Below are 56613 nucleotides of genomic sequence, written 5' to 3'. Positions count from 1 at the left end.
GGGGGAAGCGCCGTCGGCAGGCCGTGACCTGCGCCCTGGCCGCCCTGACGCTGATCGCCACCGGCACCGCGGGAGTCGCGCTGCAGCAGCGTTCCACCGCACGCGCCGAGCGCAACACCGCCGTCTTCCAGCAGACGCTCTGCCAGGCCGACCTGGCCCGTGACCACAACCGTCCGCTCGCCGCCCGTCTCGATGTCGCCGCCCTCTCGCTGGACACCGACCCGGGAGTGGCGACCCGCCTGTCCGGCGATACCGGGGCCGTGCTGGACTCTCCCCTGCGCGGGCACCGGGGCATCGTCCCGGCCACGGCCTTCGCCCCGGACGGCGACCGCCTGGCAAGCGCGGGCCGCGACGGGACCGTACGGCTGTGGGACACCAGGGACCCTCGCCGCGCACGGGAATCGGGCACCGCCCTGAACGGCTTCCCCGCCGTGCCGGAATCCTTGGCCTTCGCACCGCGCGGGCACCTCCTCACGGTCGGCCTGCGGAACGGACAGGTCGTGCGGTACGACGTGACGGATCCCCGCAGGCCCCGCACCCTCGGTACCCCGCTGCCCGCGCACCAAGGCGCGGTCGGCGCCGTACGGCTTTCGCCCGACGGCCGCCTGATGGCCACCGCCGGAGACGACGGAGACTTACGGGTGTGGGACATCACGGCTCCCGCCCGCCCCACTCCCCGCGGCCCCGCAACCGGGCAGCGCCGCCAAACGGTACGACTGGGGAGCCCCGCTGCCGCAGTGGTCGGACGAGTTCAACTACGGATCCGCCGACGCTCCCCAGGCACCCGACCCGGCCAAGTGGCACCTACCGAGCGACGGAACGTCCTGCGGGCCCGGACACGACGGCAACGGTCGCCGATGTGCCGACAACAGCCGCGTCGGCGGCGGCGTCCTGCGCCAGACCGGCGAGGAGAACGGCGACTCGGCGTGGCTCGCATCACGCTACGGACAGCGCTACGGCCGCTGGGAAGCCAGGGTGCGCTCGCAGGGGATGGGCCCGGACAACGGGCGCCAGTACCACCCGCTCCTCACCCTCTGGCCGGACTCGGACCGCTGGCCCGAGGACGGCGAGTACGACCACCTGGAGAACGCCGCCCCGGGCGAGGACTGCGCCGAGGCGTTTATCCACTATCCGCACCGGGCCGACGCCGAGGTGCAGCAGGAGTTCGAGAGATCCTGCGGCGTGGACCTCACCCAGTGGCACGACATCGCGGTCGAGTGGACGCCGGACCGCGTGCGGGGATTCGTGGACGGCGAGGCGTGGTTCCGCTTCTCCGGCGGCGCGAACGACGTGCGCGAGTGCATTCAGTGCGCTCCCTCGATGCACCAGACCATCCAGCTCGACAACTTCCACGGCACGCAGATGCAGAGCGCCGAGTACGAGATCGACTTCCTTCGTGTGTACACGATCGACGGCGTGAGCGAACCGGGAAACACGGCCCGGTGAAGCGCAGGAGGACGGGCAGCAGGCTGGTCTGGGTCAGACGGCGGGGCACAGGGACTCTCCTCAGTGGTCGGGCGGTGTGCGTACGGTGGCCGCACGGGTTGGTCGGGGTGGAGGGGGCTGGGTATGGACGTGGTGATCGGTCGGCCGGTGGTGGTCCGGGCCCCGTACCGGGTGAGCACGGACGAGCTGGAGCAGGACATCAAAACCCGGGTCGCGCATCCGAAACTGCCGGTGTGGCTGCGGATGCTGCGCAGTACGGGGGTGGTGGCACGGCCGTGGTCGGCGCCGCCGGACGTCACGGTGGGCCGTAAAGGGATCGGGGTGCGGTCGCGGGCCGCGTACGAAGCCGCCCGGGACCGGGCGGTGACGGCGGCCGGGCAGGCGCTGGACCGCTCCGGGCTCAAGCCCGGGGATGTGGACGTGCTGGTCACCACCCACACCACCTCGTGGACGATTCCGGGCCTGGACGTGGACCTGGTGGGGCGGCTGGGGCTGCGGCCGGATGTGGAGCGGATCGGGCTGGCGACCGCCGCGTGCGTCGGCGGTGCCCACGGCCTGGTCCACGCGGTCCGGTCCCTGCGCGGCCGCGGCGGCGGGCGGGCCCTGGTCGTGGCCGCCGAGGACCTCTCCACCCTCTACCTCACCCGCCCCGGCGAACCGCGCATGCAGGACGTCCTGTACGCCGGGCTCTTCGGGGACGCGGCGGGCGCCGCCGTCCTCTCCACCGTCGACCGGGCGAGCGCCGGGAACCTGGTGGCGGAGGACGTATGGGAGCTGGTGCTGCCCGGCAGCGCGGGCGCGTACTGGGGCGTGATCCACGAGGACGGGGTCTCCTTCGATTCGGGGCGGGAGGCGACGACGGCACCGAACCGGGTGTTGCCGCACCTGACGGGGTGGCTGGACGGTCGGGCAGTGGCCTGGGCGGCGGTGCACCCCGGCGGGCCCGGGATCATCTCCGGCACCCTGACCGGACTCGGCCTCGATGAGGAGAAGAGCGGGCGGCACGCCCGGGACTCCCTGGCCGGGGGCAACCTCGGCGGCGTCGCCGTCCTCGACGTGCTGGAGCGGACGCTGGACGAAGGGGCGGTGAGCGGGCCCGGCGTGGTGGTCGGGTTCGGGCCCGGGTTCACCGCGGCCGCGCTCTACGTACGACGGGTTGCGGGCCCGGACGCAGCCGGGTGACCAGCGGTTTCGTCGTGCCTTGAGCCGGATTCGAACCGGCACACCCCCAGGAAACGGGCTGAATTCCATTTGATGCAACACTCCTCTCCGTTCGGATAACGGAAAGCGCCCTGGTCGTGGGCGAGCAGTGCGGGGGTGCTGCGGTGGCCCCTCCGGGCTGGGCCTCGGGTTTGGCAGTGGAAGCATCGTTGATGCACCTGATACAACACGTTGTGCGAGTGCGCTGGCCCCCGGCTCCGCCCGGCTGCTGCTGTTGCCCAACGTTGTTCATCTCGACCCGGCGTCCGCGGTGTTCGAGGCGATGAAGGAGTGGTGGGCGCGTCAGCAGACATCGCGGTCTCTGCAAGCGAAGACGATCGCGCCTCGGCTGCGGCTGGTTGACCGGTTGTGGGAGTTCTCCGGGCTGTACCCGTGGCAGTGGACGTCGGCCGAGGGCGAGGCGTTCATCGCGCATCTGCGCAGTCAGCGGCACCCGATCCGCATGTCGACGACGCGGACGGTCGGGCCGCTGTGCGACACCTGCTACCGCCGCCGTCGGCGGAATCCCGTGGCGTGCGGTATCTGCGGCGAGGTGCGTATCGCCGTAGGGCACACGAGCGGCGGCAGTGCGGCGTGCGGGCCCTGAGCGGGGCGCCCCGAGCTGCACGCGGCCTACGCCAGGTGCAGATATCCCGGCGACCTGTACACCGCGGGGCTGTGTGCCCGGTGCGTGCCGGCCGACCGGGTGGGTGAGCTGCTGGCCCCTGCCCGGGGCGAGGCCGCCGGGCAACTGCGCCCGCTCGCAGAGGCGCTGGGGCCGCACCCCATCCGCGCTCCGTACTGGCCTGCCTGCACAGGCACTCCGCTGCGGCCCTGCTGGCCGGCCTGGCCGCTGAAGGGCAGGCCCTCACCCACGAGATGCTCGACCGGCTGCCGCGGATGAAGTCCACCCGCAGTGTCCGCGAACTGCTGGTGGGCACGGGTGTCCTGCCGGTCCGGCAGGAGAACCTCGCCCGGCTGGAGACGTGGACGAGTGCGTTCATCGGCGCGCTGCCGGCCGGGCAGGCCCGTGTGGTCGGCCCGTACGCGCGATGGCACATCGTGCGCGACGCGAGGCGGCGCGCGGCACGCCGCCCCTACAGCTCGAGGGCCGCAGACGCCGACATGAGCGGTATCCGCATGGCGGCCGCCTTCACAGCCTGGCTCGACCACGAGGACCTGGACCTGACAGAACTGACCCAGGCCGACCTGGACCGGTACCTCACCGAACACCCCACGAGGCACCGCGGCACCAGAGCCTTCATCCGCTGGGCGATCACGCACCGGCTCACCGACAAGAACCTGACGGCAGCCGCCCCACGCTGGCCTTTCCCCATCGACTTCCTAGACACCGACGAAGTCGACGCCCAGCTCTCACGCTGCCTCAACGACACCGGCCTGCCCCGCGAAATACGCATCGCCGGCGCCCTGAGCCACCTGTACGCGCTGCCGCTCACTCGCATCGTCACTCTGACCGCCGACCGCTACACCCAGGAAGCCGACGGACAGGGCTACCTCACGCTGGAGCACAACCCCGTGCTGTTGCCGCCGAAACTCGACCGGGCCTGCGGGAGGGAGTGATGGGCATGGCCCGTTCGTTCTTCCGCTCCCGCCGCGGACCGTGAGTACGTGGCAGCGAGCCCGCCGGCACCCACCCAGCTCCCTCCTGCCGCTGATCGCGCGAACGAGCGCGCAGCGGCCGACGAAGGAGCAGTGGGCCACTGACCGCACCGGGCTATACCGGCCATGGGGTCTTGGGGACGCGGCCTGGTTGTCGCTGGCCCACGGCAACGAGCACCGTCAGAGGGCGGCCACCGAAGGCGACCGGTGGGAGATCCTTGCCCAGCACGCTGCCTTGGACGACCCACTGCGGCACCTGCCCGTCGGCGAGCGCCCGGGCTGATACTGACCCCGCAAGTGCAGCAACGCAGTTCAAACGCTCGGCGTCGTGAACATCTCCATTGAAGAATCTCAGTCGGGCGAGCCCGTGCAGGGACATCGCTACCTCCGGCCGCCGCTGCTGTGTGTGCCAGGTCCTCGGCGTACTGAGGGTGTACTCGTCCTTCGCTGGACCATGACGTCCACTCGACAGCCTTCGGGTGCTTCGCAGCAGCCGATTGGTTGCCCGCTCCGCGGTCCAAGCCCTGGCGACTCTCTCGTGCGCGTTGGATCGAGGCCTGCTCCGTGGCGACCTGCCGGCCCGCCTCTCGCTTGTGTGCCAACTCACCGCCGCCGCGGGCCATCGGTCAGAGGTCCCCTCCGTGCCGACCAAGATCCGGGCCATACGCGGACCAGCCGCGTGCCGTTTGGCCGAATCGTGGCCGTTTCCGATGGCAAGCGACCATGCGAGGCGTGTACCACCAGCACTCGAAGAACCTTCTGGTGTCGTACTCGGCGAAGAAGCTGGGCTTCTTCTAGGCGCGGCGGACGATGCCCGTGCCCTTCATGAACGGCTCGCGTGCAGGGTCGGGAACCCCGTCGATGTGGATCACCATCACCATGCCCGGGCCGCCTTGATCAGGGGCGAGCGGTGCTGCCGTGTCGAAGCCGCCGTACTGCTCGCCGATGCGACGCAGGACCTCTGCGATGAACAGCGTCGGCCCCGGGGCGGGTCGGGCTCAGCGGCTCTGCGTCGGAACAGTCCCATGATGTCGGTCCTCTCGAGTGCTTGTGTATGCGAGGGTCAGGCCTGCGTCGCCGAACAGGCAATCCCGATGCCGCGCAGGATCGCTTCGGCCTGCTGGCGGCGGTCGGGGGCGCTGCGGCCCAGGATCCGGGGGAAGCCGGCGAGCGGCTCCGCGCTCCGGATGGCGTCAGTGCCGGAGGTCCATCCCTCGCCGTCGAGGACGCTGCCGCCGTAGAACCAGCCGACGATCAGGTCGTGCGCGTCCCGGGAATCAAGGCTCCCCTGCTCCGTGAGCGCCATGATCGTCTCGCTGAGAGCGAAGGAGCACGGACCGAGCACCGGGCCGCGGCGCAGCAGCGACACGGTGCCGGGCTCAGCCAGGACGGTCACGGCGCGGCCGGCGAGCTCCAGGAGCGCGCAGTGGGCGCACCCGTAGCCGAGGAGATCCCCCGGCCGAAGACGTCCCAGGCGCTCGTCGGCGAGGTCGTGCCAGACCGCTTCCAGCGACGGGAAGTACGTGTAGAGCGCATTCACGGTCACCCCCACCTCCGCGGCCAGGCGACGCAGCGAGACGTCTTCGACGCGCCCGTGCTCGGCGAGCAGCCGGTCCGCGGCGCGCAGGACGCTCGCCTGCGTGATGTCGCCGCGCGGGCCGCGTGCTGCCATCTGTTCCTCCCGCCGGGCGTCGGCCCGTGGACAGTTCCGGTCCGCCGAGTGTAGGAATGAGTATGTACACCGTACAGACTGGACTTCTGGGGAGCAGTACGACCGCGCCGTTCGGGGGCCTGCCTCCAGCACCCATGGGATGCCCTCGTCGTGACCGATGACGACGTGCGGTGGACCACCGACGACTGCGCGCGCCGACTGCACACCCGCGTCCGCGTCGAGGACGCCGCGTTCGACGGCTGGATGTGAACCGTGTCCAGGAACAGGCTGGAAGGAGTCGATGATGCACGCGCAGATCCTCGGCAGGCCGGCCCCGCCGTCGTGAGCACGTCGCCCAGCGTCCTCGTGGTCCTCGGCAGGGACGAGACGAGCGCCGCCGTGCTGCGCTGTGTCAGATCGTTCACCGGGGCAGGCCTCCTGGCCGTCCGGGGGCGCATCGTCGCCGGGGAGCCCGTCATCGACGAGGAGATGTTCACGAACGCCTGGTTCGACGGGCGGGCCGACCTGCTGCTCGATCTGCTCACCGCCTGGCGGGAGCAGGGCATCGTGTTCGAGCTCCGTGAGAGCCTCGCCGACGCCGACGCGACGGCCCTGGAGCTGGAGATGCTGCGGAACATGATCGAGGCGGCGCAGCAGGACGAGGAGCGCTGCTGATGGATCACCGCATCATCGCCGCGGGAATCGAGACCTACGGAGCGCTTACCCGGTGGTCGGACATCACCTCGATCACGCTGGTGCGTGAACCCGAGGTGACCCACGAAGGCATGGTGATCTCGCAGGGCTACTGGCGGATCGTCATCGACCTCGCCACGGGCGACTTCATCGAGATCCCCCAATGCAGCCCGAGCTGGAACCAGGTCCTGAATGGCTTGCCGAAGCACCGCGCGCTGCGGGTCGCCGGCCTCGGCGACGTGATCGCCGCCGGAGAGCCGGGCGAGACGCTGCTCTGGCAGCGAAGCGCATCCGAGACCCCCGACGACGACCTCGCACAGCGGATCCGTGCCCGCGGACTGCCCGACTCCGTCGTCATGATCGCCACCCTCGGGGGTGCGCGCCTGCACCCGGCGCTCGGCTACCGCGCGGAATCCGTCGAGCCGTGGCCGGACAGCCCCGCACGGGCGGTCGTCGCTGCAGCGGGCCCCGCGGACCTCGTGCCCCTGTGGACCTGCGGAACCGTGACGGTGCTCTCCGCCGCCGACGGCTCCTTCCTGGAGTGGGACGCGGAAGAGAACGAGCCATGGACGATCTGGCCGGACTTCGCCGACGCGGTACGCAGCTTGCTCACGGACCTGTGGGAGGACGAAGCCGACGACGCGGCGCGGGCCGAGATCGCACGTCTCCTGCTGCCGGCGGGCCTCGTCGCCGCGGCGCTGGTGCCCGAGGAGCGGTGACTGCGATGAGCGCACGCGGCCCAGCTGCCCCGTGAGAAGCCGCCGTGGATCGACATGGCACCGGGCCCCGCACCTGCTCGCCCAGCTCCGCCGGAGCGCCCTCGCCAACACGGCACTCCGGGCGATCGTGGACCGGGTGTGCGAGGACCCGCAGGTGAGGGAGGTGCGGGAGCCAGCCGCGGACCTGCGCCGCCACGCCTACGGCACCGTACGGCCCATGCACCTGGACGGCGCGCCCACCCGTCCGGCCCGGGTGAGGATCATGGGCTGGCAGCCGATGCACTTGCCGAGCCTGCGCGTCATCACGGGCGAGCCCGCCCCCGCCCCGCTGCTTCTGGAGCTCAGTAACAGCTGGTCAAGAGCGGCACCTTGCAGGTCTCTGCCCTACGGCAACAGTTGGTCGCTGACACCAAGCGGCGCTCTGTGCTCCGGTGGCCGACAGGGCGCCACGTCCCCAAGGCATTCACTACCATGCAGACCGAACATCCCATACTTTCGCGAGTGTTCGACCGATCCTTGCCTCAAGGAACGTCTACTGGACGGAACCAGTCAGTCTTCATCCCGTATGGTTCGGAAGTGTGAGGCACTGCGATCATGCCGCAGTGAAAGAGAACCTATGGGCTAGACGTTTCCGGTTATTCCGCTTCGCCCTGCTCGGGCTGATGTCCATCCTCCTCGTGGGGGGGGTCTTCGCACCTCCTGCAGCCGCCGCAGCCGGAACCTGCTCCGAGAGCGGGAATTACGAGGTCTGCGTCACCTCCGGGGGCGAGGGCAACATCGACATCCTGATCCCCCGGAAGATCAAGGCGAAGATCGACGCGACGGCAGGATCCGCTCAGAGCGGCGACTACATCCGCGGCGCGATGTACACCTGGAGCACCAGCGGTTACGGCGCCGAGATAGCCGACTCCCTTCGAGTCGGCGGTCGTCATGGGCCTGGGCTGATTTGATTCGGATGGTCCACGCTCTGATCCTGCGCGGCATCGGACCGGAGCGCCCAGAAGGCGGGGCCGGGTCTGCTGCGGATGGCGCGGCGGACACCGTGGAGCAATTTCGGCCATGGATCTGTCGGTGTGGCTGTAATGAGTGCATCGTTGCTTCTGCGGGATTTCCCCGTTTCCCGCAGATGGGCCGGGCTCTGCCTGTTCGTCAGGCAGAGCCCGCCGCCGGCGCAGATGAACGGCGAGTTACCGAGGCTCGCCGGGATGGCCATGGGCGGCGCTGCGGTCGAACAGCACGTGGTTTCTCTGCACTTCGCTCCGAAGGGTGAACAGGTGCCCGGGGCAGGCCGATGAGCTCGTACATGGTTGGCGCCGGCGCGTCAAAGGCCGAGGATTGGTGCGTCGTACGGGAGAAGCCGTATGCGCCACACCCACGCACCCGCCGGACAGCAGCGAAACGCCGGCCGCCTTCCGAGCCTGCCACGTTGGAGCGCGCTCGCCCTCAGGTACCAAGATGGGATTGCGCGAAGTGGCACCACACTTGTCAGGGGGTCCTACACTTGTCACATGTCCGCCAACTCCCCTGACAATGAGCCTAGTTGCAGAGCTCCATCGCCTGGGAGACCTGACGATGCGACAGGGAGCGGGCCAGATCCTGCTCCGCGCCGAAGAGCCCCTCACTGGTTGTTGCGTCTCGCGGTGCGGGTGAAGGCGCAGTTCGCGGACAGCACCAGGGCGCTCGCGCTGGCCTTTCTGTTCTACCTGGTAGTGGTCTTCGGGACCGGCGTGGTATGGGCCGTCCGAGGCGGAGAACTCGCCCTGGTCGGCGCTGTGGTGACTGCGCTCGTGCTGCTGTGCATCGGCATGCTGCCGCTCATCACGGGGCGACAGCCGGACGCCGGGGAGAAGCCTCTCTGGCCGCCGCTCATGCTGCTGGTCGTACCGACGGCCGTGCTCGCGGTTGCCCTGCCGTCCCTGATCGTGTCGCTCTTCCTGGGTGCGCGGGCCGTTGAACTCACCCACGATTTCAAGCTGTCCTCCTCCGAACTGTCCAAGGAGGGCGAGCCGGTGACTGCGGAAGCGGAGACGGGCCGCACCAAGGCGCGCCTCTACATCACCTTCGACGCAACGGAAAGCGACCCCAACCGTCCTGTCTGCGCACCCGCCAGCACCCTCACGGTGACACCTCTCTGGGGGACGTCGGCAAAGGACGTACGCCCGGGCGAGGAGGCCGACTTCAGGTTGGGCCGAAACCAGAAGAAGATCGAACTCAAAGTCCAGATGTCGGCGGGGGACGACAATTGTCTGCTCGCCTTGAAAGTGGCCGCAGCACGCATGGACGACTGAAAGCGGCACGAACTACCGAACGACAAACGGGGTGGGTACCGATGCGGAAGACAACAAAGAAGTCAGAGCGGACACGGGATGCACGGGGACACAAGTACCGGCGTACCGGCCTGGCGCTGGGGTGCAGTGTGGTTCTCGTTGCCGGGACGGCTTGCGCCAGCCCGGGCGAAGACAGAACAGGCGAGGACAAGAAGACGTCTACGCCCCTCCTCCACGGCACCGTGCATATCGCCACCGCCTTCGACCAGCCAGGCTTCAGCTTCTGGAAGAACCGTCGCATGCGCGGCTTCGACGGGGACATCGCCTACTACCTGGCAGGTGAACTGGGCTTCCAGGCACGGTTCCAGAACGTGTCGCATGCCGACCGCGATGCCGAACTCGAGGGCAACCATGCCGGAATGGTCATCGCCACGTACTCGATCACTGCTGCGCGAAAGAAAAAGGTCGATTTCATCGGCCCCTATCTCACGACCAAGCAGGGATTTCTCGTACGCAAGGACTACAACGGCATCAAAACGGCGAACGACATCGCCGGGAAGACCATCTGTGTAGTCGAAGGTACGACTCCCGAGGACGTCACCATGCCGCAAAGCACCAGGGTGAACAAAGCGGGAGACGTCTCGGCCTGCGTGGAAGAGGTCAGGAGAGGCGGCGCGGACGCCACCTTCAACGACGAGGCGATGCTCTACGGCTATGTGGGCCAGAACAAGCCGGGCGAGGAGCAGCTCAAGATAGTTCCCAACCTCCACAGGGGAGACGAGAACCGTTACGGCGTAGGCATCCCGAAGGGCCACCCGGAAGAATGCAAGCGCATCCTGAAAGTCCTCCAGAAGTTCATTGTGGAGCAGTGGTCGACCTCTTTCAGGGCGCAGCTCCCTTCCCTCGTCAGCACCTACCCGGACTGGGAGAACACTTTCAAGCCGAACCCTGAGGACCTGAACCGCTTCTCCTCCTGCCAAGCCTGAGCGGCACCAGGCCGCATTGACGGCGCGGCCCCGGCGGCGAGCAGTGGGCGCCGGAGCAAAGCACAAACTGGTCTTCGTCGAAATCCTGTTGGCGACTCTCAACCATCTCCGTCACGGCGCAACCCACGACGGGTGTCGATGTCGTGGCCGGTGGCGGCTCCGACACGATGGTCGAATGGGGAGACCGCACGCCGTCTTGGTGTCGGCGCGGGTTCGGGAGGCGTGGGCGGGCTCCGTGGGGGGGGGAGGGCGAGCGTAGGTACGCCGCGCGGGCCGGTCGGCGGTTACCGGATCTGCTGTACCGGAATGCCGCCGGGGATGGCGGTCGCCTATAGAGCGGCGGCATGCGTCTGACTGAGCGCCTCCCCTCCCCCCTCAGGAATGGAAGAGAATGCAAAGTCCTTCTTGAGGCGCAGGTCAGGGAGTGTCCTCCCCGCCGACGCGAGGGTGTTCCGCTGCGCGGGAGACGGTCGTCCCAGCCCTTGCCGTTGTTCCCGCTGGTCAGGGACCACGGGAGGCGTGTACCACCAGCAGACGAAGAACCTTCTGGTGTCGTATTCGCCGAAGAAGCCGGGCTCTTCCAGAAACGGCAAAGGGCGCCTGGCCAGGGGAATTCTCCGGCAGGCGCCCTACGCCCCGTTCTGCGCGCGCACTCCGCAGGGGCGGCTGGACCGTACGGCGTGACCGGTCGACCCGGCAAAGGCTCCAGTCTGTCGGTGGTGCTCCCAGGGGTGGACCGTGCCGAAGCCGGTCGAGCGCTCGCACCGTGGCTCCGGCGAGGTGACGGTGGGCTCCCCTGTCTCATCACGGTGCGGGGGTGATGAGGTGGCCCATGCCTCCGTGGAGGAACCGGGTCAGGGCGGCGTGGCGGGCGGTGAAGTCGTCGGAGTGGTACCGGCCCTTGCTGATGCTGTCCAGGCGGAGGCTGTCGGCGAATACCTGGAGGGCTGAGGCGAGCATGAAGAGATAGGCGTCGTGGAGTGCTTCTTCGGGTGCGTCGGGGCTCAGGTCGCGCAGGTGGGTGATGAAGTGACGGGCGATGGAGTCGTACTCGTCGGCCACCAGGAGCTGCTGCGGCAGACGGGAGTGGGAGAGCTGGGCCGCGAAGCGGAAGTGGTGGCGCCAGCCGGTATCGCTGCTCGCGCGTTCGAGCATGGGGCGGGTGAAGGCGTCGATGATTCCCGCGAGACGGTCCTCGTGGGCTTGTTGTCGTGCGGTGGCTGTGGTGAGCAGGGCACGGCGGTGGGCGTTGAGGGGGGTGACTCGGCGTAGCAGAACGTCGCGGAAGAGGTTGTCCTTGGTGCCGAAGTGGTCGTTGACGGCGGCGAGGCGAGTGCCTGCGTGGGTGGTGATGTCGCGGACGGTGACGGCTCGGTAGCCGTTGCGGGCGAAGAGGGTTTCGGCGGCGTCGAGGAGTTTCTCGCGGGTGCGGGCCCGTTGGGCGACCCGGTTGCCGGGGCCGGGTGATGCGGTGGGAGGCGGGTGGGGGGTGGTGTCGGTCATGGTTCCAGGATGGTGTGTTCGGCGGTGCCGATGGCGTCCAGGGTGAGGGTGAGGGTGTCTCCTGGGGCGAGCCAGTGCCCGTTCTCCATGCCGCTGCCGCCGGGCAGGGTGCCGGTGGCGAAGAGTTCGCCGGGGTGGAGCTGTTCGCCGCGTGAGGCGTGGGCGAGTGCCTCTCCGATGCTCCAGCGGGCCCCGGCGGTGGTGACGTGGGCGACGGTGGTGCCGTTGAGGGCTACCGAGCCGGTGAGGTCGTCGAGGTGGGGCAGGATCGCGTCGGCGGTCACGGCGGTGGCGGACAGGGAGTTGGCGAAGTGCTTGGACTTCTGAGGTCCGAGCCCGCTCTTCATCTCGGCGCGCTGGACATCACGTGCGGAGAAGTCGTTGACCAGGACGAACGCCCCGACGGCCGCCAGGGCTTGTTCGGGCGTGGCGTCGAGGAGCGGGCGGGCCAGGACGAACCCCAGTTCCAGTTCGTAGTCCAGGGCCTGGGTGTAGGCGGGGGTGCGCAGGGGGCTGCCCGAGGGGATGAAGGCCAGGTGGTTGCCCATGTAGTAGACCGGCTGACGGTAGAAGAGGGCGCTGGGCCGGAAGAGGGGGAAGGGTCTGCGCACGATCCGCTCCCAGGCCCCGGTCACCCGTGCCTGGACCGGGTGGAAGCGGCGTACCAGGCCGCGGGCGGCGTCGATGTTGTGCTGTTCGTAAAGCAGGAAGTCCCGGAACGACAGGGGCTGGAGCGGCAGCAGGGGGTGATGCCGCCCGGCCGGGCGGCAGGAGGGCGGCGCCTGGGTCTGCGTGGCCCGGTGGTCCGCCTCCCAGGCCGGGTCGTACGCCCGGTCCCCCAGGGCGTCACCGGTGTAGTGCTCCCAGCGCCCCTCGGCGGTTTCGTACTGCACCTGCGTGCCCTGTGGGGTCTCTATGCGCCGCAGTCTCATCCTGGCCCTCCCAGATTTCGCGGAACAAGTGTTCCGATCGTAGGGGCAGCGCTATGTTGCGGAACAGACGTTCCGCGAAAGGGGGTTGAATGTGACACGCACCACTCCACGTGTCGACGAAGCCGCCGCCGGTGTCTTCTTCGCCCGCGGCACCGACGTGAACTGGATACTGCTGCGCGAGGGCCGCGACCTGACCCTCATCGACAGCGGCTGGCCCGGCGACGCCGATGCGCTCCTCGCCTCCGTCCGGGCCCTCGGGCACCATCCCGAGGACGTACGGGCCGTCCTGCTCACCCACGCCCACATCGACCACATGGGCGGCGCGGTCCACCTCCACCAGCGCTACCGGACACCGGTCTTCCTGCACCGGGCGGAACTCGCGCAGACCGGCGGCGGACACAAGCAGCAGGCCACCGCGGCCGACATCGCCCCCCGCCTCTGGAAGCCCTCGGCCCTGGCGTGGTCGCTGCGCATCGTGCGGGCAGGCGCACTGGGGCCGCACCGGGTGCCGCCGGCTCTGCCGCTGCCCGCGACCGGCGCCCTCGACCTGCCCGGCCGGCCCGTGCCGGTGCCCTGCCACGGGCACACCTCGGGCCACACCGCCTACTTCCTCCCCGCCATCGGGGCGGTGGCCACCGGTGACGCGCTCGTCACCGCCCACCCCCTCTCCCGCACGCCAGGACCCCAGCTCCTGCCGAGACTGTTCTCCACGACCCGGCCGCCACCGCGTCCTCGCTCGACGCCCTCGCCGCACTGGACGCCGGTCTCGTCCTCCCCGGCCACGGCTCCCCCTGGCACGGACCGGTCGCCGACGCCGTGGCCGCGGCCCGCGGGTAGACCCGCCGGCCGCGCAACCCGCCCCTCGCACCATGCACCCCGCCGCCTCACACCAGGGACGACGCAGAGCTCCTCGCACCGGCGGCCCCACCGCGGCGAGCGGCTCCGCCATGATTCGACCAGCCGGCCCGGCCGTCCGGCAGCACGGAGGAGGAGCCGCCGAGTCCGTAGCGGCGGAAGGCACCGGAGCGGCCGGGGCCGTGGGGAGCCTGGAAGATCCAGAGCGAAGCAGCAGGTCAGGAGCGCGTAGGAGGGAAAGATCGCGCCACAGGGGTTGACATGAGCATTGGTATGAACCAATGTCCTGCACCAGGTCGGTGGCCACCGATGTCCCCCTCGTTCGCGAACTCCCCCCACAAGCACCTGGAGATTCCCCGTGAACCGGACCCATCGCAAGAAGCGCGGCAGCAAGCTCCTGGGCGGCGGTGTCGCCCTCGCCCTGGCCACAGGCGGACTCATGGCGGCCACCACGCTCACCGGCAGCGCGGGCGCGGCCGAGAGCGGGCAGACCCGCTCGGCCGTACCCGCTCACGCCGTCACCGGCTACTGGCAGAACTTCGACAACGGCGCGACCGTCCAGAAGCTGGGCGACGTTCAGGACGGCTACGACATCATCGCGGTCGCCTTCGCCGACTCCACCGCCACCGACGGCCAGATCGAGTTCAACCTCGCCCCGGAGCTCGGCTACGCGTCCGAGGACGAGTTCAAGGCCGACATCGCCGCCAAGCAGGCGGCCGGCAAGTCCGTCATCATCTCCGTCGGCGGCGAACTCGGGAACGTGACGGTCGACGACTCCGAGTCGGCGCAGCAGTTCGCGGACAGCGCGTACGCCCTCATGGAGGAGTACGGTTTCGACGGCGTCGACATCGACCTGGAGCACGGCATCAACGCCCAGTACATGGGTGAGGCGCTGAAGTCGCTCGCGTCGAAGGCCGGGGACGGCCTCGTCCTCACCATGGCCCCGCAGACACTGGACATGCAGAACACCGAGACCGAGTACTTCAAGCTGGCGCTCGACGTGAAGGACATCCTCACCGTCGTCAACATGCAGTACTACAACAGCGGCTCGATGGCCGGCTGCGACGGCAACGTCTACGCCCAGGGCACGGTCGACTTCCTGACCGCGCTGGCCTGCATCCAGCTGGAGAACGGCCTCGATGCCGACCAGGTCGGCATCGGCACCCCCGCCTCCACCAAGGGCGCCGGCTCCGGCTACGTGGACCCGGCGATCGTGAACGACGCCCTGGACTGCCTGACCAAGGGCGAGAACTGCGGCGAGTTCAAGCCCGAGAAGACCTACCCGGGGCTGCGCGGCGCCATGACCTGGTCCACGAACTGGGACGCGTCGAACGGTGACAACTGGGTCAACAGCGTGGCACCGCACGTCCACGCACTCCCGTAGTCCGTCCCTCCTACGCCCCACCACTCGGGCCCGGCCGCCGGCTTCGGCGGCCGGGCCCCCTTCCGTTCGCGTCACCGGCTCCCGCGGTCCGGGCGGGCGGCGGCTCAGCGCCCCCGTCTAAGAGGGCCCGGAGTCGTCGCCACAGTCCGCGCCGACGCTCAAGGCTCGGAGACCGGTGGCGGGGCGGGCGTGGGCCCTCGCCGTCGCGGCATCGAGCCGTGGCGGCGAGGGCACACCCTCGGTCAGTGTCCGGCGACGACACCCGACAGCTCGTTGGTGCTCTTGGGCAGGGTGACGGAGCCGATCTTCTTCCCCGTTTCGATGTCGATGGCGTGCAGCGCCTTCCTGCCGGGCTCGGAGACGTAGGCGACGTGCCCGCGTACGAACAGGGTGGGCCGGGCCTGCTGCCAGTCCAGGGGCTCCTGCCAGGCACCCACGGCGGGGATCTTCTTCTCGATCGTGCCGGTGTCCGGGTCGATGACATGAAGGGCGCCGTCGGTTCCGAGGACCAGTGCCTCGCCGTGCGGGCCACGGGCCAGCGAGCGGAAGGAGTAGCTGGTGCCCAGGTCGACCAGGCGGAGCTTCTTCCTCTCGGTGTCGATGAGGGAGACGCGTGTGGGGCGTTCCAGTTCGGCCTCGGGGTCGGTCTTGTAGTCGCCCAGCAGTACGGGCGAGGCGTCGCTGCCAGCCTGGTTGCCGATGCGGCCGTAGTCGTCGGGGGAATCGATCTTGGTGAACGTGCCGTCCTGGTAGATCAGGATGCCGTCCTCGCAGCCGACGGCGACGGCTTCGTTCTCGGCGGCGGCCTCTCCGTGGACGCCGGGGCAGTTCTCGTTGCGCGCGATCTCCTTGTCGTTCCGGTCCAGCACCAGCGCTCCGGTGCGCTTCTCCTCGGTGCCCAGGGTGCTCACGAGTCGGCCGTCGGACAGTTCGATGGCAACACCGTGGTGCGGAGTGGCGGAGGTGTAGGTGCGCCCTGTCGGCTTCTTCCCGCTGCTCAGTGCGGTGGGGTCAAAGACGTTGACCTCCCCGGTGCCGTCGGTGAAGAGCACGGTCCTCGCGGCGTGGCGGACGACGTGGCCCGGCTTGGCGCCCTTGTACTCGATGTCGGTGAGAGCCTGCTCACGGGCGTCCAGGACCCGGAATCCGCTGTCGGTCGAGACGACGACGTGGTCCTTGTCGCCCGCGGGGTTGACCCGGTTGAAACCGGGCAGGTCGATGGTTTTCGCGAGCTTCAGGCTCTCGCCGTCGAGGATGTAGAGGCCACCGTCGAAGGTGGCGACCAGCGGCTCCTTCACCGCCACCGCGGTTGTGGAGCTCGCGGTTCCGTCGGACTCGGTGGCGGTGGAGGAGCTCTCCCCTCCGCAAGCGGTCAGGACCGTGGCGACGGCCATGGCCAGTGCCGTGCCCGTGAGGGCTCTGCCGCGTATCGACGTGTTCATCGGTCTGTTCCTTTCTGCGCCGCGCGGTGGCGGCATGGAGGTACGACGTTCCGGCGCCCGGTGACGGGTGTGCCGGGAGGTTGGGAGGCCGGGAGGGTCAGCCGCCGGTCAGGCCGGTGACCATGGCGGTGGTGTTGGAGCGCATCATCCGCAGGTAGGTGTCGGCGCCCGCGCCCTCGGCGGTCAGGGACTCCGAGTGGAGTGCGATGACGCGGACCCCGCCGCCCGTCTCCGTCCGGAGTACGTCGGCGAGCCGTCGGGGCTGGGAGGAGTCCGCGAAGACCGTGCTCACGCCCGCTCTCTCCATCGCCTCGGTGAGGGAGCGCAGATCCGAGGAGCTGGGTGAGGCCAGCGTGGTTCCGCTCGGGACGACCGCGCCGATCACCTCGAAGCCGAAGCGGTCGGCGAGGTAGCCGAAGACGTGGTGGTTGGTGACGAGGGCGCGCCGGTCCTCGGGGACGCCGCCGAAGGACTTCTCCATCCAGGTGGTGAGGTCCGTGAGCTGCTCGGCGTAGCGTTCGGCGTTGGCCCGTATCGTGCCGGGGTCGACGCCCTTGACGTGTTCGACGACCTGGTCGGCTATCAGGCCGGTGACCTTCCGCATCCGGTCGGGGTCCGTCCAGAAGTGCGGGTCGGGCTGTCCTTCCTCGCCCCCGGGCCCACCGTCGTCGGCGGTGTGGAAGGTGAGCGGGTCGGCCGCCTCGCCGGCCGCGAAGGTGGCGACACCGGCCGCGCGGGCGGCGTCGACGTGTCGCTGGACGTTCTCCTCCAGGCCCAGGCCGTTGTGGACGACCAGGTCGGCCTGTTCCAGCTCGGCGGCCTGGACCGCCGACAGCCCGAAGGAGTGCGGGTCGGCGTTGGGCTTCATCAGGACGGTCACGTCGGCCTGGTCGCCGACGATCTCGCGGGTGACGTCACCGAGGATGTTGGTCGTGACGACGACGGCGGGCCGGTCGTCCCCGGTGGTGCAGGCGGTGACGGTCATGGCCGTCACGAGGGCGAGCAGGCCCGCGATCAGGTGTCGCGCGTGAGCGGTGCCCGCCCTCGCCCGGCGGCGTATCCCGGCCGGGGTCATCGCCCGCCCGCGCGTTCCGGTCCGGCTGATCGTCCGCTTGCGTGCTCCGGTCCGCTTCGTGCTCCGGTTGCGTATTGCGGTCCGGTTCGTCGTGCGGTTGCGCACTCCGGTTCGGCTCATCGTCCGATGCCGTGCTCCGGTCCGGCTCATCGTCCGGTCTCCGCCATGAGGACCGGCTCGACGTCCAGGTCGAAGGAGCGCGCGATGCGCAGGCCGTCGTTGTAGTCGATCTCGAACACCTTCCTGCCCTCGGGGTCGTTGACATAGGCGCGGCTGCGGTCGACCTCGATGACGGGGGCGGTGCCGGCGGAGTGGCCCTGCTTCACCGCTGTCAGCAGCGGTTCGGTCCGTGCGGTCCGCTTTCCGGTCCCGATGTCGTAACCGTGCAGCGCGCCGTCGGTCTCCAGAACGAGCAGCGGGGAGCCCTCGCCCGCCGTGTTGGACGCGACGACGGGTCCGGTGTCCACGTGCCTCCACTCCCGCTCCGTGACGTCGAGGACCCAGACGGCGTCACCTCCGGCCGGGGCGGTGAGGGTGTCGCTGCCGGGCCGTTGACGGAAGGCGGTGGCCCGTTCCCGCTCCGGGACGTGCTTTCCGTACGGGATCTTCTCGGCGGTGAAGGCGCCGCCCCGCTTGCGTACGAGCAGGGCGCCGTCGGCGCAGCCGAGGATGACGCCGCGCCGGGTGACGGCGTCTCCCCGGGGTGTCTCGCACGTCATGTCCGGGGAGGCCACGCGTTCGCCCTTGCGGTCGAGGACGACGAGCCGGGTGGTCCCGCCCCGGTTCGCGAAGGCGAGCAGGTGTTCCTCGTACGGCACGACGGCGCCGGTGTACGTGCCGCGAAGCTCAAGGGCAGTGACGACCCGGCCCTTCTCCAGCTCGCCCCGGTCGTGCAGGACGGTGCGGCCGTTCTCGTCGGTCACCGCCGTCACGGCGGCGTCGCTGCGTATCCGCGCCCGGCTGCCCGCGGGCAGCTCCCCCACGTCCCGTGCCGCCGCGCTGTAGTAGTGGACGTGGTCCCTGTGGTCCACCATCCAGGCGCCACCGTCGAGGACATGGGTGCCACCGGGCGTGTGCAGGTACCCGAACCTGCCGTCCGTGGTCAGCCGGACGGCGTCCTTCACCGCCGCGGTCCTGTGGACCTTGCCGGTGACGAGGTCGAGAACTCTGGTGTTCCCGCTGCCGGGGTCGTTCAGGAGGAGCCGGGACTGCTGCTCGGCGGTCTCCTGGGCTCCCTCGACGTACCCGTGCGGAGTGACGGAGGGACCCCGCGCGTCGGGGTGTGCGGCGTCGCTTTTCTCGCCCGCGCAGCCCGTGGTGAGCAGGGCGGTGAGCACCAGTGCGGCCGATGCCCAGGGAGTGACGTTTCTGCGGATCGTCATGTCGATCGCTTCCGGCTTCTTTCAGTTGGCTTCGAGCAGGGGTGCCGCAGGGCGGTCCCGGCGCGTACGGCGGTCGCGCAGGGCGGACAGCACGTGGGACAGGAAGAACAGGCTGACCGCGAGGGCCGCGATCGTGGCGCCGGCCGCGGTGCTCAGGTGCCAGGACAGCAGCAGGCCGCCGAACGTGGCCGCGCTGCCGGTCAGGGCGGCGAGCACCATGACTCCGCGTACGGAGCGGGCCCAGGGCAGGGCGGCCGCCGGCGGCGCGATGAGCAGTCCGAGGACGAGCAGCGTTCCCACGATGTGGAACGAGGCGACGATCGCCAGACCGAGCAGGCCGAGGAGCACGGCGTGGGCCAGGCGCGGCCGCAGCCCCAGGGTGTGGGCCTTGCGCGCGTCGAACGCGAGGGCCAGGAAGGCGCGGTGGCCGAGGACCGAGACCGCCAGGGCCGCGAGCAGCGCCGCCGCGAGCACGAGGAGGTCCTGCTGCCTGACGGCGAGGACGTCCCCGAAGAGGAATCCGGTCAGGTCGACCGCGAAGGACTGGGAGCGGGACACGATGATCACGCCGAGCGAGAGCATGCCGACGAACAGCAGCCCGATGCCGGTGTCCTGCGACAGCTTCGGTGTACGGCCCAGCGCGGTGACGCCGGCCGTCATGACGGCGGCGCTGACCACCGCGCCCGCCATCGGACTGCCGCCGAGGAGCGCGGCGACCGCGACGCCCGGCAGCAGCCCGTGGGACATGGCGTCACCGAGGAAGGCCATCCCTCTCAGCACCACCCAGGTGCCCGCCAGTGCGCAGATCGCGGACACCAGCATCCCGCCCCACAGGGCCCGCTGCACGAAGGTCACCTCGAACGGGACCGTCAACCATTCCATGCGCCGGACACTACAATGAAAATCATGTTCAACAAACTGCCTGCCTCGCCCACGCCCTCCGTCGACCGGACCACCTCCCTCCGCTTCTCGGGGCTGTGCGCCGGCTATCCAGGGCGCCCGGTGCTCCACCAAGTCAGCGGCGAAATAAAGGAGTTGACGACCACCGTGCTCGTCGGACCGAACGGCAGCGGCAAGTCGACCCTGCTGGGCGTGCTCGCCGGTGTGATCAAGCCGACATCCGGCGACCTCGTCCGCACCGGTGCCCGGCCGCCCGCCTTCGTGCCGCAGCGTGCGGCGGTCGGGGACGCCCTTCCCCTCACCGTCCGGGAGGCGGTGGAGATGGGGCGCTGGGGCGACCGCGGCCCGTGGCGCCGGCTGACCGCGCGGGACCACGCGACCGTGGACGCCGTCCTCGACCGGCTCGGCATCGGTGACCTCGCCCCACGTCAGCTGGGCGAGCTGTCGGGCGGGCAGCGGCAACGCGCCCTCATTGCCCAGGGCTTGGCGCAGGAGTCGGACCTCCTGCTCCTCGACGAGCCGACCACCGGCCTGGATCCGGAGGCCAGGGACCGGATCGGGGAGCTGTTGACGGAGCTGGTCGCCGACGGGGTGACGGTCGTCCAGGCCACGCACGATCTCGCGGTGGCGCGGGCGGCGGACTTCTGCCTCCTGCTCCAGGGGGGCCGCATCGCCGGGCAGGGGCGTCCGGACGAGGTCCTCACCCCGTCGTCGCTGACCCGGATCTGGCAGGCGTTCTAGAGGCCCGGGGACGGTGGAGTCGCCGTGTTTCCCGACGACGTCCTCGCCCCGGCGTCGCTCACCCTGATCCGGAAGGCGCTCCGAAGAACTCGGCCCGGGCCGGGTCGCCGTACCTGCGGACGTGGACGGAGACCCGCGCGCCGTTGACCTCGGCTGCCCGGTCCTCGCGGAAGTGGCGGCGCAGGGTCTCCTCCTTCGCCTCCTCCCGGGGGTCCCCCGATGCGCGCTCCCCCGCCGCCCGTACCACGACGATCCGGGCCCGCTCACCACTGCGCCGGCCGCCCCGGCGAGGAATCCGAGCGCGTCTTCGAGCGCTTCGTCCGGCTCGACGACGCCCGTTCCCGCGACCGCGGCGGCGCCGGCCTGGGGCTCCCCATCGCCCGCGAACTCGCCCAGCGGCACCGGGGCACGCTCGCCCTGGTCCCCTCGGACGCCGGAGCCTGCTTCGAGCTGCGGCTGCCCCGGGCGCCCCTGCCCGTCGACGTCTGAGGCCGCCGACCCCGCCCGCGACGGGGCGGGCGCGGCCGACGGCCCGCCGTCCCGTCCGGCCGCCGCGCCTTCCGGTCCCAGGGCCGAACCGCATATCCGGTCGAGCGGGCGGGTAGGGCCGTGGAGGGCGGTCCCACCGCGTGTCCTCTCCGGGTCAGGTGCCGCCCCCTGTCCTGCGATGGAGCGTCGATGCTGCGGATCCACTTCACGCCCGAGGATCTGACACGGGTCACGGTGGCCCGGGGCCCGGACTTCCTGTGGGAGATCACCAACAGCGTGCAGACGCTCCAACGGACCGACGGGGAGAGGGTGTTCGGAGCCTGGCGGCGATGGGTGCGGCCACGGCTGCCGGAGAGCCGGCTGCTGCTCTCGCCGCTGCTGCCGGCCTACGGCTACTCCCCGGACTTCCTCACCCCCGCTTCGGGTGACCGCAGCACGCTGCAGGCCGCCGTCGACACCCTGCTCGGCACGGAGCGCCCCCGGTTGCGCGCCGAACTGTCGAGGCTGGCCAGGTCGCGGCGGCTGCCGGGCTGGACACGGGCGCTCGCCGAGGGGGACAAGGAGACGCTCGGACGGCTGGGTGAGGCGCTCCACGCCTATCAGGCGGAGGCCCTCGTCCCGCACTGGCACCAGGTGCGTGCGGACATCGACGCCGACCGGGCCCGCCGGATGGAGAGCCTGATGGACGGCGGGACCGAGGCGCTGCTCGCCGGGCTGGGGCCCGGTGTCCGCTGGCGTCCGCCCGTGCTGGAGATGGACTACCCGGTCGACCAGCAACTGCGCCTGCGGGGACGGGGGCTGCTGCTCCAGCCGTCCTTCTTCTGCTGGCCCGCCCCGACCACGCTCGCGGACGCGGAGCTGTCGCCCGTCCTGGTCCATCCGATCCGCCACACGCCGGACTGGCTCGCCTCCGGGGCCGGACGGCCCGACAGCGACAGCCTCGGGCAGCTCGTCGGCCGGACCCGGGCGGCCCTGCTGCGGGCCACCCGCACAGGCTGCTCCACCGTGGAGGCCGCCCGGCTGCTCCAGGTGACGCACCCGGCGGTCAGCCAGCACGCGAACGTGCTGCGGGCGGCGGGCCTGATCACCACCGTCCGTACGGCCGGACGGGCCTTCCACCTCGCGACGGCCGAGGGCCGGGCGCTCCTGGCGGCCGAGCACCGGGATGGTCCGGAGCCCATGTAAGCCTGGGCTTACGGGACTTGTGTCCGTTCGACGGGGGCCGCCACGCTGTCTGCCACCGCCGCACCCCCACGCCGCTCACCCCCGCAGCGCCCCTCCCCCACAGGAGCCCCCATGCGCACGAGACTGCTCTCCGGCACGGTCGCCGCCCTCGTCCTCGGCACCCTGCTGCTGCCCGCGACCGCCCAGGCGTCCGCGACGTCCTCCGTCCCCGTGCTGGACGTACGCGCGCAGGAAGCCACCGCCGGGACCGCCGTCGCCTCCGGATACGGCGAGCCGGGCACCCGGCTGCGCGTGGAGGCCGGTCGCACGGCCGGCGCACGCTGGCTGGAGATCGCCTACCAGGTCCAGGAGACCGGCTACTGGTGCGGGCCCGCCGCGACCCGTATCGCGCTCTCCGCACGCACCGCCCCGCCCAGCCAGGCCGCCCTGGCCGCACAGCTGGGCACGACCCAGGCGGGCACGGACCACATCGGGCAGATCACCCGGGTGCTCAACGCCCGCCTCGGCACCGGCTGGTACGAGACCAAGGAGATGCCGAACGATCCGCCCACCCCGGCGCAGCGGGACCTCCTCTGGCACGACATCGTCTTCGACATCGACCGGAACCACCCGCTGGTGGCCAACATCGTCGCCCCGCCCGGCAACCAGCCGCCCGGCTATCCGCCCGGCCAGACGATCTACCACTACTTCACCGTCTTCGGCTACGACGCGGTCGACCGCACCGTGCTCATCGCCGACCCCGCGTCCTTCGGCGGCAACCAGATCTACTGGCTCTCCTTCGACCAGCTGGCCTCGCTGATCCCGCCGAAGGGCTACTCCGCCTGACCCCGTGGAGCGGCCCCGCGCCGCCCACCGCCCCGATTCCCCCTTCCCGACCCTGGAGGTCATGTTGAGCACCGCCCACCCCAGCCGCCGAGGTGTGATGAAGGCCGCCGCCGGACTCACCGCCATGACCGCCCTCGGCACCGGAGGGGTCCTGGCCTCGGCGTCCGCCGCCCATGCCGCCGGCGACGGGTTCGGCCTGCGCATCGTGGACCGCAACGAGTCCGACGCCCGCATGCGCTACTACCGCTTCGCCACCTCCGCCATCGGCTGGAACCCCGGGGTCAACGTCCTCCTCCCGGACGGGTACCACACCTCGGGGCGCCGGTACCCGGTCCTGTACCTGTTCCACGGGGGCGGTACCGGGCAGGACTTCATCACCTTCGACCGGATGGGCATCCGCGCCTGGACCGCCGGGAAGCCGCTCATCGTGGTGATGCCGGACGGCGGGGCCGCGGGCTGGTACTCGAACCCGGTCCACTCCAACACCGGGGCCCGCAACTGGGAGACCTTCCACATCGCCCAGCTGCTGCCGTGGGTCGACGCCAACTTCCGTACGTACGCGGAGTACAACGGCCGGGCCGTCTCCGGCTTCTCCATGGGCGGCTTCGGCGCGCTGAAGTACGCGGCCAAGTACTACGGGCACTTCGCCTCGGTCAGCTCGCACTCCGGTCCGGCCAGCCTGCGCCGCGACGCGGGTCTCGTCACCCACTGGGCCAACCTCTCCTCGGCCGCCGTGGAGCTGGGCGGCGGCACGGTCTACGGCGCGCCGCTGTGGGACGAGGCCCGGGTCAGCGCCGACAACCCGGTGCAGCGGGTGGAGAGTTACCGCAACAAGCGGGTGTTCCTGGTGGCCGGCACCAGCCCCGACCCGGTCAACTGGTTCGACACCGTCAACGAGACGCAGGTCCTGGCCGGGCAGCGGGAGTTCCGGGGCCGTCTCGGGTCGGCCGGCATTCCGCACGAGTGGCACGAGGTGCCGGGCGGGCACTTCGTACGCCCCGACCTCTTCCGCCGGGACCTGGACGGGATCGTCGCCCGCCTCCGTAAGGCCTGACCACCCTCACCACAGCCGCTCGCATGAGCGGGCCCCTCACCAGACGCGCTGGGCACCGGGCGGTGAGCACCTCAGGGCGAGTAATCATGACAGAGTTATTGGTCTATACCTTGACTCGATCATGTCAAGTTCGCTTGAGTGTGTTCACACCCCCATCACGGACGCGCCCGGACTCTGCACATCTCCGGTCCGGGCGGCCGTTGTGCGTATTGGAGTGATCGAGTGCTCAGACATCGCATCGCGAGAACGCTCATGGCCCTACTGCTCGCCACCGGCCTTGCCGTGGCCTTCGCTCCGGCGATCTCCGCGGCCCCCGCGAAGGCCGCCGCAAGCCTGTGCGACACGGCGCGCAACTGGCAGGCGGGCACCTGGTACACGGCAGGCACCGTCGTCCGCTTCAACGGCAGCTATTACATCGCCGAGCACGACAACCCGGGCTACGACCCGACGATCAGCACCTGGTACTGGGACCCCTACAGCTGCGGCGGCGGTGGCAACCCGCCGACCACCGGCTTCCCGGTCAGCGAGGCCCAGTTCAACCAGATGTTCCCGGGCCGGAACTCCTTCTACACCTACAGCGGCCTGGTCTCCGCCCTGAGCGCGTACCCGGCGTTCGCCAACACGGGCAGCACCGAGGTCAAGCGCCGTGAGGCGGCGGCCTTCCTGGCCAACGTCAGCCACGAGACCGGCGGCCTCGTCCACATCGTCGAGCAGAACACCGCCAACTACCCCCACTACTGCGACTGGAGCCGGCCGTACGGCTGCCCGGCAGGCCAGGCCGCGTACTACGGCAAGGGCCCGATCCAGCTGAGCTGGAACTTCAACTACAAGGCCGCCGGTGACGCGCTCGGCATCGACCTGCTGAACAACCCCTGGCTCGTCCAGAACAACGCGTCCGTCTCCTGGAAGACCGCCCTCTGGTACTGGAACACCCAGAACGGCCCGGGGTGGATGACCGCGCACAACGCGATCGTCAACAACCAGGGCTTCGGCCACACGATCCGCGCGATCAACGGCAGCATCGAGTGCAACGGCGGGAACCCCGCCCAGGTGCAGAGCCGCATCAACAAGTTCCAGCAGTTCACCCAGATCCTGGGCACCACACCGGGATCCAACCTGAGCTGCTGACAACCCCTCCGGACGGTCGCGGGCCGGGGAGAGGATCCCCGGCCTGCGATGCCCGCCCACCGCCCGGGTGGGCGGGTCGGCCGTCCGGTCAGTTGTTCAGCCAGAGCGAGAGGTTCAGCGCCGCCGCGTAGCCGACCCAGAGCAGGTAGGGCACGAGCAGCAGGGCGGCACGGCGGTCCACCCGGGCGGCGAGCAGAGCCGTGGTGAGGACCGCGGCCAGGAGCAGGGCGATGTCGAGGAAAGCGGCTCCGTACTGTTCGGCGGCGAAGAACAGGGGCGTCCACAGCGCGTTCAGCGCCAGTTGTACGCCCCAGGCGACGAGCGCCGGACGGCGGCCGGGGGCGGGGCGGCGCGCCACGAGCCAGCCCGCCACCGCGATCGTCCCGTAGAGCACGGTCCACACCGGACCGAACAGCCATCCGGGCGGCGCCCAGGCCGGTCGGTCGAGCGCGGCGTAGGTGGAGCCCGCATCGCCGGAGGCGGCCGCGCCGACACCGGCGACGGCGTAGCAGAGGATCAGCATCAGCAGCAGGACCGGCCAGGTCCTGGAGCGGGCGGGTGCCGCTCCGGCCGTGGATGTCGACGGTGTCGACGGCACTGGGTGACTCCTGTGGGGTCGGGTCGGCGCACCGGACCGGCGCTCCGTGGGGCCACAGGTACCCCGGCCCGGCTCCTTCAGCCGTCAGCGGCCCGCAGAGCACCGGATGAGCGCAATCGGGGGCGCGACGACGGCCGCGGCCGATGTCCCCGCCCCCGTCCGCTAGGCGTCCCGACGACGGCGGCGGGCCCGTTCGAACTCGGTGACGTCGGACATCCAGGGGCCGTACGGATCGAGGGCGGCGCACCCGCCACGGGCGAAGGCGCCCACCACCGTCCGGTAGCCCGCCATCCCGTCGACCAGGCCGTACTCGACGCGGTACTCCGGATCGGCGCCGCCCCGTCCCGCGCGCACCGTGGTGACCCGGGCGACGGAGTCCGCGTAGAAGTGGAGCTGGATCCCTTCGCCCAGGGCCTCGTCCTCGATGGTGAACACCTCGTTGTCCGGGCCGGAGCGCTCTGCGACGAACTCCCAGAAGTCGGCGGTGGCGGGGCGGGGGCCGGTCACGGACCACTTCTTCTCGCCGCCCTTGTCGTCGGTGAACGACAGGGCCGTCTTCCTGCCGCTCCCCACGGAGGCGCCGGTGCCGGTGCCCGGCTCCTCGTCCTCTTCCACGGGTGCCTCGCGGGCGCGCCGGGCGGCCTCCGAGCAGATCAGGAAGCTCACGGTACGCAGCGCCTCGTCGGCCAGTCCGGGGTACGCGCGGCGCACGGCCGCGCCGACCGCCGCCTCCATCCGCTGCCAGTCCCGCTTGTCCGTGGCCCGCTTCCCCTTGCGCGGATCGCGGCCGATCCGCATCCCGGCCCCCGCCCGTTCGGCGGTGGCGATCACCGCCGTCACCTCGGGCAGCAACGCGGGATCGACGGCGTCGGGCAGCCGTCGCGGGACGGTCGCTCCGTGCAGGTACTGGCCCGTGTACTTCAGGAGCGCCGCGTCGAGCGGAGCGAGTACGGTTCCGCGCTCGGCACGCCGCCGGTCGGCGTGGTACGTCTGTGCCCGTCGCGCGTCCGCCGTCTCGGTGGCGGTCTTCATGGCCGCGCAGACCTCACCGCGTTCGAGCAGGGAGATGCCGGCCCCGTGGGCGACGAGCCGGCTCCTGTCCCACGGAATGCGCCGGAAGAGCGCGTCCACGTCCGCGGGCCCGGCGAGGAGGACGGGGTCCAGGAGGGCGACGGCCGCGTCCTCGTCGAGGGCGCCCCGGGTCCCCGCGGCGTCGCACAGCGGGAGGACCGCGCTCCACAGCAGCAGATGCCTGGCCAGGTCCCGCTCGATCACCGCGCGGTGGGGCTCGCCGATCGGGAACGTGAACGTACGCGGCTCGTGGTTGGCGTCGGCCCCGGCGCCCAGCATGAGTTTCAGCTCACCGTCCTCACGGACCACGGTCGGGATCCAGCCGCTGTTGCGCGTGAACACGATGTCTCTGGGCATCGCACGAGAGTAGCCGCTGCCCTCCCCCGGCCCGTCGGCCCCTGGTGCCCGGAGATCGCGCACACGCCGTCCGTGACATCCGCCGGGCGCGTACGCGGACGGGTCGGCGCATCATGGGGACATGCCATCGGAGCGCAGCGGCCCGGAGCGGACGGACGACGGGCGGTACGTCGTCGTGCGGGGGCGGCGCTGGCGGGCCACGGACCCGGACATCCCGGAGGCCGACGCCGCCGCCCTGCGCTCCCACCTGATGGCCGCGCGCCGGGCCGTGAAGGAGGCGGGCCGCGCAGCGGACGACGCCGCGCTCCGCCGGGCGCGCGAGCGGGTGCAGCAGGCCAAGGTGGCCCTCGGGGAACGGGGCACCCCTTGGTGGGAGCAGTCCCCCGCCGAGCGGTCGCGGCGGTGGCGCGACGGGCTCGCCCGGCTGGACCGCCTGCACGAGGACTGAGGACGCGGGGCGGGAGGACGCGGGCCGACGAGGCGGGGCCCAGCCGGGACGACGGCTCGGGGCACCTGCCGACCGGATCGGCCGTCTCCATTCGCCATCAGCCATCAGCCATCAGCCATCGGCTGCGGCTGCGGCTGCGGCTGCGGCTGCGGCTGCGGCTGCGGCTGCGGCTGCGGCTGCGGCTGCGGCTGCGGCTGCGGCTGCGGCTGCGGCTGCGGCTGCGGCTGCGGCTGCGGAGAACCCCCTCACGTCCGGTCCGGCCGCGTCGACCTCGCGGCGTCCGCGAGCCCCGGCCCGGCCCGGACCACCGCCGGACCACCGCCGGATCGGCGTCCCGTCGTCCCGGGACGGGCCCGTCCCCGCAGGTCAGAGACCCGGGAATCCCGACATCTCCGAAGCAACCGGGACAAGGTTGCCAGGCCTGACACACCGCCACAGACTCTGAATCCCCGGCCCGTCGGCGCAGTCGCCGTACGGCCGGAGGCGGGGCGTGTCCACCGCCGGACCGCACGTCCGGCGGCACCGGCACCGCGTCCGCGGACGTCCGGTGCGTCCGAGCACGCCCGCCACCCATCACAGGACCCAGGATCCGGAGAGAGAACATGAAGAAGTCGCTGCACCGACTCGCCGTGGGCGGTGCCCTCGTGGCGCAGGCCCTCGTGCTGACGCTGGGAGCCCCCGTACCGGCCGGCGCCGAGCCGGCCGCCAAGAGTCCGGCCACCGTCACCACCGCCGCGGCCACGCCCGACGCGCGCTTCGCCAGTCACGTCACGGTCAAGCCCGGCTGGGAGCTGGCGCGCGTCAGGGCGTACGCCCGGGGTGACTCCGAGATCGTGGGAGAGATCAAGCCCGGCCAGTCGTGGCCCTGCTCCGGGGGCTGCGGGACCGTGGCGGGGGGCCACGTGACCGCCTGCGGGACCTCCAGCGACCGCTGGTACGCCATCAGTTACTACGGCTACGTCCGGTACGTCTCCGCCACCTGCGGCACGGTCGTCTGACCGGCCCGCACCGCTGCCGGTGAGCGCCCTTCCCACGATCAGGGCCTCACCGGCAGCGCTCGGGGGAGCCGGACGGGTCAGCCCCGGGCGACGGCGATCGCGCCCGAGAGCCGCTCCCCCGCCTCGTAGATCATGTACGGCACCCCGCCGTCGGTGCCGAACGACGGGGCCGCCGCCCGGCCGTTCTCCGGGGCCGCCGTGCCGGAGTTGTAGAAGACGCCGAGGTGGTTGCGGCGGGTGAAGTCCATACCCACCTCGGTGATCTTGATGTCTCCGCCGCTGCCCTTGTCGGTGTGGTAGACGACGTACGCGCTGCCGCCCCGGGTCAGCAGGTGCGGACCGCTGACGTTCACCGCTCCGACCGCCGCGTGGTCGATGAGCGGCTGCTGGGCGAAGCTCCAGTTCCGGCCGTCCGCGGACCAGCCCCAGCCGATGTCACGGTGGTTGTTCGCCTGGTTCCACATGAAGAGCATCACGTACTTCGCGCCGCGTGCGGGCAGGTCGTGGCGGAAGACCCGGGCGTAGGAGGCCTCGCGGGAGCCCGTGGGCAGCATGGCCGTGGTGAGGACCGTCTTGTCGTAGGTGAAGGTGATGCCGTCCTTGGAGCGGGCGAGGCGGGTGGTGTTGTTCTCGCCGTGGAAGTAGAGCCACATCTCGCGGGCGTCGGCGTTCCACAGGACGTGCGGCGAGGAGACGTGGCTGACGTTGTAGTGCGGCGCCCAGTCCTTGCGGACGATCGGGTTGGCCCTGTACTCGGTGAAGGGGCCCTCCAGCGAGTTGCCGTAGGCGAGGCAGATGCCGCCGGGGGCGTCGTGCGGCGCGTAGTAGAGGTAGTAGCGGCCCAGCGGGTTGCTCAGCCGGTCGTACACCCCGCGGATGCAGGGGAAGATGATCTCGCCGGTGGGGTTGTACGAGAGCTGGCCCGGCTTCAGCAGGGTGCGGACGTAGCGGTAGTTCGGGAAGCCCGCGGGGGCGGCGGCTGCCGGGGCGGCGCCCTGGGCCCCGACGGCGAGGAGGGCACCACCGGCGGTGGCGGTGCGCAGGAAGAGGCGGCGGTCGAGCGTCATGGCGTTACGGCTCCTTCGTGCGGGTGGACGGGTGTCGGTGTTCTCGTGCGGTCCGAGCGGGGGCGGGTGGTCCGAGCGGGGGCGGGTGGTCGTCCGGTCGGCGCCGGACGGGTTCTCGTACGGTCAGAGCTGGGTGGCGGCCGTGACGATCAGGCCGCCCAGCGCGACGCACCACACGTACGGCAGGGTGCGCAGCATGACCTGTTGCGGGCTGACGCCGGAGTACTGCGCCGCCCACACCGTCTGGGTGCTGGTCGGGTCGCTGACCCCGAAGACCTGGTTGTACGAGGCGGTGAGGCCCAGCACCGCGACGGCCGGGTAGATGCCGGCGGCGATGAGGACCCCGGCGATCCCGGCGCCGAGGCCGTAGACGTTGAGCGGGCCCCGGTAGAGGCAGAGCGGGACGAGCAGGGTGAAGACGATGACGAAGACCACCGGGTTGCCCGGTGCCACGGCCTTCACCAGCGGGTCCAGCGCCGCAACGGCACCGGGGAGCTTCACCGCGGCGAGCAGGACGCCGATGGCGACGAAGAGCGCGATGGGCGGGGCGGCGACCTCGAACCCGCCGTAGAGGGTGCGCAGCAGCCGCTTGTTGAGCATGCCGGGCCGGGTGGTGGTCACCAGGGCCCAGAGCACGCCGGCGAGCATGGAGGGGATGATCGGGAGTTCGAAGCCGAGCGCGAGGACCAGCGGTACGGCCGGGGCGAGCAGCGCGTACCAGGGCGCGTCGCCCATCCGCAGGGCACGGCTCCGGCGCCGCTCCCCCGGGCTCTTCGGGCTGTCGTCGCCGGAGCGTTCGGCGGCGGACGCCAGGGACCAGGCGTGTTCGACGCCCTTGCGGCGGGTCTCCACGAGGACGAAGAGGACGGCGAAGAAGGCGGCGAAGGGGAACAGCCTCATCATGAAGCTCTTCACCGTGTCGACGGGCAGTTCCAGGGCGGTGGAGAAGAACTGCCAGACGGGGAGTTCGAAGGGGAGCCCGGCGGCGATGCCCATGAGGATGGTGCCGGCGGCGGTGGTCTTCGGTACGCCGACGGCGATCATGGCGGGGATGCCGATGATGCCCGCCATCATCGCGGCGGGGGCGGAGCCGGTGACGGTGCCGATGAGGGCGGAGACGGCGAGGACGCCGAGGGCGACGACGGTCGGGCGGTCGCCGCCGAACTCGACGATCTTGCGGACGAGGGTGCCGGCGATGCCGGTCTCCTCCATCAGCTTGCCGAGCCAGGAGCCGATGAGCACCGCGAGCATGGTGGCGGCGAGCATCGGCGCGCCCTGCTGGAGCACCGTGTCGAGAACGCTGTTCTCTCCGGTGAGCGGTGCTCCGGCGACCAGCGCGATGGCGACGGCGAGGAGCACGAGGGCGAAGGCGGTGGGCAGCTTGCGGGTGAGCATGAGCCCGACGCCGGCGAGCATGAGCAGCAGGATGACGATTCCCATGGCGGGTCTCAGTCCTCTCCGAGGGCCTGGACCGCGCCCATGAGCGCGGCGGTGAGCAGGAGCGGGGAGCGGCCCAGGCCGCAGACGGCCCCCGCGTAGGCGTGGGCGGCGAGTTCGTCGGCTCCGGCGACATGGCCGGGGACGCGGAGCCGGCCGAGCCGCAGGGCGGTGTGGCCGAGCCGGTCGCGGAGCGCCCGTCGGGTGCGGGGGTCGTGGTGGAGCAGGCCGTGGGCGTGCTCGTGGGCGAGGGCGGCGGCCCGGAGCGACCCCGTGGGGTAGCGGTCCCGCCAGCCGAGTACGTCCACCAGCTGTTCGCCGAGGGCGAGGGTGTCGGTGAAGAGTTCGACGGTGGGCTCGGGGCGGGAGGTGTAGCGGGCGAGCAGCAGCCGGTCGAGGCCGCCGGTGGTCTCGACGACCCGCGCCGGGTGCGGGACTTCGGCCGCCGGGGGCGTGGACGCCGCCAGTTCCCGGCCGAACTCCGTCGCCGTGCGGGCCCAGTGGCGCAGCAGTGCCGGGTCCCGGGTCTCGTGGGTCGGCGTGCCCGCGAGCAGCCGTACGCCGAACTCGGTGTCGTCCAGGTCCGCCAGCCGTGCGCAGTCGGCGCGCAGGGCATCGCGGCGGGCGGGGGTGAGAGCGGCGAACGCGGCGGCCGTACCGGGGTGCCGGCGCGGCGGGCCCGCCGTACCGGCTCTCCCGGCGCGGGAGCGGGTGGCCGCGGGCGACGGTGCCGGAGGTGTGCGGGGGCTCATGTGCGCGCCTCCACGACCGCGACCACCGGTTCGTCCGCCGCACGTGAGCGCAGTTCGCCGCGGGCCAGGGCGAGCAGGGGGCCCGCCTCCAGGATGCCGGAGAGGTCGGCGATCCGGGTGCCGAGGAGCAGCCGGAGCGCGGGGGCGCGGACGCCGCCGTCGCCGTACGAGGTGGCGTCGCGCACCAGGTCGGCGAGGAGTTCGGGGGCCTGGCCGACCGTGGTGGTGGCGACCGTGGCGTCGGCGGCGTGCAGCCGCACCACGCCGTCGGCGTCGAGCACCCGTACGGGGTGGCGGGTGCGGCGGAAGCGGCGGTGGTGGTCGGAGCCGTAGACCGTGTGCGTGGGGGTGGCGGCGAGGATCCGCACGGCGGAGGGGTCGGCCTTGAGGCTGGCCGCCGCCGCTTCGAGCCGTTCGGCGTCGTCGGTGCGGCGGGCCCGGTCCTGGGTGCGCAGTTCGGTGGCGCCGGTGGCGACGGCCCGTACGGTGTTGGTCCGGGGGTCGACGGTGACCTCGACCTCCACGGCGGCGGGCGCGGCTCCCTGGGCGACGACGGCGGCCTCGGCCTCGTTGCGTACGCCGAGGATCTGCTCCTGGGTGGCGCCCGGGATGATCCGCTCGACCTGTTCGCGCACGAGCGCGAGGGCGACCCCGATCGGGCTGATGACCTCGCTGTTCCGCGCGATCCGGCCGGGCAGTCCGGTGTCGGCCGCCAGGTGCGGGGTGACCGAGGCGGCGCCTCCCCCGCCGCCGACGAGGACGGCGGTGTCGCGGTCGAGGCGGTAGTCGCGGATCATCGCCTCGGTGACGTCCTTGACCTGCTTCACCCCGGCGTCGAGGAGCTGGGTGGCGGCCCCGGCCACGTCGGTGCCGAGCGCGTCGGCCAGCGGCTGGAGCGCGGCGCGCGCCGCTTCGGGGTCGCAGGCGGCGAAGTCGCCCTCCGGGACCCGGCCGAGCGCGTTCGCCGCGCAGGTCATGGTGAGGGCGAACCGGCCGCCGGCCGCGTCCAGTACGGCGTAGTCGTCGGGGTCGCCGTCCAGCGGCCGTACGGTGACGAGCCGGGCGCCCGCCAGGTCGGCCGGGTCGGCGTAACAGGCGTACGGCAGGCCCGCGATGTGGGCGCTGCGCGGTCCGACGGCGTGCACCTTGCCGCCGGAGATCCGGGCCATGGAGCCGCCGCCGACGCCGACGGTGCGGACGTCGAGGGCGGAGAGGTAGGAGGAGCGGCCGAGGATCGTGGCGTGCCGGACGGCGACCTTGCCGCGCCGGACGACGCTGATGTCCGTGGAGGTGCCGCCGGTCTCCAGGAACACCCCCTCGCTGACCCGCTCCCGCATCAGAGCCCCGGCGACTCCGGCCGCCGGGCCGGACAGGACGGTGAGCAGGGGGCGTCCGCGCATCTCGTCCAGGGACATGACGCCGCCGTCGCAGCGCATCACCATCAGCGGCGCGGTCACCCCGGCGGCGGCGATGGAGCGGTCCACCAGGTCGGCGGTGGCGAGCATCTTCGGCAGGATCGCCGCGTTGACCACGGCGGTCCGGGTGCGCTTGCGGAGCCCGTACAGCGAGGTGATCCTGTGGGCGGCGGTCATCGGGAGCCCGTGTCCGCGTGCGGCGTCGAGGACGGCCTCCTCGCCGTCGGGTACGTCGACGCTGAACGGTTCGCTGGCGACGAGCACATGGGCCCCGGCGGCGGTGAGCCGGTCGACAGCCGCGTGGACGGCGGCAATGTCGTCGGGGTCGTCGACGTGGGCGTAGTGGAGCGGGAGCCTCTTGCCGGGGGTGAGTTCGAGGTTCGCCAGGGCGGCGAGGCGCTTGGTGGGGAGCGCCCCGGGGCCGGTGCCGATGCCGATCAGGCCCACGGGGGCGACGTCGCCCTCCAGCAGGGCGTTGGTGGCCTGGGTGGTGCCGTGGGCCAGGAAGGCCACGTCCTCGGGGGCGCTGCCGACGTCCTTGAGCAGCCGGTCGAGCGCCTCGACGATGCCGTGGGCGACCCCGTCCTCGTGGTGGTGGCTGGTGGGGACCTTCACCTGGGCGACGAGTTCGAGGGTGGCGGAGTCGACGGCCACGGCGTCGGTGAAGGTTCCGCCGACGTCGATGCCGACGCGTATGCGCTGCGGTCGGGGCGGGTCGTGCTGTTCCTCGGTCATGCTGGTGACACCTCCTTGTGTCGGGTGGACCGGACTGCGGTACGGGGACGGTCAGTAGCCCCGGACGTCGGGCCAGTGGCGCTGGACGCCGGCCCGGTCGAGCACGCGGGTGAACTCCTCCAGCCGCTTGTCCTCCTCCTGCACCTGGTGCGGGCGAACGCCCTCCTCCAGGCAGTGGGCGGCGAGCGCCCCGGCGGCCTCGCCGATGTTCCACTCGACGGGGTGGAGGCGGTAGCAGCCGTTGGTGATGTGGGTGGTGCCGATGTTCTTGCCGGCGGGCAGCAGGTTGCGCACCCGGCGGGGCAGGAGGGCCCCGAGGGGGATCTCGAAGGGCACGGAGCCGATGTCGATGTAGTTGTCGCCGCCGGTGGAGGGGTGCAGGTCGATGCGGTAGCCGCCGACGCCGACGGAGTCGCGGTGCCGGGTGCCTCCGTACGGTCCGACGAGGTCGATGGCCACGTCGTGCTCGGTGACGGTGGTGACGGCCTTGATGCGGCGGGACTCGCGGACGTACGGGGCCTTGGCGAGGCCGTCGGCGGTGCCGGTGACGTCGGGGCGGAGCCGCAGGCCGGGGAAGCCGGTACCGCCGTCGGTGCGGGGGGCCTCGGTCTGGAGCCAGTACAGGACGGAGAGCGAGAGCTGGCGGGCCTCGGCCACCGCCGCGCGGCCGGTCTCCTCGCCCGCGCCGATGAGGGGCTTGAGCCAGTAGTCGTTGAGCGGCCAGTTGACGAGGGTGATGTCGGAGTCGAACGCGCCGGGGCGGTGCAGCTTGCGGGCGAGGATGCGGCGGAAGCCCCACAGCTCCTTGTCGCCCGCGTCGGCGCTCTGGTCGGCGTTGACGGCGAGCGGGTCGACGTCGGGGTTGGGTTCGAAGGTGCGGGTGACGGCCGCGAGGGAGCGGGGGTCGGGGGCGGTGAAGCTCAGGAGGGGGCCGGGCCAGAAGTCGGGGCGGTAGGAGCGCCAGAAGGCGTAGTCGTCGGGGCGGTCGATGGTGTGGTTCTCGCCCTGGTGGTGGGAGAGGGCGAAGCAGACGGTGATGCCCTGCTGGTTGAGGGGGTCGGCGGTCTCGGGGGCGTGCGGCTCGTCGTGCTCGGAGCGGGCCTCGGCGCCCAGCGCGTGTTCCACGTCGGCCAGCTCCAGCAGTTCGCCGGTCTCGGTGGCGTCGATGACGTAGGGGGCGGCGACGGTGTGGCGGGCGCCGTCGCGTACGTCCTCGAAGGTGACCGCGCGGACGGAGTCCCCCTCGGTGTCGGCGGCGACGGGGCGGGTGTGGGTGAGGACGGTGAGCCGTCCGGCGGCGATGTGCGGGGCGAGCATCGCCTCCAGCACGGCGAGGGCGACGCGCGGTTCGTGGCAGAGCTTGCTGACGCGGCCCGCGCCCGGGTTGAGCAGCGGGAGGTCCAGGGCTTCGGCGCGCATCGGGTACCACTGCCGGTAGTGGGCGCGGATCGACTCGCGCAGGGTCCGGTAGGTGTCGGTGACGCCGAACTGCTCGACCCAGGGGTGCTCGTCCGGCGGGACGGCCTGCGAGGTGAGCTGGCCGCCGATCCAGTCGGTCTCCTCGGTGAGGACGACGGTGCGGCCCGCCCGGCAGGCGGCGAGCGCGGCGGCGACGCCGCCCGTACCACCGCCCGCGATGAGCACGTCGGTCTCGTGGGGGGCGCCGATGGGGGTGGGCATACGGTGCTGACTCCTTGCGCTGGGTGTTCGGGGCGTGGGCGGTACGGGGTGGAGCGTGGGGCGGTACGGGGTGGGGCGCGGGTCTCAGCCCGTCCGGCCCGGCGGTGGGCCCGCCGTGGTACCGGGGCGGAACGCGCACGCCACCAGGGGCTCGGTGTGCTCCCGGCCGGAGAGCTGGGCGATGAGCAGCCGGACGGCGGCCGCGCCGAGGTCGGCCCGGGGGATGTCGAAGCCGGTCGGCGGACGGGCGGCGGCCAGGTCGGCGGGGGGTGAGCCGAGGAGCGCCAGCGACACGTCGTCCGGCGCGGCGAGCCCGGCGGCGGCGACGGCCGTGTGCAGGGCCCGCCAGGCGGCACCGGTGTCGGTCTCCTCGGCGACGAACGCGGTGACGCCCTCGGCCAGCCGGTCGCGCACCCAGGCGGCGGTGATGTGCTGCTCGGCGTGTGCGGTGCGCACGACGGCGGCGGGGCCGTCGGCGGCGTGCGCGGCGAGCGCGGTGCGGAAGCCGTGCTCGCGGTCGGTGGAGGCCGGCGCCTCGTCGTCCTCGCGGACGAGCACGATCCGCCGGTGGCCCAGGGACGCCAGGTGGCGGACGACCTCGGCGCTGGCCGCGACGTAGTCGGCGCCGACCCAGGCGAGTCCCTCCAACGCGTCGCGGCGGCCGATGTGCACGGCGGGGTAGCCGTCCGCGACGAGCCGGCGCAGCTGGTCGTCCGGGACGTGGCGGCCGAGGAAGAGGCAGCCGTCGGCGAGCCGGACCCGGTTCAGCGCCCCGGGGTCCCCCGCCTGGGCCCCGCCGGGGCTGGACCCGGTGAAGAGGACCAGGTCGAAGCCCTGGGCGGCGGCCTCCTGCTCGACGCCGACGAGGATCGGGTAGTACGAGTGCTCGACGGCGGTCGGGAAGGTGGCGGTGAAGCTGAAGACGCCGAGGAGGTTGTTCCGGGCGGCGGCGAGACGGCGGGCCGCCGGGTCGGGCACGTAACCGAGTTCGCGGGCGGCCGTGAGCACCCGGGCCCGGGTCTCCTCGTGCAGGGCGATGCCCTGCTTGTTGCCGCCGAGCACCAGCGACACCGTCGTCTGCGACACCCCGGCGAGCCGGGCCACCTCGGCCTGGCGCGGTCGCCCGCGCCGCTGCCGGGAAGGTCCCTTTTCAGCCATGCTCTACTCCCTCGACTAATGCGCATTAGCCTCGGCCTGCGTGTGGATGCACGGGTGCTAATGCGGATTAGCCAGCACCTTGCCGCCGGTCGGGCGAGGGGGTCAAGAGGGGTGGAACGACTAATAATCGACTAATAATCGGCGCCTGGAAGGAGCGAGGACGGCGGGCAGGCCGACGGTGGCGGCCGGGGCCCCCGGGTCGGGACCGTCCCGGGGCGCCGGCCCGAGCCCCGCACCGGACGCCCGCCCTGACCTGGGCCGTCGCCCCGAGGACCCTCCGCCGCCGCCGTCCGGGAACTTGACGGATCAGCGGGCTCCGCGTTGACCCCCGCGCGACGTGATCGGCAGGATCACCGGTATGGCGAACTCCATCATCGAAAAGTCCCCGCTGTTCGAACTCCGTGCCGACAAACGAGTTTCCGCGTCTCCGGAAAAGGTCTACGCGGTCGTCAGCGACCTTCCACGCCAGGCCGAATGGAGCCCGGAGTGCCGGGGCGGCGAGTGGATTTCGGGAGAGCCTTCCGCCGTCGGCTCGATCTTCCGCGGGGAGAATCTGCGCAGCGAGGACGTGGTCTCCTGGGCTCCGCTGATCCGCGGCACCTGGTACACCGAGGCACGGATCGTCGCGGCCGAGCCGGGCCGGACCTTCCAGTGGGTGATGCTCACGCACGCCCAGGAGGACCAGGAGAGCCTGTGGGGCTTCGACGTCGCGGCCGACGGGGACGGCACGGTCCTCACCCACCATTTCCGCATGGGCAAGGCGACCGCCGGAATTCATAAGATCGTCAAGGACATGGACGAGCAGGAACGCGCCCAGTTCGTCACCGACTGGACCGCCAAGCTCGCACAGGATCTGGACGAGACCCTCGACCGGATCAAGGTCGTCATCGAAAAGCAGTGATTTCCGTTCACCCGCTCCACCTCCCTCGCCGCGTTCTTCTGCGCGGCCGGTCGACCGTGCGATAAATCCTGTTCCGCGAATGGCGCGGAACAGGACAGCGGGTTTCCGTTCCCCCTCCATGAAGGAAACGACGGAAGGCACCCGGGCACGCTGTCCGACAACCGCCGCGTCACCGCCGCTGCCGGCGTGCCCGGACGCGCCCCGGCACGCCCCTCCGACACAGGAGTTCCACAGACATGAAGACCCGACGGTCCGCTTCCGGACGGTGGATCCAGGACTGGGAGCCGGAGAACGAGGAGTTCTGGGAGCTCTCCGGCAAGAAGATCGCCCGTCGCAATCTGGTCATGTCCGTCCTGTCCGAGCACATCGGCTTCTCCGTGTGGAGCCTGTGGTCGGTGCTCGTCCTGTTCATGTCGCCCGAGATCGGTCTGGGCTTCGCCCCGGACGAGAAGTTCCTGCTGGTGGTCATCCCCACCCTGGTCGGCGCGGCGCTGCGGCTGCCGTACAGCTATGCCGTGACCCGCTTCGGGGGCCGCAACTGGACGGTGTTCGCCTCCGTCGCGCTCCTGGTGCCGACGGTGCTGGCGTTCATCTTCATCCAGCGCCCGGGCACGCCGCTCTGGGTGTTCCTGCTGATCGGTGCCACCGCGGGTGTCGGAGGAGCCAACTTCGCCTCCTCGATGACCAACATCACGATCTTCTACCCGCAGCGGCACCAGGGCTGGGCCCTCGGCGTGAACGCGGGCGGCGGCAACCTCGGCGTCGCCGTGATCCAGATCCTCGGTCTGCTGGTCATCGCCACGGCCGGGAACACCCATCCGTCGTACGTGATCGCCGTCTACCTGCCGCTCATCGTGATCGTGTCGGTGCTGTCGGCCCTGCGGATGGACAACGTCGAGGCCGTGCGCGCGGAGCCGGGCGCCCTGCGCGAGGCCGCCGCCAGCCGTCACACCTGGTGGATCTCCGTCCTCTACATCGGCACCTTCGGCTCGTTCATCGGGTACGGCTTCGCCTTCGGTCTCGTGCTCCAGAGCGAGTTCGGCTCCACTCCGCTGGAGGCCGCCTCCGTCACCTTCCTCGGTCCGCTCCTCGGCTCCCTGGCCCGCCCGTTCGGCGGGAAGGTGGCCGACCGGTGGGGCGGGGCCCGTACCACCGTGTGGACCTTCGCCGGGCTGGCCGCGGGCACCTGTGTGCTGCTGCTCGCGTCCCGGGCCGGGTCGTTCGCCCTGTTCGTCGCCGGGTTCACCCTCCTCTTCGTGCTCAGCGGCTTCGGCAACGGCTCGACGTACAAGATGATCCCGGCCGTCTTCGCCCGGGAGGCGGAGGAGGCCATCACCTCCGGCGCGGGCGCTCCCCAGGCCTTCGCGCGGGCACGGCGGGTCTCGGGTGCGGTCATCGGGATCGCCGGGGCCGTCGGGGCGCTCGGCGGCGTCGCGGTGAACCTCGCCTTCCGGTCCTCGTACCAGGGCGGGGGCGGCGGCGACATGGCGTTCCTCTGCTTCCTCGGCTTCTACGCGCTGTGCATGCTGATCCTGCTGCGGGTCTATCTGCGGAGCGGGAGCACCGAGCAGAGCGCCCCCAGCCCGGCCCGGCCCCGGACCTCCCATGTCCGGTGACCGGGCGCGGGGCCCCGAAGCCCCCGTCACCACCACCCGCACGCACTGCGTCTACTGCGCCCTCCAGTGCGGGACCCTGCTGCACCGCAGCGGTACGGACGTCGAGGTGGAGCCGTCCCCCGACTTCCCCGTCAACCGGGGCGGCCTGTGCCAGAAGGGGTGGACGGCCCCCGCCCTGCTCAACACCCCCGACCGGCTGCGCACCCCCCTGGTGCGCGGGGCCGACGGCCAACTCGCCCCGGCGAGCTGGGACGACGCCCTGGATCTGGTCGCCGAGCGGCTGGGGCGGGTGCGCGAGACGTACGGCCCCGACGGCGTCGGCGTGTTCGGCGGCGGCGGGCTGACCAACGAGAAGGCTTACGCGCTGGGCAAGTTCGCCCGGATCGCGCTCGGCACCAGCCAGATCGACTACAACGGCCGCTTCTGCATGTCCTCGGCGGCGGCCGCCGGCAACGCGGCCTTCGGACTGGACCGGGGGCTGCCGTTCCCCGTCACGGATCTCGGTGAGGCCGACGTGGTCATGCTGGCCGGGGCCAACCCGGCCGAGACCATGCCCCCGCTGATGCGCCATCTGGTCCGCCCCCGGCTGATCGTCATCGATCCCCGCCGCACCCGGACCGCCGAGCAGGCGGCGCTGCACCTCCAGCCCGCGCCCGGCACCGATCTCGCCCTGGCGCTCGGCCTGTTCCACATCGCGGTGGCCGGGAAGCACCTGGACGAGGAGTACCTCGACACCCGCACCACGGGGTTCGAGGAAGCCTGGCGGTGCGCCCTGCCCTGGTGGCCCGAGCGGGTCGAGCAGGTGACCGGCGTCCCGGTCGAGGACCAGGAGCGGGCCGTACGGATGCTGGCCGGGGCGGACCGGCGCTACCTCCTCAGCGGGCGCGGGGTGGAGCAGCACAGCAAGGGGACCGACACCACCGCCGCCTTCATCAACCTGGCCCTCGCCCTGGGCATGCCCGGCCGGGAGGGCAGCGGTTACGGCTGCCTCACCGGCCAGGGCAACGGCCAGGGCGGGCGGGAGCACGGGCAGAAGGCCGACCAGCTGCCCGGCTACCGCATGATCACCGACCCGGCGGCCCGCGCCCATGTCGCCGGGGTGTGGGGGGTCGCCCCGGACACACTGCCCGGCCCCGGCCGCAGCGCGTACGAGCTCCTCGACGCCCTGGGCACCCCGGACGGGCCCCGGGCCCTGCTGGTCTTCGGCTCCAATCCGGTGGTCTCGGCCCCCAACGCCGGGCACATAGCGCGCCGGCTTGCCTCGCTGGACCTGCTGGTGGTGGCCGACATGGTGCCCTCCGAGACCACCGAACTCGCCGATGTGGTCCTGCCCGTCGCCCAGTGGGCCGAGGAGGAGGGGACCATGACGAGCCTGGAGGGACGGGTGCTGCGCCGCCGGGCGGCCCTCACCCCGCCCCCCGGCGTACGGACCGATCTGGAGGTGCTGCACGGGCTGGCGGTCCGGCTGGGGCAGCCCGCCGAGCGGTTCCCCACCGCGCCGCGCCCCGTCTTCGACGAGCTGCGCCGGGCCTCCAGCGGGGGCCGGGCCGACTACGCGGGCATCAGCTACGAACGGCTGGACGCCGGTGAGGCGCTGTACTGGCCCTGCCCCCGGAGCGACGAGGGGGACCACCCGGGCACGCCCCGGCTCTTCCTCGACCGGTTCGCGCACGCGGACGGGCGGGCCCGGCTGGCCGCCGTGGAGCACCGGGACGCGGCCGAACTCCCCGACGCCGACTACCCGTTGCACGCCACCACCGGGAGGGTGCTGGCCCAGTACCAGTCGGGGGCCCAGACCCGCCGGGTGCCCGCGCTCCTGGCCGCCGCACCGGAGGCGCACGTCGAGATCCACCCCGGCACGGCCGCCCGCTTCGGGCTGGCCGAGGGCGGTCTCGCCAAGGTGACCTCCGCGCACGGCTCCACGATCGCCCGGGTGCGGCTGGCACGGACCCTGCGCACGGACACCGTCTTCCTGCCGTTCCACTTCCCGGGCGCCGGGCGGGCCAACCTGCTGACCGGAGCCGCCCTGGACCCGACCAGCCGGATGCCCGAGTACAAGGTGTGCGCCGTACGGATCGAGCCCTGGCGGGAGCTGACGGCATGAGCCCCGCGATCACCGTCGTCGGTTACGGCCCCGCCGCGCACCGCCTGGTCCAGCGGCTGCACCACCACGGTCACCGCGGGCCCGTCACCGTGTTCGGCGCCGAGCCGCGACCGGCGTACAACCGGGCGCAGTTGCTCTCCGTGCTCGACGGGACGCTGCCCTCCGGGGCGCTGGCGCTCGGGCCGCTGCCACTGGGCGCCGAGGTCCGGACGGGCTGCCGGATCACGGCGGTGGACCCGGGCCGCCGTCTCCTGCGGGACAGTGACGGGGGCGTCCATCCCTACGAGGTCCTGGTGCTGGCCACCGGGTCCCGGCCGGTCCTGCCGCCGCTCTCCGGTGCCGGGGACCGGCGTCTTCCCGACATCCGGGTCCCGCACACGCTCCCGGGGGCCGCACCGGTGGGCCGGGGGCCGGTCGTGGTGGTCGGCGGCGGGCTGCGGGGCACGGAGACCGCGTACGCGCTGGGCCGCGCCGGACACGACGTCACCCTCGTCCACCCGGGCGCCCGCCCGATGCACCGGCTGCTCGACGACCGGGCGGGGTCCCTGGTGACGGGCCTGCTCGGGGAGGCCGGGGTGGCCGTGGAGACCGGCCGGCGGGCCGTCGCCGTGGAGACCGGCAAGATCGTCCTGGACGACGGGCGGCTGCTGGCCGCCGGGACCCTGCTGCTCTGCACCGGCGCCGAGCCCGACACGGTCCTCGCCCGCACCGCCCGGCTGGCCGTCGGTCACGGCATCGTCGTGGACGACCGGCTCCGCACCAGCGATCCGCACATCCACGCCCTGGGCGACTGCGTCGAGGCCCCCGGCCGGCACGCCACCCTCGCCTCCGCGTGGGACCAGGCCGACGCCCTGGCCCGGACGCTCAGCGGCGGGGACGGACGCCACGAGCCCGCCCGGCAGGTCGTCGTGCGGCCCCGGCTGCCCGCACTGGCCGCGCTGGGCCCGCTCCAGGCGCTCGACGACCCGGGCGACGACGAGCAGGTCGTGCTGTCCGACCCGGCCGGCGGCCGCTACGGGCGCCTCGTGCTGCGTGAGGGCCGGGTGCGCGCCGGGGTGCTGGTGGGCCTGCCCCGCGCCGTCGCCACCGTCGGCCGGCTCCACGCCGAGGACCGCCCGGCGCCCCCGGACCGGCTCGCCCTGCTGCTGGGCAACGACGAGGAGTACGCGAACTCCGCCGAACTCCCGGACACGGCCGTGGTATGCCAGTGCAACAACGTCACCAGGAAGGACCTCCACGAGGCCTGCCGGCAGGGCGCCCGCGACCTCCCCGCCGTCGCCGCCGCGACCCGTGCCACCACCGGGTGCGGCAGCTGCACGGCGTTGGTGAACCGGATCTGCGCATCCGTCGCCGCGTCATGAGCCGCCCGGTCACCGGCCGCCCGGCCCTGTCCGCCACGCCCGCCCCGCCACTCCTGTCCGTCGTGAAGGGAGCCTGACGCATGACACGCGTTCTGGTCGTCGTCGGCCATGGAATGGCCGGGAACCGGCTGATCGAGGAGGTCCGGGCCGGTGACCCGGCGGGCCGGTGGCGGATCGTCGTCGCGGCGGAGGAGCCGCGCCCCGCCTACGACCGCATCTCGCTGTCCTCGTACCTGGACGGGAAGACCGCCGCGGACCTCGACATCACGACTCCGACGCTGCGCGCCGATCCACTGGTGGACCTGCGGCTGGACACACGGGTGACCGGTCTCGACCGGGACGCCCGGACGGTGACCTGTGCCGACGGGACGCTCCTGCCGTACGACGCGCTGGTCCTGGCCACCGGCTCCCGCCCGTTCGTGCCACCGGTACCGGGCAAGGAGCTGACCGGCTGCTTCACCTACCGCACGGTCGAGGACCTGGACGCCCTCCGCGCAGCCGTGCGCCCCGGGGAACCGGCCGTCGTCATCGGCGGCGGGCTGCTGGGGCTGGAGGCGGCGCGGGTGCTGCGGCTGCTCGGCGGGGTGCCGCACGTGGTCGAGATGGCGCCGCATCTGATGCCCCTCCAGGTCGACGAGGGCGGTGGGCGGGTGCTCGCCCGGCTGGTGGGTGAGCTGGGGGTGGACGTGCACTGCGGGAACGGTCTCGCCTCGGTCGACGCGGGCCCGGACGGCCGGGTGGGGTCGGTGACCCTGACGGACGGGACGGTACTGCCGGCCTCCACCGTCGTGTTCGCCGCCGGGGTGCGCCCCCGCGACGAACTGGCCGGGCCCGCCGGGCTGGAGCGCGGCACGCGCGGCGGATTCCTGGTGGACGAGCGGTGCCGTACGGCCGACGAGCGCGTCTGGGCCGTGGGCGAGTGCGCGGCGGTGCTCGGCACCTGCTACGGCCTGGCCGCGCCCGGCTACCGGATGGCGGAGACGGTCGCGCGCCGGCTGCTGGGCTCCGCCTCGGCCGTCTTCCCGGGTGCGGACACCTCGACGAAGCTGAAGCTCCTGGGCGTGGACGTGGCCGGCTTCGGGGACGTCCACGCCCGGACCGAGGGGGCCATGGAGTTCGTCCGCGAGGACCGTGCCGCCGGGACGTACGGCAAGCTGGTCCTCGCCCGAGACGGCCGGACCCTGCTCGGCGGGGTCCTCGCCGGGGACGCCGGAGGCTACGCCGTGCTCCGCACGCTCCTCGGCCGCGAACTCACCGCCCCGCCGGAACTCCTGCTGGCCGGAGGGGAGAGCCTGTGAGGGCGCGACGGTCCCCCGCCGACCGGAGCCGCTCCTCCGTCCCGGCGGAAACCCGGATGCGGGTGGCGGAGGTCTGCCTCTAGGCTGCCGCCGCCTGACACCGGCAGCGGGAGCCACCGCGGCCGGACGGGCCGGATCGGCCGTCAGGGGATCGGAGACGTACGGGGTATGACCAGTCAGCTGTTCGCGATCTGCTTCCGCTCGCCCCGGCCGTCGGAGGCGGCCCGCTTCTGGTCGGAGGTACTGGGCCGGCAGCCCGCCGGGGGGCCGGGCGGGGACGTGGTGCTCCCGCCGCCCGACGGCGCCGGGTTCCGGATCCGTTTCCTGCCCGGTCAGGAGCCGAAGACCGGCGAGAACCGGGCGCACTTCGACCTGACGAGCACGTCCCCGGAGGACCAGCGGGCGACGGTCGCCCGGGCACTGGAGCACGGCGGGCGCCACATCGACGTGGGGCAGACCCCCGACGAGGGCCATGTGGTCCTCGCGGACCCGGACGGCAACGAGTTCTGCGTCATCGAGCCGGGCAACGAGTTCCTCGCCGGCACCGGGTTCATCGGTGCGCTGGCCTGCGACGGTACGCGGAAGGTCGGCTACTTCTGGAGCCGGGCCCTGGAGTGGCCGCTCGTCTGGGACCAGGACGAGGAGACCGCGGTCCAGTCGCCGGACGGCGGTACGAAGATCACCTGGGGCGGTCCGCCGGTGGCGCCGAAGACGGGGGTGAACAGGCTCTTCCTCGAACTGGCTCCTGCCGACGGCATCGGCCTGGAGGCGGAGTGCGAGCGGCTCGTCGGCCTCGGCGCGACGCGCCCCGGCGACGGCGCGGGCGACGGGGGTGTGCTGATGCTCGACCCCGACACACCTGACTACCAGTTCTGAGGATACCTGCACGTCAGCGCCGACGACAGAGCCCCGCCCGGCAGTTGCCGAACGGGGCGTTTTGCTGTCTGTGCGGGGCGCTACGGGGCGCGTAGCTCGCCCCCGGGTGTCGGACCCGCGCCGAGGCTTCACCGCGTGGTCAGGGCACGCGTACAGGGTCGCCCCGGGGCCGCTGGCGCTCTGAATCCAGCGGACCGGAACCGGGGCGCGGGTGTTGGTCTTGCACTCTATGCAGAGCGCCACGTGTCCGGCGAGGACTTCCGGGAACAGTTCGTCGGCGGTCATGCTGCCACCCGCTCACGGCGCACGATCGAACCGAGCGGCATGGTCGGGTGGTCGTAGTCCACGCCGATCCGGGCGAAGGCTGCCGCGTAGCTTCGTTCCCGTTGCGGGGAGGGCAGGCACTGCGTGTGTTCGTCGCGGAAGATTTCGCGCACCTCCCGCACTGACGGTGCTGTCCACGGGCGGGACCAAGGCGACGCGGGGGCGGGGGCCGGTACAGCCACAGCAGACGGTCCGACCGGAACCGGTCTAGCGGTAGGTCTTCCTCCCCGACTACTTCACCCGACTCGGGGTCCACGATTTCACGGACGGGCCGGTCCATTCCGAGTACCGCCCGTGCGGGCAGTGCGAGACCGTCCGAAGCGGTCATGAGGCACGCCACGCACAGCGGGCGCAGATACTTCGCAGCGTCAGGGTTCGACTCACCCCGCGCGATCAACTCGCGGCGCGAAAAAGGGTGATGGTCCGCGACGTTCGCCAGCTGACCGCAGAGCACGCACCACGGGTTCGCGTACAGGTACGCCCGCCGGACTCGCTGCCACCGGGTTGTGTAGACGGCTCCACCACGCGACGCCCGGTCCACGTTCGCTTCCCTGGTGTGCTCCGGGCAGCGACCACCACGGGGGGTCAGCTCGGGGCACCCGGGGACAGAGCACGGGGGGCGGGGCTTACGAGGCACGGGGGGGCGTAGAGCTTTGGATGGTTATTTCTGTTTCGTCCATATCGCCCAGACCTTCGAAGTTTAGGCCCCTGAACAGCCACGATCAGTTAAATAGATGTTTTGTCCATAGCCGAGAGGGGAGCACTACGCCCTCCGTGCGCCCCCCTAGCTTCAAGCGCGATATCGGGCACTGAGTGGCTACGGTCTGCGTAGCGCTCGCCTGTGTCGGCGAGTCCGAGCAGGCTCCAACTCAGGGGAGAGAGAAGTGGCTTCAAAGGCGACACGGCCCGCGTTCGAGCTTCGATGCGGTGGAATCCGCCTGACCGTCCAGCGCGTTCCTGGATGGCTAGTCGCAACCCTCGCCACGGCCACAGGGAGTGTGCTCGCGGCGTGGCTCACGTCGCGGTGACATGTAGAGGGAGCATGCGCGGCCAGAGCGGCGGTGTCCCTCGTGCGCCCCTCGTGCCCCCGTGCCCCGATCGATGCGTTGTCCCTTCGAGTTACGTTCCTAGGGAGATCACTCACTGAACAGAGGAAGTCATGTCGAAACGGGAGCAAGCGCCACAGGTCGATGTGCGATTCGGAGGGATGCGCCTCACCATTCAGCGCGTCCCCGGGTGGCTCGTGGCAGCTCTCGCCACGGCCACGGGAAGCGGGCTCGCCACGTGGCTCACGGCGCGGTGACCCCGAACTCCGTTGCAGTCGTGAGCTGGTGGCACGAGTGGCACAGAACTTGGACGTTCGAGTCCACGTATTCGCCACCGAGGGCGAGGGGCCGCACGTGGTCCACGTCCACCCCGTCCGCGGGGAAGTCGCCCAAGCACCAGTCGCGCCAGGCCGAGCCCCGTTCCTGCACTCGCCGGCGGAGCCGTGCCGCGCCGTCCCTACGGTTCGCCCGTCGTCGTCCCCGTGCCCGCCGAGAGCGGACGTTCGGGCGGCCCTCGTACGCCCCATGGTGAGCCTTGCAGCGGCCCCGATGGGTGGCGGGCTCGGTGCAGTCGATACAGCGCATGTGCGTCCCCCTGATAGTGAGCGTTGTTGTGCCCGCCCCCGGACTCGAACCGGGGAACTCTGCGGATCGCGTACGGATCTCCCCGGAACGGGGGCCGGTACCGCGCACCTCTAGCCGTTGGGTCAGCGGGCTTGATCGTCGTCCTGGCGCTCATGGGCGAACGTCGGGACGACAGGGGGACCGCACGGTCTTGCAACCCCGTTCAGCGCCCGCGAGGGGCGGTTACTGGTGGGCGGTGCGGTCCCCGCGCTCTGCCTCACGACCACTGCGGCCACCCCGTGAGGGTGCGTGTTGCACGGGCAGAGCTGATGAGAGAGCGCCGGTACTCGGACCGCCGGTTTCCCCCTCGGGGTGGGTGCGCGGTATTCCGCGCTCTCTCCTGCCCCAGTAGTAGGGACCGAAGGTGGTGCGCGCCTTGCCCGCTGCGTGCGGTAGGCGGTCGCCCCGTTCTTCGATCTCTTCCTGGTGCTCCACCTGTAGGGACCGAAGGTGGTGTGAGCGCCGGAAGGTGTTGAGGGTGACAACGGAAACCCCGGTTTCTCTTTCTCTTAGGTTTTTCTTGGCTACCTCAAAAAGTGTCGAAGTTCGACACCCTCAACACCTTTCGCCTCGCTGTTGGGCCGCTCGGCCCGAGGGGCAGCCGGCGAGGGCCCCGCACGCCCGAGGGCGGGCAGCAGAAAGCCCCGGCGGGTCCACGGGGACCTACCGGGGCACGGTGGGGGAACGCTACGGGGCGGGGGCGGTCACACCTTGCTCGTCCACCCCTTCGCGGGGGGGGCCGCTCTCCCGCAGCGTCGGCGTACGTGATCACGTCGGCGACCCGTTCCGCGGTCTCGTTCTCTCCGCGGTTGTCCAGCTCGACCGAGAGCACGCCGAGGGCGGGAACGGTGTCTTCTGTGATCTCCCCGGTTGCGTACAGGCGAGAGACCACCCCGCCGTCGCGGTGGTCCCGCAGGATCTCGCGTACGTCGGCGTCCGACAGCTCATCCACGGGACCACCCCGGGACCGGCTCGCGCTCGCCCGTCCGCTCGGCGTACCCGAGCACCTTCCCCACACGGTCCGCGTCATCGAACCGCCCCGCGTCGGTCAGTTCGATGATGAGCGCGCCGAGGTCTGCCGTTGTGTCCTGGTCAACCGTGCCCGTGTCGTAGAGGCGGCCCACGGCTCCGCGCCGGTCAACGTGCGGGGCGAGGATCGCGCGTACGTCGTCGTCTGTCAGTAAGTCCATGGGGCCGAGCCTAGGAACCGTCGCGGGCCCGTGGGGCGCTTTTGGGGCGGCGTGAAACGTGAAACAGCCCCGGCGGGTCCACGGGGGCCTACCGGGGCTTATCGGTCCGGCGGTACTCCGTCCCCGAAGGGGGCACCGGGCCTACCCCGCACGCTCCATATCGGTGCGGGGCAGCCCCAGCCTATCGGGGCCCTACGCGGCCACCAGTTCGCGGACGGGCTCGGCGACCTTCACGGGCTCGACCAGACGCACACTCGCGCCCGGGGTCGGGGAGTCTCCGCGCACTTCGGACGCAAGCTCGGTGATCTCTCCCGCGAGGGCTTCCGCTGCGGGGTCTATGCGGCCCCCGCAAGCGTCGCAGTGGATCACGCGCAACAGCAGCGCGTCCGTGTCCTTCCGCTCTCCGTTGTCGATGCTGCGGGAGTTGAGCAGCGCGCCGATACGGTCGAACTCGGTACGCGTCATGATCGGCGTTTCGGTCGCCATGATCGGGTTGCCCTCGGCGTCCCGCACGGGCTTGCCCTTGTGCATCTTCCAGCCGAGCAACGTCGGGTTGCGGAGCATCCGGCCGATAGCAGCGGGGGTCCACTTGAACACGTCACGTACGACGTGCGCCCCCTTGGCCCCGCCGGTCTTCCCGCCCTTGCTCCGGTCCATCTTCACGGCCCAGTGATCGCGCGGGCTCGGGATGCTGTCCACGTTGAGACCACAGGCCACCGCCGAAAGGGTCGCCCCCTCCAACAGCTCACGGACGATCCGTTCAATGACCTTGACTGCGTCCGGGTCGGGTACGAGCGTCCAGCCGATACCGCCATGTTCCTTGGGCATCGGGGCGGGCATATAGCCGTACGGCGGGCGACCACCATCACGCCACCGAAAGGGCATTTTCCGGATGGCAGCCATGGCGCCGGTCACACGGTCGGTGATGCTCTGCGACTCCACCTGTGCCGCAAAGGCAAGCATCATCATCATGAGTTCCGACGTGGGGTCCATCGGATCGCGGAAATCAAAGACGATCTTGCCCCCGCCGATGCCCTCGGCGAACACCAGCATTTTGCGGTGCTGCTTCGCCCACTTCGCAAGGTCGTGCATGTCGCTCATGGACCGGATGGCGCGGTCAAAGCGCCACCACACCAACACGTCGTAGTCGTCCGGTCGGGCGAGCCACTGTCCGAGGGCGGGACGGTCGAACGGGGCTATCTTGCTCGCCGATACGTCAAGGTCTACGGCCTCGCGGAGCGCGTCACCGGACCCAAAGTCGATGTTGAGTTCTGCCGCAATCTTGTCGTCGGCCTCACGCTGCTGCTCGGGGCTGGTGGTCTCATCGGTCAGTACAGACAGGCGTATGCACCGCACACCCCGCAGGGTCCGCGTTTCGTAGACCGTGCCCGCGAGGGGGTTCCGGGGTGCACTGTTCATGCCCCCCGTAGGGACCGAGGGGGTTCCGCTGTTCTCCGTACCAGGCTTGACCAGGACCGATGCGACCACGACGACACTCCAGAACCTCTAGTTCTGAGTGTTGGGAGACCCCGACGGCAACGAGTTCACGGTCCGGGCGTCTCAGCCCCACTTCTGACGGGTCGAACCCGTGCAGGGGAGCGCGCGGAGCCCCAGGGCGACGCTGTCGTCCAGGCACTCCGCACCGGCCGCGCTCCGTACCTCCGCCGACTCGTCGGGCCAGGTGGTGAACGACCACTTCTGGGTGGGGGAAGCGGAACACTCCACGGCACGCAGCCCCGTTCCGCCGTGGTCGAGGCAGGCCCCGGTGGCGTGGTTCCGCAGCCGGTGGGTGCCGTCCGGCAGCTTCTGCGCGGTCCACCGCTGGTAGCTCAGCCCGTTGCACGCGTACGTACGGAGGTGGTGGTCGAGGCTGTCGTCCAGACAGGCCCCGGTCGCGCGGCTGACGAAGATCCTCGACGTGTTCGGCGCTCCCGGGCCGCCCTCCGCCGCCGTCCGCCCGCTCACCGTTCCGGTGGTCCCGGCGGTTGCCGCCGGGGGGTCGGGCGGCAGCAGCAGGGACCAGGTGAGCAGGGAGCCCAGGACCGCCCCGACGACTCCCCCGGCCGTGGCGAGGACCCAGCGGCCGGACGGCCCGGGCCCGGTGACGCGGTGCCACGGCCGGGTCCGCGGCGGCGGCCCGGGCGGCTCGGCCTCGGCGGGGGCGGCCGGGGTGCCGGGGGCGGGCGTGATGGCGGGGGCGGGCGGGCCGGAGGGCTGTGACGGTTCCCGGGGCTCCGGCAGCGGTGGGGTCTCCGGCCGGCTCCGGTCGGCGGCCTCCCAGAGGGTCCGGTACGCGATCGGGTCGGCGCCCAGCGCACGGCACAGGTCCCGGACGGTGGACCAGGGTGGGACGGTGCTGCCGCGGAAGTAGCGGGAGAGCGACGAGTCGCTGATCCGCACCCGGGTCTCCAGGTCGCGCAGGGTGCGGCCGGAGCGCTGCTGGAGCGCCCGCAGTTCGGCGCCCAGCCGTCGCGCGGCGTCCTCGGGTGCTGCCCCCGCGGCCATGGCTCCGTCCCTCCGTCCGGGCCACGGCTGCCGCCCCGGCCCGCTCCTCTCCGTACCGGGACGGGCATGTCCCAGCAGGTCGGAACCCTAGGGACAGCGAGAACCCCGAGACAATCGGGACAAGCGTGCGAAGGCTGACGCGGTGCCGCTCCCGCCCGTCAGGAGGCCTTGAGCCGGTCCTGTTCGCCGGGCCCGAGGATGACGTCACCGTCGAACATGACGATGACGGCGGACATGACGAGGGCCGCCAGCGGGCCGGCCACCATGACGAGCAGGAAGGAGATCATCCCGGCCGAGGACTGGGTGACGGCCCCGTGGTTGTCGAAGGGGACCTCGACCGCCGCCATCCCGGTGTAGTGCATGCCGGTCACGGCCACCCCCATGATCAGGCTGGCCGCGAAGCTCGCCCGCAGCCCGTGCACGGACATCGCCGCCCAGAGCGCGGCCGTCGCCGCGACCACCGCGATGAGGATCGACAGACCCACCGTCGGGTAGGAGTAGCGCAGGCCGCCGGGGGTGTGCATGGCTGCCATGCCCAGGTAGTGCATCGCGGCGACGCCCAGGCCGGTGAAGATCCCGGCCGCGGTCAGCACGCCGGTGCCCGTACCGCGGAAGCCGACCAGGAACACGCCGACGGCGACCACGGCTATCGCGACCAGGAGGCTGAGCACGGTGATGCCGGAGTCGTACTTCATCGACATGCCGTCGATGGTGAATCCGGCCATGGCGATGAAGTGCATGGTCCAGATCCCGCAGCCGATGGAGACCGCGCCGAGCGCGAGCCAGCCGACCCGGTTGGATCCGCGCCGGATCGCGCGGGTGGTGCAGCGGAGTCCCAGTGCCGCGCCGAGCCAGGCCATCAGGAAGGCGGCGACGGGGGTCACTGCCCCGTAGTGGAAATTGGAGACGGTGGCTTCCATGGCCGGAGTCCCTTTCGAGCGGTCGGGGGCGCCCGCGGAGCGGCCGGCCGGGAAGGCGGCGCGCAGCGCGGGAAGGGGCGTTCGGGCGTGCGGGGACGCGTCCGTGCCCCCGCCTCGCGTGCTCGGCCGGCTCCCCTCGGCACAGGGCCGACCGTACGGATCCACCGATCATTTTCGGCCAACCGATATTGAGGATTCAACCACACACACGTACGGCCTTCCGCACGATCGTCCGAACTCCCCTGCAGCCCTTCCCGCGTCGCCTACCGGTCGCCCCGCAGTTCGTCGCCGAACGCTGCGGCCAGTTCGCGCCATTCCGCCAGGGGCAGCCCGGCGCCGCCCTCATCGGCGGTGAGCACCTGGAGGGCGACATGGTCGGCACCGGCGTCGAGGTACTCCCCGGTCCGGGCCTTCACCTGCTCGGCACCGCCCAGCGCGAAGAGGGCGTCCAGCAGGCGGACGCTGCCGCCGTCCTCGAAATCGCCCTCCGTGAACCCGAGGCGCAGCAGGTTGGCGGTGTAGTTCGGCAGCCGGAGGTACCCGGCCAGCATCTCCCGGGCGGTGGCGCGGGCCCGGTCGGGATCGGTGTCGAGGACCACCGTCAGCTCCGGGGCGAGCAGGGCGTCGGGGCCGAGCGCCTCGCGGGCCTCGGCCGTGTGCTCGGTGGTGACGAGATACGGATGGGCCCCCAGCGCCCGGTCGGCCGCCAGCCTCAGCATCTTCGGGCCGAGCGCGCCGAGGACCCGTTCCCCGGGCTCCACCGCCGGGGTCGCCGCGTCGAGCGCGTCCAGGTAGCCGGCCATCGCGCTGTACGGCTTCTTGTACCGCGGCACCAGCGGGCCGTGGCTGACGCCCAGGCCGAGGACGAAGCGCCCGCGCGCGGCCTCGTCGAGGGCGGCGAGCCGGGCCGCCACCTCCTCGGCGGGGTGGCTCCAGATGTTCAGGATGCCGGTGGCGACCGTCACCGTGCGCGTGGCGGCGACGACGGCGGTGGCGTCCTCGGGCGAGGGGCTGCCGCCGATCCAGAGCGTGCCGTACCCCAGTTCCTCCAGTTCGGCCACCGCTTCCGCGATGGCCCTCCGGCCCGCGTCGTCCGTCCGTGATCCGTGCAGGGCGCCGCTCCAGACGCCGATCCGGCCGAAGGCCCCGTGCGCTGTCTCATGTGTCCGGGAAGTCATGGTGTGATCAACAGCGGCCCGGGGCCGGTATTCCCGGCGGGGTGCCCCGCCCCGGACGGCCGCGACGGCCCGCCTCTCGCGTACGTACGCCGACGGCCGTCCTTCCCCCGCACCGGATGGCGGGGGAAGGACGGCCGGGGAGGCACCGGATGACGGGGCCGGTCGGGGGTCAGGGTCAGGGGGCGGTGCCCCAGGCGAGGGTGGAGCCCACGTAGACGCCGATCCTTGAGGCGTCGGCATAGGCGGTGTTGGTGGCCCGGCTGTAGTCGTCGGCCTCCTGGAACGGCGACCAGTCGGTCTTGTTGAGCCTCAGCTGGATCTCACCGGTGGAGGCGCCCGCGGCGAGGGTCCCGCCGGAGAACCCGGCTTCCAGGTAGTGGCTGGCGCCGGCGGCCGGTGTGCTCGCCGCACGCACGGTGTGCGTCACGGTGCCGCAGCCGCGCACCGCGTAGTCGCAGGAGGTCGAGAACGTGTTCGCGCCGGCCTCGGGGGTGAACCAGTAGCGGACGGTGACCCGGGACAGATCCACGGCGCTCGTCCCGGTGTTGACGACCTGGAGCGCCATGCGGATCTGGTTGTCCGTCGGGGAGCTGTCGGTGTTGCGGTACTGGACCTTGAGAGCGCCCGTGCCGGTGGAGCCGCCGTCGGTGGTGACCTGAACGGCCGCCGAGGCCGCCGACAGGTTCCCCGCCGCATCCTTCGCCCTGACCGTGTAGCTGTAGGCGCTCGACGCGCCGAGGCCGGAGTCGGTGAACGTCGTCGAGGCGGTGGAGCCGACGAGCACTCCGCCACGGAGGATGTCGTAGCCGGTGACGGCCCGGTTGTCCGTGGAGGCCGTCCAGGCCAGCGTGACGCTGCTGCTCGACTTGGCCGTCACCCGCAGGCCGGTGGGCACGGTCGGCGCCTCGGTGTCGGAGCCTCCGTCACCTCCGCCGCTGAGCGGCGGGTTGGCGTTGCGCAGGAGTTCCTGGAACTGGCCGGAGAACCAGTGCCCGGCGACCGGCGAGTTCGGCAGGGCACCCGTGAGGTTGAAGCCGTTGCGGCCGTTGCCGGTGTACGTGGGGTCGCACATCCGGTCGAAACCCTTGCCCTCGTCGTTGTCGATGGGCTCGCTGCTGCCGTCGGACTCCCCCGGCGGCTTGGCCCAGACGTAGGCGTCGATGCCGGGCTCGGGGGCGGTCGTCGGCCGCTCGCCGATCCCCGCGCCGCTCTGGTTGCACCAGTTGCCGGCGTGGATACGGCGGTCGGTCCTGCTGCCGTCGACGTAGGCGTCCACGCTGGTCAGGGGCCCCGGTCCGGCGGGCCGGTCCGGGCCTCCCCAGCCGTTGCGGGCGGTGTCGATGAGCATGCCGATGTCGGAGGCGAAGCCCTGGCGGACCAGTTCGGTACGCAGGGCCTGGGCGAAGGAGAGTTCGTCGACGTAGTAGTTCCAGTCGACCCAGGAGGACTGGCGCACCGTGGTGCCGTTGACCGAGTCCGTCACCTTGAAGTGCGGCTCCTTGAGGGCCGAGTAGTTGGCCGTGTTCACGATGAAGCCGTGCACGTCCGAGACCGACGCGCCCTCGACCGTGGCGGCCTTCTTGAACTGCTCGGCGGCGGGGACGAAGTTGGAGTCCCAGCCGAGCCAGCCGTGGTGGGCGGCGTCGACGTAGTTGTAGACGTTGGGGATGGCCCCGAGGGTGTGCAGGGCGTACCCGATGCCCTTCTCGTAGTTCCCGTTCGCCTTCATGGTCGCGCACTCCGGCGTCGAACCGGCGGTACCGCCCGCGTTGGTGACGAGGTTGGGCAGCGAGTCGGGTTCGATGAGCGTGACGATCCGCAGGTCCGCGTAGGCGGGATCACCGAGGATCGCCGCGATCGGGTCGATGTAGTCGCTCTTGTAGCGGCCGAGTTCGGTAGGGCCGAGTTCGCCGTTGGAGGCGAGCGCGGCGCAGTCCCGGCCGGGGAGGTTGTAGATCACGACCTGGAAGAGGTCGGCGCCCTGGCTCAGCGCCGTGTCGAGGTGCGCGCGCAGCCCCCTGGCTCCGGGGGTGCCGCCTATCGCGGCTATGCGGTCCATCCAGACGAACGACGGCTCGTCGGCGATGACATCGCCGCCCGGCTCGGCGGCGGCCCTGGCGGACCAGTCGACGTTCACGTAAGGGGTGGCCCCGATGTAGGGATTGTCGACCCGGGGAGCGGCGGCCGACGCCTGGCCCGGTAGGGCGATCGCCAGGGAGGCGCCCATCACCAGGGCGGACAGTGCGGCCACCGTGCGGCTGCGGAATGCGTGCGGGGCGGTGCTTCTCGTTCTCATTGCGGCTCCGTGCTCCTCTCGTTCGTCCGCCGCCCGACGGCGGACGTGCTCAGGGGTGAGGCGTGCGAGGTGGTACGGGAACTCACTGTGGGAGCGCTCCCACAGTGCCGTTGCGACAAGTTCATGTCAAGACACTCGACGCGTCCACCCGGCAGAGCGGGGCGGGGGTGAGAGTGGAAGCGCTCCCACAGCCCAGAGGGCCGGTGACCGCCGGCACGCCCCGGCCCCTCCGGCGGGCAGCGGACCGAGAGGGCCGGCCCGCTGCCCGCCGGGTCTCACCGCAGCCGCCGGATGTCACCCCGGACCCGGTAGAAGCCGCCGGCCGCCGCGTGCAGGGCGTCCACGGCGTACCGCGCGCCGGGCTCGCGTATCGCGCGGGGGAACTGGACGTTCCAGGAGGTGTCGTAGCCCCCGGAGACGACGTGCACCCGGAGCCGGCCGCCACCGTCCTGGACGCACTCGACGACGACCGTCCCGGCGGGGGCCTGGGCCACGGTGGTGACCGCGGTGGCGGCCGTGGCGGGGGCGTACGTCGGCAGGGCGGCGGCCAGCTTCACATCGCGCGGCGCCGGGACCGTGCCCTGCTGGGCGTCCGCGATGGCCGTCTCGCTCGCGTCCACACAGACCAGCGAACCGTCGGTCGTCACCAGGTAGAGACGGCCCTCCCGGTACTGCATGGACAGCGCGGAACCGCCGCCCGTGCCGAGCTTCCACAGGCGGGTGCCGTCCCGGTCGAAGCAGTAGACGGACGAGGAGGCGTCGCCCGCGAAGACGAACCGGCCGCCCGGCGAGGTGGCGCAGGAGTAGACCGCGCTGTCGCAGGCATACGTGGCCTCGATGGCGCCGGTCGCCTTGGCCAGCCGCTGGACCGCCCGGTGCGCCGTGCCCGCGTACACCGCGTCGTCCTCCTGCCAGCCGAAGAGGACGCCGCCGCGGGTGGCCGTGTGCCACAGCTCGCCGCCGCCGTCGGGGGCGTAGGCGGTGACCCCGCGGTGGTGGCCGTGGTAGACCGCCCGGTCGTCGGCGCGGACCATCCAGGCGTGCTCGCCCTGGCTGCGGCGCGCCCACTGGTGCTCGTCCTCGTGGTCGATGACGGTCAGCCGGCCGTCGCGGTCCGAGACGTTGAGCAGGCCCTCGTGGATGTCGAGCCAGAAGATGTCGACGTCCGCCGCGATGTCGTA

The 56613-nt window shown here is 71.8% G+C and carries 48 protein-coding genes and 3 pseudogenes (2 of these 51 running past the window's edge); 27 read left to right on the top strand and 24 right to left on the bottom strand.

What is annotated here, in order from left to right:
* The 6 genes and pseudogenes from ACQ9ZG_RS32575 to ACQ9ZG_RS32550 form a co-directional block, all read left to right on the top strand.
* Positions 1-27: the end of an nSTAND1 domain-containing NTPase gene (locus ACQ9ZG_RS32575; RefSeq protein ID WP_109917684.1), read on the top strand. 1509 nt of this gene lie to the left of the window's left edge; only the last 27 of its 1536 coding nucleotides appear in the window; its start codon lies beyond the left edge, outside the window; the stop codon is at positions 25-27.
* Positions 24-638 (top strand): annotated as a pseudogene (locus tag ACQ9ZG_RS32570) (WD40 repeat domain-containing protein); the annotation flags it as partial. The gene ACQ9ZG_RS32575 and the pseudogene ACQ9ZG_RS32570, both read left to right, overlap by 4 nt.
* Before the next feature lie 337 nt (positions 639-975).
* Positions 976-1446, top strand: coding sequence for a glycoside hydrolase family 16 protein (locus ACQ9ZG_RS32565; RefSeq protein WP_375138375.1), 471 nt, complete (start codon positions 976-978; stop codon positions 1444-1446).
* 123 nt (positions 1447-1569) lie between these two features.
* A complete protein-coding gene (locus ACQ9ZG_RS32560) occupies positions 1570-2628 on the top strand; it encodes a PhlD (RefSeq protein ID WP_499281532.1) in 1059 nt (352 codons plus the stop codon).
* A 253-nt stretch (positions 2629-2881) separates the two neighbouring features.
* Complete coding sequence (locus ACQ9ZG_RS32555; RefSeq protein WP_219995651.1) at positions 2882-3253, top strand: hypothetical protein; 372 nt, start codon at positions 2882-2884, stop codon at positions 3251-3253.
* A gap of 272 nt (positions 3254-3525) precedes the next feature.
* Positions 3526-4227, top strand: a complete 702-nt coding sequence (locus ACQ9ZG_RS32550) for a hypothetical protein (RefSeq protein ID WP_109917653.1) — start codon at positions 3526-3528, stop codon at positions 4225-4227.
* Between the two features lie 1102 nt (positions 4228-5329).
* Here ACQ9ZG_RS32550 and ACQ9ZG_RS32545 read toward each other — a convergent pair.
* Positions 5330-5938 (bottom strand): TetR/AcrR family transcriptional regulator, encoded by a 609-nt coding sequence (locus ACQ9ZG_RS32545; RefSeq protein WP_109916426.1) that lies wholly within the window; start codon positions 5936-5938, stop codon positions 5330-5332.
* Positions 5939-6259: 321 nt separating this feature from the next.
* Here ACQ9ZG_RS32545 and ACQ9ZG_RS32540 point away from each other — a divergent pair, with 321 nt between their 5' ends.
* The 5 genes from ACQ9ZG_RS32540 to ACQ9ZG_RS32520 all read left to right on the top strand — a co-directional run bounded on the left by ACQ9ZG_RS32540 (position 6260) and on the right by ACQ9ZG_RS32520 (position 10582).
* The gene (locus ACQ9ZG_RS32540) at positions 6260-6592 is read left to right on the top strand and encodes a hypothetical protein (protein WP_109916425.1); all 333 of its coding nucleotides are present in this window, start codon (positions 6260-6262) and stop codon (positions 6590-6592) included.
* Positions 6592-7329: a hypothetical protein gene (locus ACQ9ZG_RS32535; protein WP_109916424.1), complete on the top strand. Its 738-nt coding sequence runs from the start codon at positions 6592-6594 to the stop codon at positions 7327-7329. The genes ACQ9ZG_RS32540 and ACQ9ZG_RS32535 overlap by 1 nt, the downstream gene beginning before the upstream one ends.
* Before the next feature lie 662 nt (positions 7330-7991).
* Positions 7992-8279, top strand: coding sequence for a hypothetical protein (locus ACQ9ZG_RS32530; protein ID WP_258312268.1), 288 nt, complete (start codon positions 7992-7994; stop codon positions 8277-8279).
* Positions 8280-8954: 675 nt separating this feature from the next.
* A complete protein-coding gene (locus ACQ9ZG_RS32525) occupies positions 8955-9617 on the top strand; it encodes a hypothetical protein (RefSeq protein WP_499281531.1) in 663 nt (220 codons plus the stop codon).
* 128 nt (positions 9618-9745) lie between these two features.
* Positions 9746-10582, top strand: coding sequence for a transporter substrate-binding domain-containing protein (locus tag ACQ9ZG_RS32520; protein WP_499281530.1), 837 nt, complete (start codon positions 9746-9748; stop codon positions 10580-10582).
* Positions 10583-11386: 804 nt separating this feature from the next.
* On the opposite strand, the gene ACQ9ZG_RS32515 is transcribed toward ACQ9ZG_RS32520, so the two are convergent.
* Entirely contained in the window at positions 11387-12085 is a 699-nt protein-coding gene (locus ACQ9ZG_RS32515) for a TetR/AcrR family transcriptional regulator (protein ID WP_109916421.1), read from the bottom strand.
* Entirely contained in the window at positions 12082-13017 is a 936-nt protein-coding gene (locus tag ACQ9ZG_RS32510) for a fumarylacetoacetate hydrolase family protein (protein ID WP_181398305.1), read from the bottom strand. The genes ACQ9ZG_RS32515 and ACQ9ZG_RS32510 overlap by 4 nt, the downstream gene beginning before the upstream one ends.
* 91 nt (positions 13018-13108) lie before the next feature.
* Here ACQ9ZG_RS32510 and ACQ9ZG_RS32505 point away from each other — a divergent pair, with 91 nt between their 5' ends.
* Both ACQ9ZG_RS32505 and ACQ9ZG_RS32500 read left to right on the top strand, forming a co-directional pair.
* Entirely contained in the window at positions 13109-14104 is a 996-nt protein-coding gene (locus ACQ9ZG_RS32505) for an MBL fold metallo-hydrolase (RefSeq protein WP_258312267.1), read from the top strand.
* Positions 14105-14230: 126 nt separating this feature from the next.
* Complete coding sequence (locus ACQ9ZG_RS32500) at positions 14231-15256, top strand: chitinase (protein ID WP_109916419.1); 1026 nt, start codon at positions 14231-14233, stop codon at positions 15254-15256.
* 242 nt (positions 15257-15498) lie between these two features.
* Here ACQ9ZG_RS32500 and aztD read toward each other — a convergent pair whose 3' ends face one another.
* From aztD to aztB, 4 genes are all read right to left on the bottom strand, one after another.
* Positions 15499-16698, bottom strand: coding sequence for a zinc metallochaperone AztD (gene aztD / locus ACQ9ZG_RS32495; RefSeq protein WP_109916418.1), 1200 nt, complete (start codon positions 16696-16698; stop codon positions 15499-15501).
* 97 nt (positions 16699-16795) lie between these two features.
* On the bottom strand, positions 16796-17773 hold the full coding sequence (aztC, locus tag ACQ9ZG_RS32490; RefSeq protein WP_109916417.1) for a zinc ABC transporter substrate-binding protein AztC: 978 nt from the start codon (positions 17771-17773) through the stop codon (positions 16796-16798).
* Positions 17774-17919: 146 nt separating this feature from the next.
* The gene (locus tag ACQ9ZG_RS32485; protein WP_109916416.1) at positions 17920-19155 is read right to left on the bottom strand and encodes a hypothetical protein; all 1236 of its coding nucleotides are present in this window, start codon (positions 19153-19155) and stop codon (positions 17920-17922) included.
* 21 nt (positions 19156-19176) lie between these two features.
* Positions 19177-20037, bottom strand: a complete 861-nt coding sequence (aztB, locus tag ACQ9ZG_RS32480) for a zinc ABC transporter permease AztB (RefSeq protein ID WP_109916415.1) — start codon at positions 20035-20037, stop codon at positions 19177-19179.
* A 15-nt stretch (positions 20038-20052) separates the two neighbouring features.
* Between aztB and aztA the strand changes: the two genes are divergently transcribed.
* The 6 genes and pseudogenes from aztA (at position 20053) to ACQ9ZG_RS32450 (ending at position 25477) form a co-directional block, all read left to right on the top strand.
* Positions 20053-20796 carry a zinc ABC transporter ATP-binding protein AztA gene (gene aztA / locus ACQ9ZG_RS32475; RefSeq protein ID WP_109916414.1) on the top strand — a complete coding sequence of 248 codons (744 nt, stop codon included), beginning with the start codon at positions 20053-20055 and terminating at the stop codon, positions 20794-20796.
* 276 nt (positions 20797-21072) lie between these two features.
* Positions 21073-21285: pseudogene (locus tag ACQ9ZG_RS32470) on the top strand (ATP-binding protein); the annotation flags it as partial.
* A gap of 189 nt (positions 21286-21474) precedes the next feature.
* On the top strand, positions 21475-22470 hold the full coding sequence (locus ACQ9ZG_RS32465; protein ID WP_109915657.1) for a winged helix-turn-helix domain-containing protein: 996 nt from the start codon (positions 21475-21477) through the stop codon (positions 22468-22470).
* Between the two features lie 111 nt (positions 22471-22581).
* On the top strand, positions 22582-23295 hold the full coding sequence (locus ACQ9ZG_RS32460) for a C39 family peptidase (protein ID WP_028417818.1): 714 nt from the start codon (positions 22582-22584) through the stop codon (positions 23293-23295).
* Positions 23296-23359: 64 nt separating this feature from the next.
* Complete coding sequence (locus ACQ9ZG_RS32455) at positions 23360-24349, top strand: alpha/beta hydrolase (protein ID WP_375138315.1); 990 nt, start codon at positions 23360-23362, stop codon at positions 24347-24349.
* Between the two features lie 252 nt (positions 24350-24601).
* Positions 24602-25477 (top strand): glycoside hydrolase family 19 protein, encoded by an 876-nt coding sequence (locus ACQ9ZG_RS32450; RefSeq protein WP_028417820.1) that lies wholly within the window; start codon positions 24602-24604, stop codon positions 25475-25477.
* Between the two features lie 88 nt (positions 25478-25565).
* Here ACQ9ZG_RS32450 and ACQ9ZG_RS32445 read toward each other — a convergent pair whose 3' ends face one another.
* Both ACQ9ZG_RS32445 and ACQ9ZG_RS32440 read right to left on the bottom strand, forming a co-directional pair.
* On the bottom strand, positions 25566-26075 hold the full coding sequence (locus ACQ9ZG_RS32445) for a TspO/MBR family protein (protein ID WP_028417821.1): 510 nt from the start codon (positions 26073-26075) through the stop codon (positions 25566-25568).
* Positions 26076-26237: 162 nt separating this feature from the next.
* Positions 26238-27503: a DUF6357 family protein gene (locus tag ACQ9ZG_RS32440; RefSeq protein ID WP_109915658.1), complete on the bottom strand. Its 1266-nt coding sequence runs from the start codon at positions 27501-27503 to the stop codon at positions 26238-26240.
* Positions 27504-27624: 121 nt separating this feature from the next.
* On the opposite strand from ACQ9ZG_RS32440, the gene ACQ9ZG_RS32435 reads away from it, so the two are divergent.
* Together ACQ9ZG_RS32435 and ACQ9ZG_RS32430 are read left to right on the top strand one after the other, a co-directional pair.
* The gene (locus tag ACQ9ZG_RS32435) at positions 27625-27951 is read left to right on the top strand and encodes a hypothetical protein (protein WP_499281529.1); all 327 of its coding nucleotides are present in this window, start codon (positions 27625-27627) and stop codon (positions 27949-27951) included.
* Positions 27952-28553: 602 nt separating this feature from the next.
* A complete protein-coding gene (locus ACQ9ZG_RS32430; RefSeq protein ID WP_109917049.1) occupies positions 28554-28949 on the top strand; it encodes a hypothetical protein in 396 nt (131 codons plus the stop codon).
* Positions 28950-29026: 77 nt separating this feature from the next.
* Here the strand turns inward: ACQ9ZG_RS32430 and ACQ9ZG_RS32425 are convergent, their stop codons facing one another.
* The 6 genes from ACQ9ZG_RS32425 to ACQ9ZG_RS32400 all read right to left on the bottom strand — a co-directional run bounded on the left by ACQ9ZG_RS32425 (position 29027) and on the right by ACQ9ZG_RS32400 (position 37193).
* A complete protein-coding gene (locus ACQ9ZG_RS32425; protein ID WP_084990395.1) occupies positions 29027-30016 on the bottom strand; it encodes a glycoside hydrolase family protein in 990 nt (329 codons plus the stop codon).
* Positions 30017-30139: 123 nt separating this feature from the next.
* Complete coding sequence (locus tag ACQ9ZG_RS32420; RefSeq protein WP_028417826.1) at positions 30140-31456, bottom strand: TRAP transporter large permease subunit; 1317 nt, start codon at positions 31454-31456, stop codon at positions 30140-30142.
* 8 nt (positions 31457-31464) lie between these two features.
* Positions 31465-32205: a hypothetical protein gene (locus ACQ9ZG_RS32415; protein WP_499281528.1), complete on the bottom strand. Its 741-nt coding sequence runs from the start codon at positions 32203-32205 to the stop codon at positions 31465-31467.
* Positions 32202-34355, bottom strand: a complete 2154-nt coding sequence (locus ACQ9ZG_RS32410) for a hydantoinase/oxoprolinase family protein (protein ID WP_109916255.1) — start codon at positions 34353-34355, stop codon at positions 32202-32204. Before ACQ9ZG_RS32410 ends, ACQ9ZG_RS32415 begins: the two co-directional genes overlap by 4 nt.
* A gap of 51 nt (positions 34356-34406) precedes the next feature.
* Entirely contained in the window at positions 34407-36035 is a 1629-nt protein-coding gene (locus ACQ9ZG_RS32405; protein ID WP_084990397.1) for an FAD-dependent oxidoreductase, read from the bottom strand.
* 84 nt (positions 36036-36119) lie between these two features.
* Positions 36120-37193: a LacI family DNA-binding transcriptional regulator gene (locus ACQ9ZG_RS32400; RefSeq protein WP_499281527.1), complete on the bottom strand. Its 1074-nt coding sequence runs from the start codon at positions 37191-37193 to the stop codon at positions 36120-36122.
* A gap of 358 nt (positions 37194-37551) precedes the next feature.
* On the opposite strand from ACQ9ZG_RS32400, the gene ACQ9ZG_RS32395 reads away from it, so the two are divergent.
* The 6 genes from ACQ9ZG_RS32395 to ACQ9ZG_RS32370 all read left to right on the top strand — a co-directional run bounded on the left by ACQ9ZG_RS32395 (position 37552) and on the right by ACQ9ZG_RS32370 (position 45349).
* Complete coding sequence (locus ACQ9ZG_RS32395; protein WP_028417831.1) at positions 37552-38094, top strand: SRPBCC family protein; 543 nt, start codon at positions 37552-37554, stop codon at positions 38092-38094.
* Positions 38095-38330: 236 nt separating this feature from the next.
* Positions 38331-39710: a nitrate/nitrite transporter gene (locus ACQ9ZG_RS32390; protein WP_028417832.1), complete on the top strand. Its 1380-nt coding sequence runs from the start codon at positions 38331-38333 to the stop codon at positions 39708-39710.
* Positions 39700-41814 carry a molybdopterin oxidoreductase family protein gene (locus tag ACQ9ZG_RS32385; RefSeq protein ID WP_109915726.1) on the top strand — a complete coding sequence of 705 codons (2115 nt, stop codon included), beginning with the start codon at positions 39700-39702 and terminating at the stop codon, positions 41812-41814. Before ACQ9ZG_RS32390 ends, ACQ9ZG_RS32385 begins: the two co-directional genes overlap by 11 nt.
* Positions 41811-43175 carry an FAD-dependent oxidoreductase gene (locus ACQ9ZG_RS32380; protein WP_499281526.1) on the top strand — a complete coding sequence of 455 codons (1365 nt, stop codon included), beginning with the start codon at positions 41811-41813 and terminating at the stop codon, positions 43173-43175. The genes ACQ9ZG_RS32385 and ACQ9ZG_RS32380 overlap by 4 nt, the downstream gene beginning before the upstream one ends.
* A gap of 80 nt (positions 43176-43255) precedes the next feature.
* Positions 43256-44473: an NAD(P)/FAD-dependent oxidoreductase gene (locus ACQ9ZG_RS32375; RefSeq protein WP_109915309.1), complete on the top strand. Its 1218-nt coding sequence runs from the start codon at positions 43256-43258 to the stop codon at positions 44471-44473.
* Between the two features lie 168 nt (positions 44474-44641).
* Positions 44642-45349: a VOC family protein gene (locus tag ACQ9ZG_RS32370; protein WP_109915308.1), complete on the top strand. Its 708-nt coding sequence runs from the start codon at positions 44642-44644 to the stop codon at positions 45347-45349.
* 281 nt (positions 45350-45630) lie between these two features.
* On the opposite strand, the gene ACQ9ZG_RS32365 is transcribed toward ACQ9ZG_RS32370, so the two are convergent.
* From ACQ9ZG_RS32365 to ACQ9ZG_RS32325, 9 genes and pseudogenes are all read right to left on the bottom strand, one after another.
* On the bottom strand, positions 45631-45786 hold the full coding sequence (locus ACQ9ZG_RS32365; protein ID WP_258312148.1) for a hypothetical protein: 156 nt from the start codon (positions 45784-45786) through the stop codon (positions 45631-45633).
* Between the two features lie 1176 nt (positions 45787-46962).
* Positions 46963-47304 (bottom strand): HNH endonuclease, encoded by a 342-nt coding sequence (locus ACQ9ZG_RS32360; protein WP_109915307.1) that lies wholly within the window; start codon positions 47302-47304, stop codon positions 46963-46965.
* 983 nt (positions 47305-48287) lie between these two features.
* Entirely contained in the window at positions 48288-48533 is a 246-nt protein-coding gene (locus ACQ9ZG_RS32355) for a hypothetical protein (RefSeq protein WP_109915306.1), read from the bottom strand.
* Between the two features lie 336 nt (positions 48534-48869).
* Positions 48870-49952 (bottom strand): annotated as a pseudogene (locus ACQ9ZG_RS32350) (recombinase family protein); the annotation flags it as partial.
* 141 nt (positions 49953-50093) lie between these two features.
* Positions 50094-51038 (bottom strand): helix-turn-helix domain-containing protein, encoded by a 945-nt coding sequence (locus ACQ9ZG_RS32345; protein WP_499281525.1) that lies wholly within the window; start codon positions 51036-51038, stop codon positions 50094-50096.
* 158 nt (positions 51039-51196) lie between these two features.
* Entirely contained in the window at positions 51197-51958 is a 762-nt protein-coding gene (locus ACQ9ZG_RS32340) for an MHYT domain-containing protein (RefSeq protein WP_032755727.1), read from the bottom strand.
* Between the two features lie 263 nt (positions 51959-52221).
* Positions 52222-53136 carry an LLM class F420-dependent oxidoreductase gene (locus ACQ9ZG_RS32335; RefSeq protein ID WP_109915362.1) on the bottom strand — a complete coding sequence of 305 codons (915 nt, stop codon included), beginning with the start codon at positions 53134-53136 and terminating at the stop codon, positions 52222-52224.
* A 175-nt stretch (positions 53137-53311) separates the two neighbouring features.
* Positions 53312-55363, bottom strand: coding sequence for a glycoside hydrolase family 6 protein (locus tag ACQ9ZG_RS32330; protein WP_258312153.1), 2052 nt, complete (start codon positions 55361-55363; stop codon positions 53312-53314).
* Between the two features lie 344 nt (positions 55364-55707).
* Positions 55708-56613: the 3' portion of a WGR domain-containing protein gene (locus ACQ9ZG_RS32325; RefSeq protein ID WP_109915360.1), read on the bottom strand. It continues 552 nt past the right edge of the window; only the last 906 of its 1458 coding nucleotides appear in the window; its start codon lies beyond the right edge, outside the window; the stop codon is at positions 55708-55710.

Origin of the sequence: Streptomyces araujoniae (assembly GCF_050871195.1) — a bacterium.
Lineage (GTDB): Bacteria > Actinomycetota > Actinomycetes > Streptomycetales > Streptomycetaceae > Streptomyces > Streptomyces bacillaris.
Note: the sequence above shows the minus strand (reverse complement) of the source record. Positions and strands in the feature narration are given on the sequence as shown.

Excerpts from the sequence above, each read along its gene's own strand:
- ACQ9ZG_RS32560 (WP_499281532.1), top strand. The coding sequence starts at position 1,570 with ATGGACGTGGTGATCGGTCGGCCGGTGGTGGTCCGGGCCCCGTACCGG.
- ACQ9ZG_RS32550 (WP_109917653.1), top strand. The coding sequence starts at position 3,526 with ATGCTCGACCGGCTGCCGCGGATGAAGTCCACCCGCAGTGTCCGCGAA.
- ACQ9ZG_RS32545 (WP_109916426.1), bottom strand. The coding sequence starts at position 5,938 with ATGGCAGCACGCGGCCCGCGCGGCGACATCACGCAGGCGAGCGTCCTG.
- ACQ9ZG_RS32535 (WP_109916424.1), top strand. The coding sequence starts at position 6,592 with ATGGATCACCGCATCATCGCCGCGGGAATCGAGACCTACGGAGCGCTT.
- ACQ9ZG_RS32530 (WP_258312268.1), top strand. The coding sequence starts at position 7,992 with ATGTCCATCCTCCTCGTGGGGGGGGTCTTCGCACCTCCTGCAGCCGCC.
- ACQ9ZG_RS32515 (WP_109916421.1), bottom strand. The coding sequence starts at position 12,085 with ATGACCGACACCACCCCCCACCCGCCTCCCACCGCATCACCCGGCCCC.
- ACQ9ZG_RS32510 (WP_181398305.1), bottom strand. The coding sequence starts at position 13,017 with ATGAGACTGCGGCGCATAGAGACCCCACAGGGCACGCAGGTGCAGTAC.
- aztD (WP_109916418.1), bottom strand. The coding sequence starts at position 16,698 with ATGAACACGTCGATACGCGGCAGAGCCCTCACGGGCACGGCACTGGCC.
- aztC (WP_109916417.1), bottom strand. The coding sequence starts at position 17,773 with ATGACCCCGGCCGGGATACGCCGCCGGGCGAGGGCGGGCACCGCTCAC.
- ACQ9ZG_RS32485 (WP_109916416.1), bottom strand. The coding sequence starts at position 19,155 with ATGACGATCCGCAGAAACGTCACTCCCTGGGCATCGGCCGCACTGGTG.
- aztB (WP_109916415.1), bottom strand. The coding sequence starts at position 20,037 with ATGGAATGGTTGACGGTCCCGTTCGAGGTGACCTTCGTGCAGCGGGCC.
- aztA (WP_109916414.1), top strand. The coding sequence starts at position 20,053 with ATGAAAATCATGTTCAACAAACTGCCTGCCTCGCCCACGCCCTCCGTC.
- ACQ9ZG_RS32465 (WP_109915657.1), top strand. The coding sequence starts at position 21,475 with ATGCTGCGGATCCACTTCACGCCCGAGGATCTGACACGGGTCACGGTG.
- ACQ9ZG_RS32460 (WP_028417818.1), top strand. The coding sequence starts at position 22,582 with ATGCGCACGAGACTGCTCTCCGGCACGGTCGCCGCCCTCGTCCTCGGC.
- ACQ9ZG_RS32450 (WP_028417820.1), top strand. The coding sequence starts at position 24,602 with ATGGCCCTACTGCTCGCCACCGGCCTTGCCGTGGCCTTCGCTCCGGCG.
- ACQ9ZG_RS32440 (WP_109915658.1), bottom strand. The coding sequence starts at position 27,503 with ATGCCCAGAGACATCGTGTTCACGCGCAACAGCGGCTGGATCCCGACC.
- ACQ9ZG_RS32435 (WP_499281529.1), top strand. The coding sequence starts at position 27,625 with ATGCCATCGGAGCGCAGCGGCCCGGAGCGGACGGACGACGGGCGGTAC.
- ACQ9ZG_RS32430 (WP_109917049.1), top strand. The coding sequence starts at position 28,554 with ATGAAGAAGTCGCTGCACCGACTCGCCGTGGGCGGTGCCCTCGTGGCG.
- ACQ9ZG_RS32425 (WP_084990395.1), bottom strand. The coding sequence starts at position 30,016 with ATGACGCTCGACCGCCGCCTCTTCCTGCGCACCGCCACCGCCGGTGGT.
- ACQ9ZG_RS32420 (WP_028417826.1), bottom strand. The coding sequence starts at position 31,456 with ATGGGAATCGTCATCCTGCTGCTCATGCTCGCCGGCGTCGGGCTCATG.
- ACQ9ZG_RS32415 (WP_499281528.1), bottom strand. The coding sequence starts at position 32,205 with ATGAGCCCCCGCACACCTCCGGCACCGTCGCCCGCGGCCACCCGCTCC.
- ACQ9ZG_RS32410 (WP_109916255.1), bottom strand. The coding sequence starts at position 34,355 with ATGACCGAGGAACAGCACGACCCGCCCCGACCGCAGCGCATACGCGTC.
- ACQ9ZG_RS32405 (WP_084990397.1), bottom strand. The coding sequence starts at position 36,035 with ATGCCCACCCCCATCGGCGCCCCCCACGAGACCGACGTGCTCATCGCG.
- ACQ9ZG_RS32400 (WP_499281527.1), bottom strand. The coding sequence starts at position 37,193 with ATGGCTGAAAAGGGACCTTCCCGGCAGCGGCGCGGGCGACCGCGCCAG.
- ACQ9ZG_RS32395 (WP_028417831.1), top strand. The coding sequence starts at position 37,552 with ATGGCGAACTCCATCATCGAAAAGTCCCCGCTGTTCGAACTCCGTGCC.
- ACQ9ZG_RS32390 (WP_028417832.1), top strand. The coding sequence starts at position 38,331 with ATGAAGACCCGACGGTCCGCTTCCGGACGGTGGATCCAGGACTGGGAG.
- ACQ9ZG_RS32385 (WP_109915726.1), top strand. The coding sequence starts at position 39,700 with ATGTCCGGTGACCGGGCGCGGGGCCCCGAAGCCCCCGTCACCACCACC.
- ACQ9ZG_RS32380 (WP_499281526.1), top strand. The coding sequence starts at position 41,811 with ATGAGCCCCGCGATCACCGTCGTCGGTTACGGCCCCGCCGCGCACCGC.
- ACQ9ZG_RS32375 (WP_109915309.1), top strand. The coding sequence starts at position 43,256 with ATGACACGCGTTCTGGTCGTCGTCGGCCATGGAATGGCCGGGAACCGG.
- ACQ9ZG_RS32370 (WP_109915308.1), top strand. The coding sequence starts at position 44,642 with ATGACCAGTCAGCTGTTCGCGATCTGCTTCCGCTCGCCCCGGCCGTCG.
- ACQ9ZG_RS32360 (WP_109915307.1), bottom strand. The coding sequence starts at position 47,304 with ATGCGCTGTATCGACTGCACCGAGCCCGCCACCCATCGGGGCCGCTGC.
- ACQ9ZG_RS32355 (WP_109915306.1), bottom strand. The coding sequence starts at position 48,533 with ATGGACTTACTGACAGACGACGACGTACGCGCGATCCTCGCCCCGCAC.
- ACQ9ZG_RS32345 (WP_499281525.1), bottom strand. The coding sequence starts at position 51,038 with ATGGCCGCGGGGGCAGCACCCGAGGACGCCGCGCGACGGCTGGGCGCC.
- ACQ9ZG_RS32340 (WP_032755727.1), bottom strand. The coding sequence starts at position 51,958 with ATGGAAGCCACCGTCTCCAATTTCCACTACGGGGCAGTGACCCCCGTC.
- ACQ9ZG_RS32335 (WP_109915362.1), bottom strand. The coding sequence starts at position 53,136 with ATGACTTCCCGGACACATGAGACAGCGCACGGGGCCTTCGGCCGGATC.
- ACQ9ZG_RS32330 (WP_258312153.1), bottom strand. The coding sequence starts at position 55,363 with ATGGGCGCCTCCCTGGCGATCGCCCTACCGGGCCAGGCGTCGGCCGCC.